Raw genomic sequence first — 56,614 nt, 5'->3', positions numbered from 1 at the left:
GCGTCTTCGGTACCGCGTTGTTCAGCACGAAGGTCATCACCGTGATGAAAATCGCGATCGTGGCGATGAAGGTGCCCACCATCCATCTGACCAACTGCGACACCGCGCTTTCGACGGTGCTGGCGATTTTGGCCTCCACCGCCACGCGCATCTCTCTCATCGACTCGCGTATCGCCTCCGTGCGCTCGTCGAGCACGGCACGAAGGCCGGCCATCTCGGCGTGCAGGCTGTCTGTCCTGCCAGCCATCTCGGCGTGCAGGCTGTCTGTCCTGCCAGCCATCTCGGCGTGTAAGCTATCCGCCTTGGCATCGATATAGTCTTTGTCAGAATTGGAGTTCATGCGCACATAATCCGCCGCGCAATTGGCCATGTCAACGCGCGCACGCGTGACGATTGAGACGGATCAGGCTGCGACGTTTTGCGCCCAGGCCAGCGCGGAGAGGTGGGCTTTGTTGACATCTTCCGGGCTCAGCTTGAGCGAGGCGGCCAGCGAGGCGACCAGGTCGGAATTGAGTTCGCAGGCTTCGGCCAGCGCCAGGTAGGGGCCGTATTTGCCGCTGCGGGTGAGCAGCGCGGCAACCACGTCGTCGGACAGCTGGATATTGGCCAGCACTTCCTGCATGGTGATGCCCAGCAGCCGGTCCAGCAGCGAGAACATGCCCGCCACGAAGATGTTTTCCGCTTCGCTCTTGCCCAGCGCGGCCTGCCCCAGCAGTTCGGCCAGGCGGCCGCGCACCACCGCCGTCTCCAGCAGCACCGGCGAGTAGCCGGACGTGCTGGCGGTGGCCAGCAGCAAGGTCAGCCAGCGGTACAGCGGCGTGTAGCCCAGCAGGGTCAGCGCCTGCTTCAGCGACTGGATCTCGCGCCCGGCGCCGAAGCCGGCCGAGTTGATGAAGCGCAGCAGTTTGTACGACAGGGTCGCATCGCGCTTGAGCACGGCCTCGAGCTGGACGATGTCGGCGTTCTGGCGCACCATCTGCATCAGCTGCATGATGATGGTTTGCGCCGGATTCAAGCCCTTGGAGTCGCTGCTGGGGCGCGGCGTCAGGTGCAGCTTGCCGACGAAGGCGTTCAGCCCCAGCGCGGCGCAGGCGTCGAAATCGCCCCAGTTGCTGACCGGCCGCGCGACCATGCCCACCGACGATTGCTTCAGCGCCGCATAGGTGCGCGCCTGGGCGCCGACGTCGGCGCCGGAAAAGCGCACTTCGACATACGAGGCGATGGTCGGCAGGCGGCTGCCGATGCGGCTCAGGTCGGCCTCGCGCAGCAGGATGCCGACGCCGCCGGCGCGCAGCGCCTGCACGGCGGCCATGGTGTCGGGATTGGCAAGCTCGGCGGTACGGATGGACAGCACGGTGCGCTCGGGCGGCAGCTGATGCAGGGCGTCGGTCGACAGCATCGCCGGCACCGCTTCAAGGAACAGGATCTTGTCGCGCAGCAGCCAGCCCTGGTCCTCGTCGTTGACCTGTTCGGCCACGAAGCCGATCAGCAATTCCAGTTCGGCCGGCGTCGACGGCGCACCGCCGGGCCGCTGCCAGGACAGTTCATAGCCAACCACCCTCTGCTTGGCGTCCAGCAGCGGTTCACGGACGAGGAAATTGGTTTGGTGCATGGTTATCTATGAAAGACAGCGGATCAGAAACCCAGGCTATCGAGCAGATCGTCCACCTGCTCCTGGTCGGCCACCACGCCTTCGCCGGTCGGATCGATTTGCGGTCCGTTCAGCAAGCCGTTGTCGAGCTCCTTCTTCATCTGTTCAGGCGCGAAATCGATCAGCATCTGCACCAGCTGCTTTTCCAGGTTTTGTGCGATCGAGGTGACCTTCTTGATCACCTGCCCGGTCAAATCCTGGAAATCCTGCGCCATCATGATGTCCATCAGATGGGCCTTGGTCTGCGTCGCGCCGTCGGCGGCGCCGTCCAGCGCGGCGACGGTTTGCTGCGCCAGCGCCTGCCACTGCGGGTCCGGCGCGCCGGCCGCCAGCAGGCCGTTCCACGAGGCGCTCAGCTGCCTGGCGTCGCCGCCTATCCGGTCCTGCAGCGGACTGGCGGCATCGGTGGCGTTTAACACTTTCTGCGCCGCGTCTTCGCTGAGGCGGGCGACGTAATCGAGGCGGTCGCGGGCGTCCGGGATGTCGGATGCCGCTTTTTCTATCAATTTATCCAGGCCCAGCCCGCGTAAGCTTTCATGCAAGGCCCGCGTCATGTGACCGATACGCGACAAAAACTCCTCATTCGGATCCATCGCGACCGCGGCGGATCCGCTGTGTTGCTCAACCATTATCAAGCTCCGAGCTTCTCGAAGATCTTGTTCAGCTTTTCATCCAGCGTTGCTGCGGTGAATGGTTTAACCACATAGCCGTTGGCGCCTGCCTGGGCAGCCGCGATGATGTTTTCCTTTTTCGCCTCGGCGGTCACCATCAGCACCGGCAGCTTGGCCAGCGCGGGATCGGCACGGATGTTTTGCAACATCGTCAAGCCGTCCATGTTCGGCATATTCCAGTCGGACACGACGAAGTCGAACGATTCAGCGCGCAGCTTGGCCAGCGCCATCACGCCGTCTTCCGCCTCATCGACATTGGCATAACCCAGTTCTTTCAACAGATTCCGGACAATGCGGCGCATCGTCGAAAAATCGTCAACAACTAAAAATTTCATCTTTGGATCAGCCATGAATTACTCCGTTGTTTCTCTACGCGGTGGTTGTTAATAGTATCTACGTGCCAGCAAGTTGTAGGATAGCATTTTCGTTGCTTTAAGGCGAACAAAGTAGCAGTAAAACGTCAAACAGGGGCATTTATACCCTTTATACCCGCAAAGCCCGCATGCCGTGGGCCGCCAGGTAACCCAGCACCATGCCCGGCAGCGCCTGCAGCGCGCCGACTTCGTGGGCGGCGCCGATGGCGATCGCCTCGCGCGGCATGCCGAACACCACGCAGCTGGCCTCGTCCTGGGCGAAATTATACGCGCCGGCGCCCTTCATCTCCAGCATGCCGGCCGCGCCATCCTTGCCCATGCCGGTCAGGATAACCCCAACCGCGTTTTTACCGGCGCACTGCGCGGCTGAACGGAACAGCACGTCCACCGACGGCCGGTGGCGGTTGACCGGCTCGGCCTGGTCGATGCGGGTCATGTAGTTGGCGCCGCTGCGGGTCAGGTACAGGTGCGAGTGGCCGGGGGCGATGTAGGCGTGGCCCGGCAGCACGCGCTCGTTGCCCTGCGCTTCCTGCACCGAGATCTTGCACAGGCTGTTGAGGCGCTTGGCGAACGAGGTGGTGAAGCCTTCGGGCATGTGCTGGGTGATCAGGATGCCGGGGCAGTCGGACGGCATCTGCATCAGGAACTCGCGGATCGCCTCGGTGCCGCCGGTGGAGGCGCCGATGATGATCAGCTTTTCCGACGAGGTCAGCGGATTGCGCAGCTGCGGCAGCTGGGTCTGTCCGCCCTGGCCGTCGGCGCCGGCCTGCGGCAGCACGCGCGCGCGCACCCGCGCCTTGGAGGCGGCGCGGATCTTGTCGGTGATCAGGTCGGTGTACTCGCGCATGCCGGCCTGGATCGAGATCTTCGGCTTGGTGACGAAGTCGACCGCGCCCAGTTCCAGCGCGCGCATGGTGATCTCCGAGCCGCGCTCGGTCAGCGACGACACCATCACCACCGGCATCGGCCGCAGCCGCATCAGTTTTTCCAGGAAGTCGAGGCCGTCCATCTTCGGCATCTCGACGTCGAGCGTCAGCACGTCGGGGTTGTGCTGCTTGATCAGCTCGCGCGCGACCAGCGGATCGGGGGCGGCCGCCACCACTTCCATGTCGGGCTGGCTGTTGATGATCTCGCTCATCACGCTGCGGATCAGCGCGGAATCGTCGACGATCAGGACTTTGATCTTCATAAAACGCTACTTTCCGGGCCCTATGCCCTCAATTCGGTCAGAACAGGTCGATCTCGCCGCCCACCGGCGCCACCTTGAGGCGGCTGGCGTACTCGATCTCGCGCTTGGCCAGCGTGTCGTTGTGGGTCTGCATCAGCTTTTTCACCAGCACCTTGCCGGTGCGGGGGAAGAAATACACCTTGCGCGGGTGGATGTCGTTCAGGTCCTCGGCCACCACGCGGATTTTCTCGACCTTGAGGAAGTTCAGCACGAAGGCGGCGTTGCGCTCGCCGACGTTGATCGCGGTGAAGCCCTTGAGCACGGCGCCGCCGCCGAACACCTTGGCCTCCATGTTCTCGCGCTTGGCGCCGGCCTTGAGCAGGTCGTTGATCAGGATTTCCATCGCATACGTGCCATAGCGCGCCGAGGCCGACACCGGGCTGCCGTTGTCGCCGCCGCCATCGGGCAGCATGAAGTGGTTCATGCCGCCCAGGCCGGTGACCCGGTCGCGGATGCAGGCCGACACGCAGGAGCCGAGCACCGTCACGATCAACATGTCCTTGTTGGTGAAGTAGTACTCGCCCGGCAGTATCTTGGCGGCTTCGCAGTCGAACGTTCTATCGTAATAGACGTTCGTGGCAAATTGTTCGAGATCCATTTTTTATTCTCATGTGCGTTGCGATGCTTTTTGGGCAGCACCACGGTGTTGATCGTCCAGCTCGTACACCGTCTTGCCGCGTAGTTTGAGCGACTCCGACACGTAGAGGAAATTCTCCGAATGGCCCGCGAACAACAGGGCGTCCGGTTTCATCAATGGGACAAAGCGGGACAGTATTTTACGCTGAGTCGCCTTGTCAAAGTAAATCATCACGTTCCGGCAAAAAATCACATCGAACTGGCCGCTGATCGGCCAGTTGTCGGCCAGCAGGTTCAGCTGCTTGAAAGTGATCATGTTGCGCAACTCCGGCCGCACGCGCGCCATGCCTTCGCGGTCGCCCTTGCCCTTGAGGAAAAAGCGGCGCGAACGCTCGGGCGACATCTTGTCCAGCCGGTCCATGGTGTAGACGCCGTTGGCGGCCGTGGCCAGCACATTGGTGTCGATGTCGGTGGCGATGATCTGGCAGTTCGGCGTCAACGTGTTGAACGCCTCGCAGACGGTCATGGCGATCGAGTACGGCTCCTCGCCGGTCGAGCTGGCCGAGCACCAGATGGTGATCGGTTCGCGCTTGCCCTTGATATGTTCGGCCAGCAGCGGGAAGTGGTGCGCCTCGCGGAAGAACGAGGTCAGGTTGGTGGTCAGCGCGTTGGTGAACGACTCCCATTCCTCGCCCAGGCGCCCGGCCTCGAGGTCGTCCAGGTATTTGCCGAACGAACCGATGCCGGTGGCGCGCAAACGCCGCGCCAGACGGCTGTACACCATCTCCTGCTTGCTGTCGGCCAGCGAGATGCCGGCCCGTTTGTAGATCAGGCCGCGGACGCGTTCGAAGTCCTTGGCGTTGAAATCAAACTCTTTGACGGTGTCTTTGGTTTGCGGCATATGTTAAAACCTTTATTTGTATCCACTAACAATGCCCGCGGCGGCGTCCTCTTAAAACTCTTCCCACTCCTCGCCGGCAGCCGGCGCCGGGGTGGCCAGTTTTTTCGGCGCGGCCGGACGGGCCGCGGCGGCCACGCGCGGCGCGGGCGCCGGCACCGGTGCCGGTGCGGCCACCGCCGCACGCGGCGCCGGCCGCGGTGCCGGCGCGCGGGCGGACGAACGATGCGCCTCGTCATCGGCCAGCTTGAAGATGCTGACCGCCTGCGCCAGCATCTGCGCCTGTTCCTGCATGCTCTCGGCCGCCGCGGCAGCCTGCTCCACCAGCGCGGCGTTTTGCTGCGTCATCTCGTCCATCTGGGTGATGGCCTGGTTGACTTCCTCGATGCCGTTGCTCTGTTCCTGGGTGGCGGCGGTGATCTCGCCCATGATGTCGGCCACCTGGCGGATCGAGGTCACGATCAGGTCCATGGTCTGGCCGGCCTCGTCGACCAGCTTGCTGCCGGCGTCGACCTTGTTGACCGAATCGCCGATCAGTTCCTTGATTTCCTTGGCCGCGCCGGCCGAGCGCTGGGCCAGGTTGCGCACCTCGGACGCCACCACGGCGAAGCCGCGGCCCTGTTCGCCCGCGCGGGCCGCCTCGACCGCCGCGTTCAGCGCCAGGATGTTGGTCTGGAACGCGATGCCGTCGATGACGCCGATGATGTCGACGATCTTGCTCGAGCTGGCCTTGATCGAGCCCATGGTTTCGACCACCTGCGACACCACGGTGCCGCCCTTCTCCGCCACCGACGAGGCCGATACGGCCAGCTGGTTGGCCTGGCGCGCGTTGTCGGCGTTCTGCTTGACGGTGGAGGTCAGCTCTTCCATCGACGACGCCGTCTCTTCGAGCGAACTGGCCTGCGACTCGGTGCGCGCCGACAGGTCGGCGTTGCCGGAGGCGATCTCCTGCGACGCGGTGGAAATCATCTCGGTGCCGTTGCGCACGTCGCCGACGGTCTTGGACAGGCTGTCGTTCATGTCCTTGAGCGCCTGCAGCAGCTCGCTGGTCTCGTCCTTGCCTTCGACATGGACCTGCGAGGTCAGCTCGCCGGCGGCCACTTTCTGCGCCACTTCGACGGCGCCGGCCAGCGGGCCGGTGATCGAGCCGGTGATGACGGCCGCGCAGGCGATGCCGAGCACCACCGCCACCGCGCCCAGGCCGAACAGCATCATCATCAGGCTGCGGTCGGAGCTGACCGAGCCGTCCATCACTTCCTTGGCGTTGGCCTGCTGCATGTCGACCAGCTTGTTGATCAGCGCCAGCGTCTGCTGGTTGAGCGGATCGATGCGGCCGGAAATGACCTTGGCCGCGCCTTCGCTGTTAAACGCCAGCACCTGGCCGATCGCTTCCTTGAACGCCTTGTCGACGTCGACGTCCAGCGCGGCGATGTCGGCCAGCGCTTTCTTTTCAGCGTCGTTCAGGCCCAGCGCCTTCAGGTCGACCTGCGCCTTGTCGTAGCGGGCGCGCTGGTCCTTGACCTTCTGTTCTTCCTTCTGCATCAGGCTGACGTCCGACTGCAGGCCGATGTTGCGCATGGCGATGCCGGTCTCCAGCATCGCGCTCTTCATGGCGCCGGCCTGCAGGTTCTTCGCGGTCGACAGCTCGAGGCCCTTGGTCAGCTTGCTCTTGTTGCTGTAGTTCAGGTAATTGGTCATCAGGACCATCGCCACCAGGATCAGCAGTATGCTGCCGAAGCCTATCCTGAGGCGGGCGCCGATTTTGAAGTCGCGTAAATTCATCTTGTTCTCCCCTATGCTGTCTATGCTTGCTCGCCGGGACCTGCTCGCGAACCCCGGATGTGTGTGGTCACTGGCGCGCACTCTCTGGGCGCTGCCTTGGTACTGACGGCGGCGTGGCTTAGGCCGCGATCTGCTCCATCAAGCCCATCTCGGCGCTTGACATCAGCTTGTCGATGTTGACCAGGATCAGCATACGCTCATCGATGGTGCCCAGGCCGATCATGTAGTCGGTGCTGAAGGCGGTGCCCATCTCCGGCGCCGGCTTGACCTGCTCCGGCGTCAGGGTGGTCACGTCCGACACCGAGTCCACCACCATGCCGACGATGCGGCCGCTGATGTTGAGGATGATGACCACGGTGAACTGGTCGTACACCGGCGAGCCAAGGTTGAACTTGATGCGCATGTCGACCACCGGGATGATGATGCCGCGCAGGTTGATCACGCCCTTGATGAACTCCGGCGCGTTGGCGATGCGGGTCACCGCCTCGTAGCCGCGGATCTCCTGCACCTTGAGGATGTCGATGCCGTATTCCTCCGAGCCCAGCGTGAACGCCAGGTATTCGTGGCCGGCGATCTCGTTTGCTCCGGTGGTTAGTACCTCTGCCATGATGGTTTCCTTGGTGGATTAGCTAAAAATCTGCTCGTCGGCGAGCTGACGGGATGAGCGTATCAATGCGGCGACATCGAGGATCAGCGACACGCCGCCGTCGCCCAATATGGTGGCGCCGGAGATGCCGGCCACCTTGCGGTAATTCGATTCCAGGTTCTTGACCACCACCTGCTGCTGGCCGACCAGGTCGTCGATGAACAGGCCGGCCTTGCGGCCGTCGGTCTCGATGATGACGACGATGCCCTGGCACGGATCGGTGAAGCGCGGCGTGATGTCGAACATCTGGTACAGCGGCACCAGCGGCAGGTATTCGCCGCGCACCTTGATCACGCGGCCCTTGCCGGAAATTTCCTTGACGTCTTCCGGCGCCGGCTGCAGCGATTCGATGACAAAGCCCAGCGGCAGGATGTAGACCTCCTCGCCGACGCGGATCGACATGCCGTCCAGGATCGCCAGGGTCAGCGGCAGCGAAATCGAGATCGTGGTGCCGAAGCCCTTGGCCGAGCGGATGTCGACCACGCCGCCCATGGCGGTGATGTTGCGCTTGACCACGTCCATGCCCACGCCGCGGCCGGACACGTCGGTCACCTGCTCGGCGGTCGAGAAGCCGGGCGCGAAGATCAGCTGCCAGACGTCGGCGTCGCTCATGTTGTCGCTCAGCGGCAAGCCGTTCTGCTGCGCCTTGGCCAGGATCCTCTCCCGGTTCAGGCCGCCGCCGTCGTCGGACACCTCGATGATGATGTTGCCGCCCTGGTGGGAGGCCGACAGGAACAGCCGGCCCGAGTCGCTCTTGCCGGCCGCGCGGCGCACGTCGGGCATCTCGATGCCGTGGTCGATCGAGTTGCGCACCAGGTGGGTCAGCGGGTCGACGATGCGCTCGATCAGGCCCTTGTCCAGTTCGGTGGCCGCGCCGTTGGTGATGAAATCGACCTTCTTGCCCAGCTTGGCCGCCAGGTCGCGCACCATGCGCGGGAAGCGCGAGAACACGAAGTCCATCGGCATCATGCGGATCGACATCACCGCTTCCTGCAGGTCGCGCGTGTTGCGGGTCAGCTGGCTGACGCTGTTCAACAGGCGCTCGTGCACCATCGGGTCCAGCGTGTCGACGCGCTGCTCGATCATCGCCTGCGTGATCACCAGCTCGCCCACCAGGTTGATCAGCTGGTCGACCTTTTCGATCGACACCCGGATCGACGACGATTCGGCGCCCGGTCCGGGGCCGCCCTTTTCCTTCTCTTCCTTCTTGGCGGCCTTCTTTTCCTCTTCGACGACGGCCTGCGCCGGCGCCGCCTCGGCGACGATGCCGGCGGCCGCGCGGATCTGCTCGACCGGCTGGAAGAAGCCGTAGCCGCGGGCGTCATCGGCGCCGGCGTCGGCGTTGGCGCGGATCTCGTCCAGCGGCTGGAAGAAGCCGTAGCCCTCGCCGCTGCCGCTGGCGGCCGGGTGCAGCTCGGCTTCGTCGAAGAAGCCGTAGCCCAGGTCTTTCTCGACTTTCGAGCGCTCGGCGTTTTCCAGCCGCGCCTGCTTGGCGTCCAGCGCCGGCAGCTCGGTCACCACCATGTCGTCCGGGTTCAGCACGAACGAGCAGATGGCGATGATGTCGTCCAGGCTCTCGTGCGTGGTGACCACCATCGCGTTGCGCTCCTTGTCCAGCGGCGTGATCGAGACGTGGCCCATCAGGCCCAGCTCGGCGCCCAGCGCGGTCACCTCGCGGTGCGCCATGGCCGGCAGCTCGAGCCGGTAGCGGCGCCCGCCGCTGTGGTCGACCGCCCTGGTCTCGGCCGCCTGGAACGACGGCGCCACGTGCGCCATCGCCGCCAGCGGCATGTCCTGCGCCAGCGACTGCAGCATCATGCGCACGTCGCCGACCGCGTCCTGGTCGACCGCGGCGCCGTGGCGGTGGCCGTCCAGCTGCATCTTGAGGATGTCCTTGGCCGCCAGGAAGGCGTCGACGTGCTCGGACGTCAGCGCCATCTCGCCCTTGCGGATGCGGTCGAGCAGCGTTTCCAGGATGTGGGTCACCTCGGTCATGTCGGTGACGCCGAACGTCGACGCGCCGCCCTTGACGGAATGGGCGGTGCGGAAGATCGCGTTCAGATCCTCCGGGTCCGGATGGTCGACGGTGACGGCCAGCAGCAGCCGCTCCATTTCAGCCAGCAATTCCTCGGCCTCATCGAAAAAGACCTGGAAAAACTGGCTTATATCGATGGTCATGGTGATACTCCGTAAAGTTCGCTCAGCGTCATTGCATGCGCCCTATCAGCCGATGACCTTCTTCACTACCTCGATGAGCCGCTGGGGATCGAAGGGCTTGACCAGCCAGCCGTTGGCGCCGGCGGCGCGGCCCTTGGCTTTCATTTCGTCGGACGACTCGGTGGTCAGCATCAGGATCGGGGTCTTCTGATACGCCGGCAGCTCGCGCAGCAGCTTGATCAGCTGCAGGCCGTCCATGCGCGGCATGTTCTGGTCGGTCAGCACCAGGTCGACGCTTTGCAGCTTGGCTTTTTCCAGCCCGTCCTGGCCATCCACCGCCTCGACCACCAGGTAGCCGGCCGCCTTCAGGCTGAAGGCGACCATCTGGCGCAGGGAACTGGAATCATCAACTGCAAGTATTGTCTTGGCCATCTTTGCTCTCACTCTATATATGCCGGACACGCTGTCCGTCTTTAAAACAATCGGTAGGTTGCGGCGTCAGAACAGTTCGATGTCGCCGCTCTCCAGGTGTTGTTGGCTGACCGCCTTGCGCAGCACGCTGCGCAGCTCCAGGCTCTGGATCGCCAGCGCCATGCTGACCTTGCCCAGCAAGGCGACGATTTCCTCGTTGTCGCTCTCGGGCAGCATCTCGGCGCCGTGCGCGCCCAGCGTGCCGAGGAACTCGCGCAGGCCGGTCACCCGCTTCAAGGTGCGGTCGATCAGCTGGCTCGTCATGTCCTGGAACTGCAGGCTGGTGATGGCGGCGTTGACATAGGCGCCGACGTTGCCCTGCAAGGCCTCGAGCTGCTCGCGCTGCTCGGGCGTGGCGGTGCCGCCCTCGAGCAGCAGCTTGATCGTCGCCTGCTCGGCCTCGACCGCCTGGTGGATGGCCATGAAGTTGAAGGACAGCTTTTCAATCGCCTCCTCCAGCAGCAGGCCGGTCTGGATCAGATCGGTCTCGACTTCGGTCAAATGCTTGCGCCCATGGTCAGACACGCCCGACAGCAGGCGCTTGACATGGGAGCCCAGGATTTTTTTTCTCGTCATAACACTCTCGTCGTTCTACTCTTCTACTGTCTTACTTGCGCACCGGCGGTCCGGCCGGCGCCGTTGCCGCGGCCGGCGCCGCGGCGCCGTCGTCGGCGCCCACCTCCATCTGCCGCACGCCGTCGCGCATGACGTTTTCCTCGGTGCGCTTGTTCATCACGATGATGCTGATGCGGCGGTTGATCGGGTTGAACGGGTCGGCCTTGTCGAGGTTGGCGGCCGAGGCCAGCCCCACCACGCGCAGCACCTTGGCGTCGGCCATGCCGCCGGCGATCAGCTCGCGGCGCGAGGCGTTGGCGCGGTCGGCCGACAATTCCCAGTTGCTGTAGCCGGCGTCGCTCAGGTAGGGCGTCGAATCGGTGTGGCCGGACAGGCCGATCTTGTTGGGCACGTCGTTCAGCACAAAGCCGATCTCGTGCAGGATCTCGCGCGTGTACGGCTGCAGCTCGGCCTTGGCCAGCGCGAACATCGGCCGGTTCTGCTCGTCGACGATCTGGATCCGCAAGCCCTCGCTGGTGATGTCGAGCAGCAGCTGCTTCTTGTACTTGTTGAGCAGCGGGTTCGACTCGATCTTGGCCTCGATCTTTTCCTTCAGCGCCTTCAGCCGCTGCGCCTCCTCGGCCTCCAGCGCGGCCTTGGCGGCCGTCAGGTTGAAGGTTTTCTGGATGGTCGGATCGTCGCTGGCCTTGACCTGGCCGTCGCGCCGGGTCAGGTCCTTGCCGCCGCCGGGGATCACCGACGAGCTGTCGCCGCTGCCCGAGCCGCCCTGCATGGCCACCTTCAGCGGCGTCTTGAAATATTCGGAGATGCCGTTGAGGTCGCCCTTGGTGGTCGAGCCCAGCAGCCACATCAGCAGGAAAAACGCCATCATCGCCGTCACGAAGTCGGCATACGCGATCTTCCACGCGCCGCCATGGTGGCCGCCGCCGCCCTTCTTGATCCGTTTGACGATGATCGGCCGCAAGCCTTCTTCAGCCATGACGTTTCCTCAATGCGTAGACAATGGCGAGCATGATACCGGCTACCGCGCTCACTTGGACTTCGATTTCTTGATGTGATCCTCTAACTCGGCAAACGACGGCCGCTCGGTCGAGTACAGCACCTTGCGGCCAAACTCGACCGCCAGCGCCGGCGCGTAGCCGTTCAGGCTGGCCAGCAGGGTGACCTTGACGCACTGGTACATCTTGGTCGATTCCTCCAGCTTCTGCTCCAGCAGGGTCGACAGCGGACCGACAAAGCCGTAGGCCAGCAGGATGCCGAGGAAGGTGCCGACCAGCGCGTGCGCGATCAGGATGCCCAGCTCGGCCGGCGGCAAGCCCACCGATTCCATCGTATGCACCACGCCCATCACCGCCGCCACGATGCCGAACGCCGGCATGCCGTCGCCCAGCTTGGCGATCGCGTGCACCGGCACGGCGCCTTCGTGGTGATGGGTCTCGATCTCGTTGTCCATCAGGTTTTCGATCTGGAACGCATCCATATTACCCGACACCATCAGGCGCAGGTAGTCCGTCATGAATTCAACGATGTGGTGGTCTTCCAGCACGCTCGGATACTTGCTGAACAGCGGACTCTGGTCCGGGCCGTCGATGTCGCCCTCGATCGACATCAGGCCTTCCTTGCGCACCTTGGACAGGACGTCGAACAGCAGCGACATCATTTCCATGTACAGATCCTTGGTGTAGCGCGAACCCTTGAACAGCGTCGGGATGGCGGCCAGCGTGGCTTTCAGCGCCTTGCTGTTATTGCCGACCAGGAAAGCACCGGCCGCGCCGCCGCCTATCATCAGCAGCTCCAGCGGCTGCAACAGCGCGGCCAGATGCCCGCCGTTCAACGCGAAACCGCCGAACACGCCGACGCAGACGATTACATATCCAATGATGACTAACAAGTGCGCTGACTCCCCAGAGCGAAATCGGTGGCTGTCCCGGCGCAATCCAGACTAACAAACAGCCGATTTCAATAAATTTACATGTAGAACTACAATAGCGTGAGTCGGGGGGACGGGCAAGTGAATAACGCCAAATGATGCTTAAAAGTACCAAATGTAGAGGGCGTCGCCGCCCTGTGTGGCGTGGATGGTCTGATCGGGCGCGCGGGCGTCGATAGCAAATTCGTAGCTGAGCAGCATGGACCCGGGCCGCATTTCGGCCGCCGCCTTGCGCCACAGTCCGGCCATGGCGGCCGGCGACAGGTAGGCGAACACGGCATCGTAACGGGAGAAGTCGAGGTTTTCGTAGTCGCCCAGCAAAAACCGGGCGCCGCTGCCGGCCAGGCGCGCGCGCAGCCGGCTGACCAGCCACGGCAGCGGCGCCAGTTCGATGCCGCCGCAGTCGGCGTCCGGCCGCAGCCGCGCCAGATACAGCACCAGTCCGCCGAGGCCGCTGCCGATATCGATCAGCCGCAGCGGCCGCCCCGGCGGCAACGCTTGACCTACCGCATGCCAGACCGCGGGGCCGGACGGGTAATACGGCACTTGCGTACGAAACGTCGACCAATACAAACCCAGCAACACCAGGAACACGGCCAGGAACAGCCACGACGGCAGCTGCAGCGCCAGCGCCGCCAGCACCGCCGGCGGGAACAGCAGCTGGATGCCGCGCCACCAGACGGCCAGCCCCAGCCGCCACGTGATGGCGGCCGCCAGCGCGCCCTGCACCACGGCGACGGTCAGATAACTCATGGGAAAATGCGCGCTGGCCAGCAGATACACGATGGCCAGGGTCAGCGGCGCGGCGCCGCATTGGATCAGCAGCGCCCGCACGGCGGGCGCGCGGACGATGCGCAACAGGTAGGGTTCGCGGGCGGCGGGCCGGGTCACGCGGCCAGGGCGTCGGCGTCGCGGGCTTTCTTGGTCTTGCCGGCGCGCGAAGGCATGTGGCACAGGCCGCAGACATAGCTGCCGTTCAGGTCCATGCAGTTGACCACGAACTTGCCCTGGCAGCGCCCGCACGGGGCCGTTTCCAGCATCTTGCTGCTGAAGAAACGCACCAGGGTCCAGGCTCGGGTCAGCGACAGCAGCGGCTCTTCGCCCGCTTCCGGCGGCATTTGCTCCAGGTACAGCTTGTAGGCCTTCATGACCGCCTCGATGCCGGTGGCGCCGGCGTGCTCGGTCAGGAACTTGTGAATATTGATGAACAGCGAAGAGTGGATGTTCGGCTGCCAGGTCAGGAACCAGTCGGTCGAGAACGGCAACATGCCCTTGGGCGGCGACACGCCCTTCAACTCCTTGTACAGCTTGAGCAGGCGCTCGCGCGACAGCGACACTTCCGATTCCAGCAGCTGCAGCCGGGCGCCAAGCTGGATCAGTTCGATCGCCAGCTGGATTTCCTGGGCTTCCGACACTACGCTTTTCTTGGTCATGGTTTCCGCTCCGCGCCGTGAGGTTGATTAAGCGATTTCTTCGACGGCCTGGCCGGCCATCAGGATGGCGGCGTGCGACTGGGCCAGCACGCGATCCTTGTTGTAGCTGGTCAGCATCGACAGGATGGCGCCGTCGTCGAAGCGGAAGCGGGCCAGCATCATGTTGCCGCCTGCCAGTTTCAGGATTTGCGCGTTGCTCATGCCTTCGATCAGGTCGGCGATGTCGGCGGCGATGCCAAGACGAAAGATCGCGGTGACTTTGTCGGCGCGGATCATCTGCTGAGCCAGCATCAAATAGCTCAGGTTGGCGTCGCGAATTTCGGCCATCATATCGTTAGCGGTCATTTCCATCTCCTAGTCCGTTATCTGCACTGCGGAACACATTTGCGTTTCCAGTGAGATACATTCTGCGTGAGCAACAAAAAACGGAGTAGAGGATGAGCTCCGTATTTTTCACCGGAGAATAGCGAACGCGACCCGTCGGTGTTTGTCTTACAAACACTCGCAGATCGATGGCCTACGCCCTTGCGGCGTAGAAATTTTTAGGTCCAGAATCTTCAAAAAAGTCCTGTCATGAAACGAAAAATAGTGCTCGACGCGACTCTTTTTTGCTACATCTAACCCGGTTACGGCAGCAATTCGGGGAACTTTAGGGTTTCAGCAAAAATATTTTAAGTATTTTCGACTTCCCTCTTGCCACCTGATGGCGCTTTTCCGCTCATCATGAAACTGGTAACGGCAGCGGTTTCGGGAACTTTAGGGTTTTTTTGAAAAAAATCGAAAATATTTTAAAAAAGTCCGCAAACCCAGCATTCATGCGGGTTTGCGGGGTATGGCACCGGCCCCGACGGCGCTTCTGGGGCGCCCTTTCCGGGTTACACTAGCAACTTATTGACATCTAAAGCATCCAACCACTTGCCGGAAAGTTACACAATGACAACTCGCAACGACTGCCTGGAACGCGACGCGCAAGATCCGCTCGCCTGCCTGCGCGACCAGTTCGACCTGCCGCCCAACGTGATTTATCTCGATGGCAACTCTTTGGGCGCCCGTCCCAAGGCCGCCCTCGCCCGCGCGCAGCAGCTGATCGTCCAGGAATGGGGGCACGACCTGATCCGCAGCTGGAACACCGCCGGCTGGTTCGACCTGCCCAAGCGCCTGGGCAACCGCCTGGCCCCGCTGATCGGCGGCGCCGACGGCGAAGTCGTCGTCACCGACACCACCTCGGTCAACCTGTTCAAGGCGCTGGCCGCCGCGCTGCAGATGCAGGCCGCCGACCCGGCCGGCGCCGAGCGCCGCACCATCGTCACCGAGCGCTCCAACTTCCCGACCGACATCTACATGGCGCAGGGACTGAGCGCCTGGCTCGATCGCGGCTACACCGTCAAGCTGGTCGACAGCGTCGAGCAGCTGCCGGCCGCCATCGGCGCCGACACCGCCGTGGTCATGCTCACCCACGTCAACTACCGCACCGGCCACCAGCACGACATGCGCGCCACCAGCGCCCTGGCCCACGCGGCCGGCGCGCTGATCGTCTGGGACCTGGCGCACTCGGCCGGCGCGCTGCCGGTCGACCTGAACGCCGACGGCGCCGACCTGGCGGTAGGCTGCACCTATAAATACCTGAACGGCGGCCCCGGCGCGCCGGCCTTCATCTGGGTGCCGGCCAGGCACCAGGCGCGCTTCCGCCAGCCCTTGTCCGGCTGGTGGGGCCATGCCGCCCCGTTCGCCATGGCGCCGGACTTCGCGCCGGTCGACGGCATCGGCCGCGCGCTGTGCGGCACGCAGCCGGTGGTGTCGCTGGCCCTGGTCGAATGCGGGCTGGATGTGTTTGCGCAAACCACGATGGCGGCCGTCCGCGCCAAGTCGCTGGCGCTGACCGACCTGTTCATCGAGCTGGTCGAGCAGCGCTGCGCCGATCATCCGCTGGGGCTGGTGACGCCGCGTGAGCATGCGCGGCGCGGCAGCCAGGTCAGCTTCACCCATCCCCATGGCTACGCCGTGATGTCGGCGCTGATCGCGCGCGGCGTCATCGGCGACTACCGCGAGCCGGCCATCATGCGCTTCGGCTTCACGCCGCTGTACACCAGCTTTGCCGACGTATGGGACGCCGTCGAGATCCTGCGCGACATCCTGGACCGCAAGGACTACAACGTCGACGCCAAGCGCGACGCCGTAACCTGAACGCGTGACCTGAAAACGAGACAAACAATATGAGCGATACCAAACAACCGGCCAGCGGCTGCCCGCTGCACACCGCGCCGGCCGCCGGCGACGCCGAATGGCACGGCGCCCAGATGGACTTCAGCAACAAGATGAGCTACGGCGACTACCTGGGCCTGGACCAGATCCTCAACGCCCAGCATCCGCTGTCGCCCAACCACAACGAGATGCTGTTCATCGTCCAGCACCAGACCAGCGAACTGTGGATGAAGCTGATGCTGCACGAGCTGCGCGCCGTGCGCGTGCACATGCGCGCGGGCGACCTGCCGCCGGCCTTCAAGATGCTGGCCCGCGTGGCCCGCATCATGGACCAGCTGGTGCACGCCTGGGACGTGCTGGCGACGATGACGCCGCCCGAATACACGGCGATCCGCCCCTACCTGGGCGCCTCGTCCGGCTTCCAGTCGCACCAGTACCGCGAGATCGAATTCATCCTCGGCAACAAGAACGCCAACATGCTGGCCGTGCACGGCAGCGCGCCCGACGCGCACCAGCTGCTGGAAGAGGCGCTGCGCACCCCGTCGCTGTATGACGAGGCGATCCAGCTGCTGGCCCGCAACAGCCTGCCGATCTCGGCCGAGCGACTGGCGGCCGACTGCACCCAGCCGACCGTGGCCGACGAGTCGGTCAAGGCCGCGTGGCTGCAGGTCTACGGCGATACCACCCGCTACTGGGGCCTGTACGAGCTGGCCGAAAAGCTGGTCGACCTGGAGACCGCGTTCCGCTTCTGGCGCTTCCGCCACGTCACCACGGTCGAGCGCATCATCGGCTTCAAGACCGGCACCGGCGGCACCGCCGGCGTCAGCTACCTGCGCAAGATGCTCGACGTGGTGCTATTCCCCGAACTGTTCGCGCTGCGCACCGAACTCTGAACTTGCCGCAGGAATACACACCACGGGTATTCCCGCACGCGCCCTCTAGCAAACCTGCTGAAATTTCTACTGAAATCCACTGAATTGAACTTTGCCTTACTGAGCTGGTCTAACTCAGTAAGAATCAGAAAATTTCAGTAGATCTCAGTAAGGAGAACAGCATGTTTGCTACAGTAAGTGTGAATGTCGCCCCCTCCACCCTGCTCGCCCTGATGGATCGGCTGCGCGAAACCGGCTCGCCGGCCGATCCGGCCGAAGCCGTCGATGCCGCGATCCGCCACTGGCTCGCGACATCGCACGGCACACCACCTGTCGAACCGCGCGGCTACCGGGCCGTCTCACCCAACCAGTTTGCCAGCGCTTACGCCGACAGCGTGCGCAACGCCTGGCAAGACATCTCGCTCCGCATGCCAGGAGAAAAAAACTGGAAGAGAGCCGACCTGCGGCGCAAGGAGTTGGCGCGCGCCACGACTGCGCTCATAGCTGTCGCTCCCGCCGCAACGTCGCCTCGCGAACCAACGACCGAGGCCCGGGCAGCCGACAATGCACCACCGCCCGCAATCCGCAACACCACGCCAGGCCAAGGCTGGACGGAACCGGAACGCCGCAAGTACCGTTTCCGCATCGAAGACGTTGCCTTCGACTGAAGACATTTGTCCAGGATTGCGCAAACTGCCCTTGCCCGCAAAATTTCAGCCGCAGCCGCAGTAAGATGGCCGCATCTTACTCAGCAAGGAGCATGCGTGGAATATGAAGTCCTGACCCTGGCCGGCCTGTGGAATTCCGGCCCCGCCCACTGGCAAACGCAATGGGAACGCAAGCACCCGCAATGGCTGCGCGTGCCGCACCGCGACTGGGAAACTCCGGAGCGCGACGAATGGGTGGCCGAACTGGAGGCCGCCATCGCGCAATGCAAGCGCCCGCCGGTGCTGGCCGCCCACAGCCTGAGCTGCTCGCTGGTCACGCGCTGGGCCGCCTCCGCTTCGCCGCTGAAAATCGCCGGCGCCTTCCTGGTCGGCCCCAGCGACACCGACGCCCCCGGCTACCCGGACTGCACCACCGGCTTCCAGCCCATGCAGCTGGAACGCCTGCCCTTCCCCAGCATCGTCGTCGCCAGCAGCGACGATCCCTACGTCAGCCCGGCCCGCGCCCGCCAGTTCGCGCAAGCCTGGGGCAGCGAATACATCGAGATAGCCGACGCCGGCCACATCAACGGCGACGCCGGCTACGGCCCCTGGCCGGAAGGCGAACGGCTGCTGCTCGACTTCTGCGCCCAGGTCCAGCGCTGACGGAACTCCCGCGCCGGCAACCCCTCTAACCAGATACCAAGAACAAGGAGGGAAGAAAGATGAACCAGCGTTTGCGCAGTTACGCGGCGGCCACCGGCCTGCTGCTGTCGGCGATGACGGCGATGACGGCGGCCCATGCCGCCGACTACGCCGCCATCCTCACCGGCGCCAAGGAATCACCGGCGAACAGCTCGCCGGGCATAGGCGCCGCCGTCGTCAAGTTCGACACCACCAGCCACGTGCTGGAAGTCAACGTCGCCTTCAGCAGCCTGCTCGGCCCGACCACCGCCTCGCACATCCACTGCTGCACCGACGTGCCGAACGTCGGCACCGCCGGCGTCGCCACGGAAACGCCCACTTTCGGCGGCTTCCCGCTGGGCGTCACCAACGGCGCCTACAGCAATATGTACAACACCTCACTGGCGGCCAGCTGGAACCCGGTCTTCATCACCAACCACGGCGGCACCACGGCCGGCGCCGAAGCGGCGCTGGCGGCCGCCCTGGCCAGCGGCGAAGCCTATCTCAACATCCACAGCAGCGCTTATCCCGGCGGCGAGATACGCGGCTTCCTGGTGGCGGCGGCCGTACCCGAGCCGGCCACCATCGGCATGCTGGGGCTGGGCATCCCGGCCGTGCTGCTGATGGCGCGGCGCCGCCGCAAAGCCTGACCCGGCTGGCGCGGCTTTATTTGCCCGCTACTTGCCGGCCGTGGCGCTTACCAGCGGCAGCTCGATGTAGCTGTCGTGGTAAATGCGCTGGGTCGCCTTCTTGTAGTCGGACGGCTTCGCGAAGAAGATGTTCGGCACGAAGGTCTGCGGGTTGCGGTCATACAGCGGGAACCAGCTGGACTGGATCTGCACCATGATGCGATGGCCCGGCAGGAACACGTGGTTCGCGGTCGGCAGCTTGAAGTTGTACGCCAACGCCGTATTGGCGGCGACCGGCTTGGCGGTCTCGAAGCTTTCGCGATAGCGGCCGCGGAAGATATCGGCCGAGATCATCAGCTGATAGCCGCCCATTTCCGGCTGCGCCGCCACCTGGTCCGGATACAGGTCGATCACCTTGACCACCCAGTCTGCGTCGGTGCCGCTGGTGGAGGCCAGCAGGTGCGCCACCGGCTCGCCGCTGATCTTCACCGGCGCCGTCAGCACGTCGGTGGTGTAGCTCAGCACGTCGGTGCGGCCCGACGCTTCGCGCTGGTCGTCGGTCAGCCAGCGCGGCCAGGTCTGGCCCTTGGCTTCGTCGTAGCCGTACGGCGGAATCGGACGCGAACGGAACGGCACCGGCTTGGCCGGATCGGACACATATTCGTCGTACGCATTCTTTTGCGCCGGCGCCGACACCGGCGCGCTGGCCGTGTTGGTCAGGCTCAGTTTGGAATTGGCCGCCAGCTTCAGCGTAGCGGGCGCGATCGCGCAGCCGCTGTTGCAGCCGCTCGGCCACGCGTCCAGCGAGCGCCATTTGTTGGTGCCGGTTTCAAACGCCGACACCGTCGCCACCTCGGCCGCCGGCGCATCGTCCTTCAGATAGCGGTCCAGGAAGGGACGCAAAATCTCCTGGCGGAAGTGCAGCGCCGTGTCGCTGCTGAAGTGCAGCGCACCCAGCTTGCTGCCCTCGCCGATGCCGCCGCCGTGGTTCCACGGTCCCAGCACCAGGTGCACCTTGTTGTCCTTGTCGTTGGGCTTGATCGCCTTGTAGACCGCGACCGCGCCATAGATATCCTCCGCATCCCACAGGCTGTGTACCAGCAAGGTCGGCACGGTGACGGGCTGTTTGGCCAGGATCTTGTCCATCGCCTGCGAGCTCCAGAACTCGTCATAGGCCGGATGCGCGGACAGCTTGCGCCAGAAGCCGCTCTGCTCCAGCCCGCGCTGGCGCGCCAGCTCGCCGGCCGATCCGGCGCGCATATACATATCGTAGTCGTCGTAGTGGCTGGTGTACCACTTGGCCTCGTTGCGGCGCGTGACCACCTGCTCCAGCATGTAGGACAGATTGATCTGGCGGAACGCGCCGTTGTGGAACCAGTCGTCGCCGCGCCAGCCGTCGACCATCGGATTCATCGGCACCGACACCTTCAGCGCCGGATGCGGATTGACCAGCGCCATCAGTGGCAGATAGCCGTCGTAGGAAATGCCGATGATGCCGACCTTGCCGTTCGACTCGGGGATATTCTTGGTCAGCCACTCGATGGTATCCCAGGTGTCGGTCGAATGATCGACCGGCGTCGGATTGAAGGCATTGCCGCTGAGCGGACGATTCATCACATAATCGCCCTCGGAGCCGTACTTGCCGCGCACATCCTGGATCACGCGGATATAGCCGCCCTGCACGATCACATCGGACGCATTGTCATAGCCCTGCAGGATGGATTCCATCTGCGAGCTCTCGGAGTGCGACGTCAGTTCGGCCGCGTTGTACGGCGTGCGCGTCAACAGGATGGGCGCGCCCTTGGCCTTGCGCGGCACGATGATGACGGTATTGAGCTTGACGCCGTCGCGCATCGGCACCATCACGCTGCGCTTGACGTAGTCGAAACTGTCGACCGGCGCCTTGAATTCATCGGGCGTTTCGCTCGGCAGTGCCGGATAGAGGGGAGTGGCCGCGACGCCGGGCGTCGAGGCGGGCAGCGCATTCTGCGCCAGGGCGATTTGTACGGAAAGAAGAGCACCGGCGAGCGCCGCCAGCTTGAAACCGATCTTATTCATGTCCATCCCAAGAGTTGTGTTCTGCGAAACATTACAGTAACACAACCGGGGTCAGATCCGACATTCGGACACGAGCTCTACCGTAGCGACGCTACGGTAGAGCTCGTGTCCGAATGTCGGATCTGACCCCGGATTGCGGATAGACTTTACTTGCTGGCGCCGCTCAGCAGCATTTCATTGAGGCGCTTGACGAAGGTGGCCGGATCGCTCAGCGAACCGCCTTCGGCCAGCAGCGCCTGGTCGAACAGGATGTTGGCCCAGTCGCCGAACGCCGTGCCCGACTCTTCGTACTTCAGGCGCGTCACCAGCGGGTGGTTCGGATTGATCTCGAGGATGGGCTTGGACTCCGGCGCGTTCTGGCCCGCGGCCTTCAACATGCGCAGCAGGTTGCCCGACAGCTCATGCTCGTCCGCCACCAGGCAAGCTGGCGAATCAGTCAGGCGGAACGTCACGCGCACGTCCTTGGCCTTGTCCGACAAGGCTTCCTTCATCTTGCCGACCAGGTCCTTGTACGAGGTCTCGGTCTCTTCGTGTTCCTTCTTCTCGGCCTCGTCTTCCAGCGCGCCCAGATCCAGGCCGCCCTTGGCCACCGACACCAGCTCCTTGCCTTCGAACTCGGTCAGGAACGACAGCATCCATTCGTCCACGCGGTCGGTCAGCAGCAGCACTTCCACGCCCTTCTTGCGGAAGATCTCCAGGTGCGGGCTGTTCTTCGCGGCGACGTAGTTGTCGGCGGTGACGTAATAAATCTTGTCCTGACCTTCCTTCAGCCGCGCCACATACTGCTCCAGCGACACGCTCTGCTCGTCGTTCTCATTGGCGGTCGACGCGAAGCGCAGCAGCTTGGCCAGACGGTCCTTGTTGCCCGCGTCCTCGCCGATGCCTTCCTTCAGCACCTGGCCGAATTCCTTCCAGAAGGTGACGTATTTGTCCTTCTTCTCCTGCTCGTCGGCGTTCGCCAGTTCCTCCAGCATGCCGATCACGCGCTTGGTCGAACCTTCGCGGATCACCTTCACATCGCGCGACTCCTGCAGGATCTCGCGCGACACGTTCAGCGGCAAGTCGGCCGAGTCGATGACGCCCTTGACCATGCGCAGGTAGGCCGGCATCAGCTGCTCGGCATCGTCCATGATGAACACGCGCTTGACGTACAGCTTGATGCCGCCGCGCTTGTTGCGGTCCCACAGGTCGAACGGCGCCTTGGCCGGGATGTACAGCAGCTGCGTGTATTCGCTGCGGCCTTCGACGCGGTTGTGCGTGTGCGTCAGCGGCGCCTGGAAGTCGTGCGACACGTGCTTGTAGAATTCCTCGTACTGCTCCGGCGTGATGTCCGCCTTGTTGCGCGCCCACAGCGCGCTGGCCTGGTTCACGGTTTCCAGTTCGTCCTTGACGACGGTTTCCTTCTTCTCCTCGTCCCACTCTTCTTTCGCCATCACGATAGGCAGCGAGATATGGTCCGAGTACTTGCGGATGATGGACTTGATCTTCCACGACGACAGCAGCTCGTCCTCGCCTTCGCGCAGGTGCAGGATGATGTCGGTGCCGCGGCCGGCCTTCTCGATCTGCTCGACCGAGTAATCGCCCTCGCCCGCCGACTCCCAGCGCACGCCTTCGGTGGCGGCCGCGCCGGCGCGGCGGGTCTCGACGGTGATCTTGTCGGCGACGATGAAGCCCGAGTAGAAGCCCACGCCGAACTGGCCGATCAGGGCCGCATCCTGCTGCTGGTCGCCCGACAGCTTGCCGAAGAATTCCTTGGTGCCCGATTTGGCGATGGTGCCCAGGTGCGAGATCGCCTCGTCGCGGCTCATGCCGATGCCGTTGTCGGAAATGGTGATGGTGCGCGCGGCCTTGTCGAACGAGACCTTGATCTTCAGTTCATGATCGTTGCCGTACAGGGCATCGTTGTTGATCGCCTCGAATCGCAGCTTGTCGGACGCGTCGGACGCGTTCGAGATCAGCTCGCGCAGGAAAATCTCCTTGTTCGAGTACAGCGAGTGGATCATCAGCTGCAACAGCTGTTTCACTTCCGCTTGGAAGCCAAGGGTTTGCTTATCGGTATCTGCCATTTTTAAGAGCCTCTAATAATAGTCTTGTGGTTAGTAATGTAAAAAACGCAATGGTTTCAAGAAAGTGGGGATTATAAGAGGGTTTTCAAGAGCCGCCCGTCATTTGCCCGCCTCATTTGCCCAGCTCTCGTTCGAGGAAGCGCCACACGGCCGGGTCCTGCATCGCCACCACGTTGAAGCGCATGCGGGTCGACGGCAGCTGCTTGGGCGAGAACAGGCTGCCCGGCGCCAGCAGCAGGTTGTGCGCCATGGCGCGCTCGGTCAGCACATTGGTGTCGCAGCCGGCGTCGGCCCAGACGAACATCCCTGCCGGCGAGGCCAGGTCCACCTTCAGGCCGACGCGCTCCATCTGCCGTATGGTCTTGGCGCGGATGCCGTCGAGCCGTGTGCGCACCCGGTCCGAGTGCTTGCGGAACGAGCCCTCCGACAACACCTTGTACACCACCCGCTCGCCGATATCGCTGGTGGTGAGCATGGTCAGCATCTTGCGGTCGGCCAGGCGCTCGGCCCGTTCCGGCGACGTGGCGATATAGCCCACCCGCAGGTTGGCCGCCATCGTCTTCGAAAAACCGCCCAGGTAGATCACCCGCCGCAGCTGGTCCAGCGCCGCCAGCCGCGTGGCCGGCTGCACCGCGCTGCCAGGATGCAGGTCGCAATAGATGTCATCCTCGACGATGACGAAGTCGTGCTCCTCCGACAGCCGCAGCACCTGGAACGCCTTGGCCGCCGACAGCGAGGTCGAACTCGGGTTGTGCAGCACCGAGTTGATGATGTACAGCTTGGGCTTGTGCAGCGCCGCCAGCTCGGCCAGCCGGGCGATGTCCGGACCGTCGGCCAGGCGCGGAATGCCGACCACCTTGGCGCCCAGCGCGGCGAAGGAGCCGAACATCAAAAACCACGCCGGATCGTCGACAAAGATGGTGTCGCCGGGCCGCGTGAACTCGCGCGCCACCAGGTCCAGCGCCTGCGTCACGCCGGCGGTGGTGACGATCTGCTCCGGCGCCGCGGCGATTTCCAGCTCGGCCAACTTGTGCTGCAGTTGCTGGCGCAGCGGCAGGAAGCCTTGCGGCACGCCGTAGCTCAACAACAGGTTCGCATTCTGCCGGCTGACCGCGCGCAGCGCGTTGGCCACGGCGACGCCGTCCAGCCAGTCCGGCGGCAGCACGCCGGTGCCGGGCATTTGCGCATACGGCAGCTGGCGGAACATGTTCCGCACCAGCCAGACCACGTCGATGGCCTTGCCCTCGAAGCCCGAGCGTCCGCCCGGCCCTGCGCCGTCGCGCGGCGCTGCATGGCGGCCGTCGGCGGCAAGCAGCTCCATCGACGCCTTTTCGCGCACGAAGAAGCCGGCGCCCCGGCGCGATTCCAGGTAGCCGGTCGCCACCAGCTTGTCGTAGCTGGCCACCACCGTGAAGGCGGACACCCCGTGCGCCGCCGCAAACGCCCGGATCGACGGCATGCGCGCCCCGCCCCGCAGCAGCCGGTCGTCGATGCGCGCCGCCACCGAACGCACGATCTGGTCGATCAGCGTCTCGCCCGATTCGCGCGACAGCAGCCCGAGCAGGCCGCCGGCCGGCGCGGCCTTGGTTCCCGCCTTGACCCCGGCCTTGCCCCCGCCCGCCGGCTTGCCCGCCGCCCGCCCCGCCGCAACCGACGCCACCGCGGGTCCCGGCGCGGCAGCCGCCACCGCCCGCGGCGGGTGCCCGGTCCCGGCGGCCGATCGCGCCTCGGCCGCCGCCAAAGCCTCGGCCACCGCCTCCGCAGCGGCGGAAGCGGCTGCCCCTAACAGCGAAGTGCGCGCACGTGTATTGGTCATATTACCGTCACAGTATAAGAAATTATGTTGACAAGTGTACTGGCACTGTACTGGTTTTGTCACGTACGATATATCCATCGACAAGGAGAACCGCATGACCCACAGCGCCCCGCCAGCCGCCATCGCCGCCATACCCACCCGCTCGGGCGTGAGCGACGAAACCGCCGGCATGCTGCTCGGCCTGATCGGCGTCGCCATCTTCAGCCTGACGCTGCCCTTCACCCGGCTGGCCGTCGGCGCCGGCGGCCTGTCTCCCGGCCTGTCGCCCACCTTCGTCGCCCTCGGCCGCGCGCTGGTCGCGGCCGCGCTGGCCGGCGGCTGGCTGCTGTGGAAGCGCGCGCCGCTGCCGCCCCGCTCCGCGCTGGCGCCACTGGCCATGGTGGCCATCGGCTGCATCATCGGCTTCCCCTGGCTGACCTCGATCGCCATGCGCACGCTGCCCGCCGCGCACGGCGCCGTGCTGGTCGGCGTGCTGCCGCTGGCCACGGCCGTCTTCGCCGCCGTGCTGGCCGGCGAAAAACCGTCGGCCGGCTTCTGGATCATGGCCATGCTGGGCTCGGCGCTGGTGGCCGGCTTTGCGCTGCGTCAGAGCGGCGGCAGTTTGCACCCGGCCGACCTGGCGATCTTCGCCGCCGTGCTGCTGGCCGCCATGGGCTACGCCGCCGGCGGCCGCCTGTCGCAAACGCTGGGCGGCCAGCAAACCATCTGCTGGGCGCTGGTGATGGTCGCGCCGGTGCTGCTGCCGGCGGTCGCCTGGCTGTGCCGGGACGAGGCCGCGCAGATCGCCCGGGCCGGGGCCGCCGCCTGGACCGGCTTCGCCTACGTGTCGGTGTTCTCGATGTTCATCGGATTCTTCTTCTGGTACCGCGGCATGGCGCTGGGCGGCGTGGCCCGGGTCGGCCAGGTGCAGCTGGTCCAGCCCTTCCTCACGCTGCTGGGCGCGACCCTGGTTTTGGGCGAATCGCTGGAATGGCCCACCGTGATATTTGCAATCGCCGTCATCGCCGTGGTGGGTGCCGGCCGCAAAATGCAGGTGAAACGGGTCTAAAACCGTAGAGTATCTTGATTTCGCCTCAATTGTGAGCACGCCCTGCGCGGCGGGTACAATATCGGTCTTAGCTATGCATTACCAACTTATTAATTGGATAACCACATGTCTGTCTACGAAAAACTCAAAGCGCTCGATATCACCCTGGCAGCACCTGCAACGCCGGCCGCCGCCTACGTCATGTACGCTCAAACCGGCAACACGGTGTTCCTGTCGGGTCACATCGCCAAGCGCGCCGACGGCAGCGTGTGGGTGGGCCAGCTGGGCAAGAACATCGACACCGCCGAAGGCAAGGCCGCCGCGCGCGCCATCGCCATCGACCTGATCGGCACCCTGCAGGCGGCCGTCGGCGGCGACCTGACCCGCGTCAAGCGCATCGTCAAGGTCATGAGCCTGGTGAACTCCACGCCGGACTACACCGAACAGCACCTGGTCACCAACGGCTGCTCCGAGCTGCTGGGCGAAGTCTTCGGCGACGCCGGCAAGCACGCCCGCTCGGCCTTCGGCGTGGCGCAAATCCCGCTCGGCGCCTGCGTCGAAATCGAATTGATCGCGGAAGTCGCCTGAGCTTCGCGCAAAACAATACCTATCCAGTGAGACCAGCATGAAAATCGAAAACCCCAATCCGATCCAGTGGCGCTTCTCGGAACGCGCAGACCAGCTGCAATCGTCGTTCATCCGCGAGATCCTGAAAATCACCCAGCAGCCTGAGATCATCTCCTTCGCCGGCGGCCTGCCGTCGCCGCTGACCTTCCCGGTCGACGAAATGAAAATCGCCTTCGACAAGGTGTTGAGCGAAAACGGCAAGGTCGCCCTGCAGTACGGCCCGACCGACGGCTACCTGCCGCTGCGCCAGTGGATCGCCGATTCGCTGTCCGTCAACGGCGCGAAGATCGTGGCGGAACAGGTGCTGATGACCTCCGGCTCGCAACAGGCATTGGACCTGCTGGGCAAGGTGCTGATCGACGAAGGCAGCCGCGTGCTGGTCGAAACCCCGTCCTACCTGGGCGCGCTGCAGGCGTTCTCGGTCTACCGTCCTGAATTCAAATCGGTCGACACCGACGACCACGGCCTGGTGCCGTCGTCGATCGACAAGGTCGCCGCCGGCGCGCGCCTGCTGTACGCGCTGCCGAACTTCCAGAACCCGACCGGCCGCACGCTGTCCGTCGAGCGCCGCCAGGAACTGGTGGAGACCTGCGCCCGCCTCGGCCTGCCGCTGATCGAGGACGATCCGTACGGCGCCCTGAGCTACAAAGGCGATCCGCTGCCGAAGATGGTGGCGATGAATCCGGAAGGCGTGATCTACATGGGCTCCTTCTCCAAGGTGCTGACCCCCGGCATCCGCCTCGGCTACGTGGTGGCCCCGCTGCCGCTGGTGCGCCGCCTGGAACTGGCCAAGCAGGCGGCCGACCTGCACACCTCGCAGCTGACCCAGATGGTCGTGCACGAAGTGATCAAGGACGGCTTCCTACAGCGCCACATCCCGAAAATCCGCACCTTGTACGGCGACCAGTGCCAGGTCATGCTGGACGCGATGGCGCAGCACTTCCCGGCCGGCGTCCAGTGGACCAAGCCCGAAGGCGGCATGTTCATCTGGGTCACGCTGCCCAAGCACATCGACGCCATGAAACTGCTGGACGAAGCGATCGCCCAGAAAGTCGCCTTCGTGCCCGGCTCGCCGTTCTACGCCAACGACGCCGAGACCAACACGCTGCGCCTGTCGTTCGTCACCGTGCCGCCGGAGCGCATCCGCGCCGGCATCGAGATCCTCGGCAAACTGATCGCCGCCAAGATCTAAGCGGCCCAGGTTGTCGTACCTCCGTGGGCGGCGCTCGCCGCCCACAAGCGCCCTCTTTGTCTCGGACAAAATACAACACTGTTATAAAGATTTCATCACCAAAAGTCACGAAAACCGATGAAACAATAACATCGGATTAACATTAATGGCAACATATGCCCATGGGCGTGGCATCCGCAAAAATCAGCGGTTTTTTTTCACATGGCGACGTTGCAAAGCGTTATGATTTGAACGGATAGTTACTTTTCAGATCAGGCCAGACTTTGTACAACCCAGTTCAAAATCCCATTCCTGCCATGCGGCGCGATGCCGCGATTCTCATCGTCGACGACGCTCCCGAGAACCTCGGCGCGCTGCGCAAGCTGATGGTCGAGCAGGGCTATCAAACCTTCGTCGCCAACTGCGGCGAGCGCGCGCTGAAGATCGCCCGCCGCGTCCATCCCGACCTGATCCTGCTCGATATCGTCATGCCCGGCATGGACGGCTATGAAACCTGCCGCGAACTGAAACGCCACGCCTCCACCCAGCGCATTCCCGTCATTTTCATGAGCGCCCGGACCTCCACCGAGGACGTGGTGGCCGGCTTCGACCTCGGCGCGGTCGACTACATCAGCAAACCGCTGCGCATGGCCGAAGTGTGCGCGCGCGTGCGCACGCAGCTGCAAATCCGCAGCAACAGCGAAAACCAGGAAGAACAGGCCGAGCGCCTGCGCACCATCGTCAACAACATGGCCGAGGGGCTGCTGATCATCGAAGCGGACGGCCGCATCCAGTTCACCAATCCGGCCTGCGACAAATACCTGGGCTACCAGGAAAACGAACTGGCCGGCAGCGCCATTTCCGACCTGCTCAATCCACTGGTGGCGCAGGAATACCTGGACTACTTCGACCGCTACGCCGCCGCGCCGGAATCGGCGCACAGCCACGGCACGCGCGAAGTGATCATCCGCCACCGCAACGGCAGCTCGGTGTGCATGGACCTGACGCTGACGCCGATGTATCTGCGCCAGCCGCTGTTCATCGGCCTGCTGCACGACATCACCCACCACAAGCAATCGGAAGACGCGCTGCAGCGCGCCGCGATGGTCGATCCGCTGACCAAGATCGCCAACCGCCGCCACTTCGACACCTTCCTCGAAAAGGAATGGCAGCGCGCCATGCGCAGCGGCCAGCCCTTGTCGCTGGTGGTGCTGGACGTCGACCACTTCAAGCTGTACAACGACACGCTGGGCCACCCCGCCGGCGACGCCTGCCTGCAGCAGGTCGCCCAGGCGATCGACTCGCATGCGCTGCGCGCGACCGACCTGGCGGCGCGCTACGGCGGCGAGGAATTCGTGCTGCTGTTCGCCGAGACCGACAGCGACTCCGCCTACCTGCTGGCCGAGTCGATCCGTTCCCACGTCGAGTCGCTGCAGATCCCGCATCCGCGCTCGACCACCTCGGCGTGGCTGACGGTGAGCATCGGCGTGGCGACGATCTACCCGCACCAGCTGGAGAACACCGAATCGCTGTTCGTCGCCGCCGACCGCGCCATGTACGTGGCCAAGGAAGGCGGCCGCAACCAGGTGCAAGCCACCAAGGCCGGCACCGCCGCGCTGGAAGCCGTCAAGGCGCTGGCGATGCGCTGACCCGACACCGGGGTCAGCGCCGACATTCGTACACGTGCTCAGCGATGCTGATTGCGCGCCGCGATCGCGTGCCCGGGACGCAGTTGCAGCAAGTCCCAGAGATTGCCGTACAGGTCTTCAAATACCGCCACCATGCCGTACTCCTCCTCTTTCGGATCGCGGACGAATACCACATCGTTGGCGCGCAGCCGTTCATAATCGCGCCAGAAATCGTCGGTGTTCAGGAAAAGGAATACGCGGCCGCCCGCCTGGTTACCAACGAAGGGCTGTTGTTCGGGCTTGGATGCCTTGGCCAGCAACAGCGTGGCACCAACACCGCCCGGAGGGGCGACGACCACCCAGCGTTTGTCCTGAGCCGGCTGCCAGGTGTCGTCAAGCAGTTCGAAGCCAAGCTTGCCGACGTAGAAAGCGATGGCCTCATCATAGTCGCGCACCACGAGCGCTATATGGACGATGGACTGCTGCATGAAGACTCCGCTGTCTTTGATTGGATGCGGCCAGTTTAGCAGAACGCACCTCGCTGCGAGATGTATTGGTACTCGCGATCCGCTACAGATCCGTCATGCAGTACCCAGCGTATCGTGACCGATGCGTCGAGGACAAATTCGTCAGCCATTTAGCGGCGGCCTTTGGTGCGCATTTCGACGAATTCGTTGTGCGTGATAGATCCTTTGCGCGCGCTTTTGATCGCAGCAATAGCTTCCTGCGTTTGCTGCGCAGCACTGCTGGCGCTTGGCACCAGGTCCGCAACCGGCTGTCCCCGATTGGTAATTGTTATGCGCTCACCTTGCTGGACCCGCTTGATAAGGTCAGCCAATTTTGTCTTCGCTTCGTAGACCCCATACGCACGCATACCGCCTCCGATGCATTTGATGCAATTTAATCTAGTCTATACACCAGACCAATGCGATGCAAGGTGAGATTACAGCGATACTCTGGCAGGAGCCGGGACTGCCCCCGCCTTTAAGGCTTTAAGTCCCAGCGGCACGCTGGCAGCCAAGGCCAGCAGCGAAAACAGGACCACGCCCCGGCCGCCCATGTCCTGGAACAGCTCCCCGGCGCCGACCGTGCCCAGCGCCACCGCGGCAAATGTCACCACCACCGATTGCGACAGCAGCGAGCCGTTGCGGTCGCGCGCAGAAATGAAACTGTTCAGTATCGCCATGATGGTATAGAAGGCCCCGTTCAGCGCCAGCTGCGACATGAAGAACGCCAGCGCGCCTTGCGCCGTAAAGAAGCCGGCGACCGACACCGACATCACAACCAGCGCCCCCATGACCGTCAGGCCGCGCCGCGCCGCCAGCGCCGGAATGGCCGGCACCACCGCGCCGAAAAAGCCCAGCAGCGACGACAGCGACAGCAAGATTCCCGTCGTCGGCAACGACAGGCCGATACGGGTGCCCTGCAAGGCGGACACCGCCCACACGCCCGCCTGCACGCTGTAGACGCCGACGAACACGCCCCAGGCCAGCCACACGTCCGTCCGTCCGCGTGACCGGCCCTCATGGACTTCCGGCTGCCGTGCCGGCATCAGCGCCGGCACGCGCACCGCCGCCAGTCCCAGCACCGCCGCCAACGCCGCCAGGCCGAACCAGATCTCGCGGCCGGCCGCCACGCCGGGCAGCAGCGACAGCAGCGTGAACACACCCGCCACCGCCAGCCCGGAAAGCAGCAACACCACGCCCCACAGGCGCTCCGCGTCGCGATGACAGGCCAGGCAGATGCCGACCATGACGATCATCTGCGCTTCGCAGAAACCGGCCACGAGGCGCGCCACGGCAAACGCCGGCGCCCACACGGTCAGTGCCGACAGCACCTGGCTCCATGCCAGCAGCACCAGCGCGCCGGCGGTGAGCCGCGACGGCCAGCGGCGGGCCAGCGCCGGCAGCACGACGCAGCCGGCCAGCATGCCCACCATCTCCGCCCCGGCCAGCATGGTGGCCTGTCCCTCGTCCAGCCGCAGGCGCGCCATCGCGTTGGTCACCAGCAGCGGCATCATGGTGGTGCCGCCTATGCCCAGCGCCCAGCAGCAGGCCAGGATGAAGGCGGGACGGGCTTGTCGCGCGGGCTGCGCTGGCGTGATGATCATCTGTCCTCCGAGGTATGCGGCGACACTGCGCGCCGTAATCAAGCATACGATGCCGCGGCGCCAAGACAGGTCAAAAACGGCCAAAAAGAGACACCCAGGCGGCCATTTCCGCGCCGGATGCGCCATGCGCGCAAAACCGTACTATGCTGTCGCGTATCTACCAAAGGAGCAGCTGTGACGGCGAAATCCCACAACCCCGATGCCGATGCCGACGTGCCGCCCCATGTGATCCGCCAGGTTCTGCAACTGCTGGCCAGCGGCGGCCATTCGTCCGAGCGCCTGTGCAAGGGGCTGGGCTTCACACCCGAGAACCTGTGCGACGCCAACTTCCGCGTCTCCTACCGCCAAACCAGCCAGCTGGTGAAGCGCGCCATGCAGCGCTGGGGCGACCCGGCCATCGGCATCGCCACCGGCGCCCGCCAGACCGTGGTCTGTTTCGGCCTGCCGGGCCTCGGCATGCTGACCTGCGCCACGCTGGGCGAGGCGTTTCACTACCTGATCCGCCACCAGCGCGCGGCCGGTGCCTTCACCGTCAATGAACTCAGTGTCCTCGACGAGCATCACTTCGTCGCCGAGGTCACGACCCGTTTTCACGATCCTGAAATGGAGCCGTTTTTCATCGAGGAGATTTTCGTCAGCAGCGTCCAGGTGTCGCGCGCCCTGGTCGGTTCGCACTTCCGCCCGGCGCGGCTGGAGCTGCGCTATCCGCGTCCCGCCTATGCCAGCGCCTACACCGAATACTTCCGTTGCCCCGTGACGTTCAACGCCCCGATGAACCGGCTGATCTGCGACATGTCCTGGTTCCACTGCCCGCTGCCGACCTATGACCGCTACATGCAGGCCACCCTGCAGGCGCAGATCGACCAGTTGCTGGCCGTCGACCAGCCGCGCAATGACCTGGTGGAATCGATCATGAACCTGCTGCGGGCCTCGGTCGACGAGGTGCCCGGACTGGCCGCTATCGGCGCGACGCTCAATCTCAGCGAGCGCACGCTGCGCCGCCGCTTGTCGGACCTGAACACGTCCTATCAGCAGTTGATCGATCAGGTCCGCTATGAATGCGCGCTCGACCTGCTCAAGCGCAGCGACATGCCGCTGGTGGAAATCGCCATGGCCACCGGCTTCACCGATGCGCGCAACTTCCGCCGCGCGTTCAAGCGCTGGTCCGGCATGCTGCCGAACCAGGTAAGACAAGGCGCCGCCGCGCCGCGCCTGAACGCCTGGGGATAGCGGACTTTCACTTGGCCCGTCAGGACAGCTCCCACTTCCCTTCGCGCGAAACCACCAGCCCGCGCTTGCGCAGCGATTCCAGATAGCGCGCATGGCCGCGCACTCCTTTTTTGCGGAATAGCGGTATCAAACGGGGAAGGAAGTTCGGCGCCAGCATCGCCAGCCGCACCGACCATGACTCGCTCCAGCGCGGATAGCGCTCCAGGCACGGACTGTCGAGCATGCGCATCACCTGGCGCGCCACGTCCGCCGGCTGCTGCGGCGGATCCATGAACTGCAGGGTGTTGCCGCCTTCGACCGCCTCGCGCATCAACATCGGCGTCTCCGTAGCCGAGGGCAGCACGTTGCCGACATGCACGCCGTGCCGCTCCCGGTCCATGCCCAGGCACAGCATGGCGCCGCGCAGGCCGAATTTGGTGGCCGAATAGATGCCCGTCTCCGGCAACGGGAAAATCCCGCCCAGTGAAACCGTGTTGATCACCCGGCCATCGCCGGAGCGCTGCAAGGCGGGAAAGGCCAGCCGCGTCAACACGATGGGCGACAGCAGATTGATGTTCAGCTCCCCGAGGATATGCTCGACCGAGCGTTCCTCGAAGTGGCCGGTGCCGGTGATCGCGGCGTTGTTGACCAGGATATCCAGCCTGCCGTAGCGCGCCTGCACAAACGCCAGCAGTGACGACAGTTTGCCGAAATCGCTCAAGTCGATCGCCACACCCACCGCCGCCGGCCCCAGTTCGGCGGTGGCGCGGTCCAGCGCCTTCTGATCCAGGTCGGCCAGCACGCAGATGATGCCGCGCTCGATGAAGCCCCGGCAGATCTCGCGCCCGATGCCGCCGGCGCCGCCTGTGACGATGGCGACCCGGCCGCCTTTCGATGTTGTTGCCATATGGATTCCCTCAAGTGTTGGCGGCGAAACTGGCCGCGCCCAGTTGCATCCAGATGGTCTTGGTCTCGGTGTACTGGTCGTGCGCCATCAGCGATTTTTCGCGACCGCCGAAGCCGGACTCCTTGTAGCCGCCGAACGGCACGCCGGTGTCCCCCTCCGAAAAACAGTTGACCGACACGGTGCCGGCGCGGATCGCCCGCGCCACGCCGTGCGCCGCGTCCAGGTTGCTGGTGTAGACCGACGAGGCCAGGCCATAATTGGTGTCGTTGGCAATCGCGATGCCCTGCCGCAGGTCGTCGAACTCCATCACCGACAGCACCGGCCCGAAGATCTCCTCGCGCGCGATGGTCATCGCCGGCAGCACGCCGTCGAAAATGGTCGGTTCCACGAAGCTGCCGCCGGAATCCTGGCGCACCTGCGCGCCGCCGTGGGCCAGCCGCGCACCCTGCGCCTCGCCGCCGGCGATGTAGCCAAGCACGCGCCGCATGTGTCCCGGCTCGATCAGCGCGCCGACGCGGGTGGCCGGGTCCAGCGGATCGCCGACCCGCCAGGCGTCGAACTCGCGCCGCAGCAGCGCCAGCAGCTCGTCCTTGCGCGAACGGTGCACGATCAGGCGCGAACCGGCGCTGCAGTTCTCGCCCTGGCAGAACAGCGCCCCGGTGGCCACCTGCTGCGCCACGCGCGGCAAGTCGGCCGCGTCGGCCAGCACCAGCGCCGGACTCTTGCCGCCGCACTCCAGCACCACCCGCTTCAGGTTGGATTCGGCCGAATACTTGAGGAACAAGCGCCCCACCTCGCCCGAACCGGTGAAGCTGAGGCAATCGATGCCCGGGTGGCGCCCCATCGCCTGCCCCACGGTCTCGCCGTAGCCGGGCACGATATTCAGCACGCCGTCCGGCACGCCGGCCTCCAGCGCCAGGCGACCCAGCATCAGCGCCGTCAGCGAAGTCTGCTCGGCGGGCTTGATCACCATCGAATTGCCGCTGGCGAGGGCCGGCCCGATCTTCCATCCTGCCAGGTACAGCGGAAAATTCCACGGCAGGACCGCGCCCACCACGCCGATCGGCTCGCGCACGATCATCGCCACCACGTCGGGCGCGGTCGGCGCCATCTGGTCGTACAGCTTGTCGGCCGCCTCGGCGTGCCAGCGCAGGCTCTCTATCATGTCGGGCAGGTCGGCCGACAGCGCGTCGCGTATCGGCTTGCCCGAGTCCAGGCTCTCCATCAGCGCCAGCGTCTCCAGGTTGGCCTCGACCAGGTCGGCCAGCCGCAACAACACCTTCTTGCGGTGCTTGGGCGAGGCGCCCGACCAGTCGCCGCGCTCGAAGGACTGGCGCGCCGCGCTGACCGCGTCGTCCACCTCGACGGCGCCGCAGCGGGCGACGCCGGTCAGTCTTCGCCCGGTGGCCGGATTGATGGAATCGAATTCCTCGGCCGAGATTGCGTTGACGAAGCGCCCGCCGATCAGCGCACGGGTTTCAAAATCGAGCCGCGCGGCCTGCTGCTGGTAGTACTGCACTGTCTTGTCCATGGGGTTCCTCTCAAGCTGCCACGCGCATCGCCGGCGACGGCCGCGCCGCCGCACCGGTGCGCAGATGGTCATAATAGGTTTCGCTCAGCTCCGGCCAGCCCATCTTCCTGCGCAGCTGCATCAGGTAGGACTTGAGCGCATGCGCCTCCAGATAGACCTCATGCCGCTGCGACTTCACGAATTTCAGGCCGCCCGACAGGTCCGGGTCGTCCTTGGCGATCAGCGCGTCGAACCGGCTGCCGCCGCCGGGGTTGTCCAACTGGTCGCGCAGATAGGCGGCGATCATGAACGCTTCCGTGTCGAACAGCTTGTAGGCGCTGGAGTTGGTTTCGACATAGCCGATGCCGAACAGGTTGCGGTGGTCGCGGCTGAACATCGACAGGTACAGCTGCGGTCTGCCGCCGCGCCACTCGAAATATTCCGCCGCATACTTGCAGCTCCATTTGTAGCCGGTGGCGTAGACCACCAGGTCGAGCCGCTCGCGGCTGCCGTCCTTGAAGACCACCTCGTCGCCGTCGTAATAGGCGATGTCCGGCTTGACGGAGATATTGCCGTGCTGGAGATTGTGCAGCAGCTGCGAATTAAGCAGCGGATGGCTTTCGAACAGCTTATGGTCCGGTTTCGGCAGGCCGAAGCGGGTCAGGTCGCCGGTGAACATCTTGAGCAGCAGTCCCATCACCGGCCGCGCGATCCACATCGGCAGCTGCGGTCCGCTTTCCCCGACCTGGTCCGCCGGCAGCCCGAACAAATGCTTGGGAATGAAATGGTAGCCGCGCCGCATGCTGATGAAAGCCTTGTCGGCGCGCGCAGCCGCGTCGCAACCGATGTCCGCGCCCGAGTTACCGACACCGACGATCATCACGCGCTTGCCGGCGAATTCGTCGCTGCTCTTGTAAGTGACGGAATGACGGATCTCGCCATTGAACTGGCCCTTCACCTCCGGCATGTTGGGATCCCAGTTACAGCCCGTGGCGCAGATGACGGCGTGGTAGCGCCGGCGGCTGCCATCGCCTAGCGTCACCAGCCATTTGCCGCTGTCCTCCTTATGCACGTTCCGCACCGGCGTATTGAAGCGGATCGCGTCGCGCAGGCCGAAGGCGTCGGCGTAGCTGCGAACATAGCTCAGTATCTGTTTGTTGGTGGGGTAGTCGGGAAAGGACTTCGGCATCGGGAAGCCGATAAAGCCCGACAGGTCGCGCGACGAAATGAAGTGGGCCGATTCGTAGATCGGGCTGCCGGGATTGCTCATGTCCCAGATTCCTCCCACATCCGAATGGCGCTCGAACTGCTCGTACGCCAGCTTCATGCCCTTCAATGCGCGCGCCGCCGACAGGCCGCCCGGCCCGGCGCCCACCACGCATACCGCGTTGCCGCAATCGATAATTTCATCCTGCTGTTGGTATGACATGTTCACTCTCCCATTTTTATGAAAATCCGGAGTTCATTGTGCAAACAAAGACGGCGGCGCACGGGGTCCAAAAGGACACGCGGGGAGCAATTCCGGCCAAGCGCCGCGGACGGGCGGCAGCGCAACACCGGCGCCGGTTTGGCCACGCGGGCATCCTCCGCTGTCCGATCCAGCCCCCGCCCCACGCAACCTCCCGACTACATTCGATCAAAACAATCACCGGGAGATATCATGAAGACACCAGCAACGACAACATCCATCGCCCTCGCCCTGGCGGGCGGCGCGGCCCTCGTTCCTTATGGCGCAAGCGCTGCCGACGACATCCAGAAAGTGGTCGTCACAGCCCAATCGCGCTCGCAGTCGGCGCAGGAAGTGCCGATCTCGATGGAGGTCGTAACGGCCAGGGACATCCAGAACCTGGGGGCCAAGAATCTCGGCGACCTGACCGGATACCTGCCCGGCCTGCAGGTGGACGCCACCCAGCCGACGCAGCCTGTGTTCGGCATACGCGGCGTGCAGCCCGGCGATTTCGGCATCGGCACCGACACGCCGGTCGGCATCTACGTCGACGGCGTCTACACCGGCAAGACCGGCGGCGCGCTGATGAACTTCATCGACCTGCAACGCGTCGAGGTGCTGAAAGGCCCGCAAGGCACGCTGTTCGGCCGCAACAGCGCCGCCGGCGCGATCTCCGTCGTCACCAACGAGCCGGAAAACAGCTTCGACATGGCCGGCCATATCAAGGTCGGCGACTATGGCCGCGCCAACCTGGACGCGATGATCAACCTGCCGCTGGGTCAGGACACGGCGGCACGCCTGGTCGTGGTGCGCGCCGCCAGCGACGGTTGGGTGCGCAACGCCGCCAACGGCGCCCATGCCGGCGGCGACCAGTCGTGGGCGACGCGGCTGTCGCTGAAGCACAAGCTGGGAGACGCGACGCTCAACCTGTCGTGGGAGCACGAGCAGCTGCGCCAGGCCGGCTGGCCGGCTTTCGGCGTGGTCAAGGATGGTTCGCAGCCGCTGGCCGGCTATCGCGGTGTCTACGATGCGGCCTATGTGACGAACTTCACCGATCCGCGCACGGCGCCGCTGGAAAACGACGTCTCCGGCGGCGAGCGGCGCAATTTCGACGGCGTCACGCTGCGCGCGGAGCTGCCGCTCGGCGGCATGACGCTGCGTTCGACCACCGCCTACCGCACCTTCTCCTCGTTCAACCAGACCGACAACGACGGCACCGCCCGCGTCGATGTCTCCCTGTCCAACACGGACCAAAAGCGCGCCTATAACTGGCAGCAGGAATTCAAGCTTTCGGGCAGGACCGCGCAGCTGGACTGGATCGCCGGCGCCAGTTTCTACGACAACCGCGAGCGCCAGGCCTCGACCGCCTTGCTCACCACCGCCACGCTGGACACCGTCAACCTGCTCGGCGGCGGCAACGCCGACTTTGCCGCGCTGTTCGGCGGGCTGGGACAGGCGGGCGTGCCCGGCGTCGACGGCGCATCCAGCTTTGGCTGGGGCGAGACCAGCTACAACTATCTGCAAACCCGCGCGGTATCGTTGTATGAGGACGTGATCTGGCATGTGACGCCGGCCACCAACCTGACCGTCGGCGTGCGCTGGAGCCGGGACCGCAAAAACATGGAGTGGTATGTGCCCGGCCGCAGCTCGCCGGCGCTGGACACGCTGCTCGACACCTACGGCGCCGCCGCCGGCCTGAGTGCGGCGGCCCTGCCGTCCAACCAGATTTTCTACGCGGCCGGCCGGCTGGCGGCCACGCCGGTCCGGGCCACGCGCAGCTGGAGCGACTGGAGTCCGCGCCTGGTGCTGGATCATAAGTTGACGCCGGACCTGCTGCTGTTCGCGTCGCTGTCGCAGGGCTACCAGGCGGGCGGCTTCAACGTCTTCACGCCGCCCAATGCCGCATCGGCGGTCGCCGCGGAGCGCGACCCGAGCTTCGCGCCGGAAAAGATGACCAACCTCGAACTGGGCTTCAAATGGTATTTCCCAGGCATCCGCGCCACGTTGAACGGCAGCCTGTTCGCCTATCGCTTCAAGAATCTTCAGGACATCAAGCTGGGAGGCACCGGCCCGATCGCGACTTACAACGTCATCAACAGCGACCAGCAGGCCAAGGGGCTGGACCTCGACGGCCGCCTGCGCATCGCGCCGGGCGTGACGCTGTTCGGCGGCATGGAGCTGATCGACCAGACCTACCGCAGCTATCGCACCGCCGATACCAGCGGTGCGACGCTGGACCTGTCCGGCCAACCGGTCGGCACGCCCTCCTTCACCGGCATGGCGGGCGTGAACGCCAGCTGGGAAGCGCTCGACGGCCGGATCAGCGCAACGCTGCAGGGCACCTATCACAGCAAGACCCGCTGCAACGACGACACGCGCGCACTGCAATGCCTCAACGCTCCGGCCTTCCGAACGGGCGAAGCGGGCGGCAAGGCCGACCTGAGGCTGGGCTGGGACAACGCCAGCGGCAAGTTCGGCGTCGGCCTGCTGGTGAACAACCTGTTCAACAAGCGCTATGTCTACAACCTGGACGGGCAGACCAAGCAGGTCGGCATGCCCTATGCGAGCGTGACGCCGCCGCGCACCATAGGCCTGGAACTGAAGGGCAGCCTGTAGACGCGTCTACAGCTGCTCGGGATAGCCGGTGATGTCGGCGATCTCCTGGTACATCGGCTGCAGGCGCTGGTACATGCCGAGGTAGACGCGGCGGTACAGCCTGTCGTAGATCTGCTGGTTGGCGGCGATCGGATGGAACACGCGGCCCGTGCGCGTCATGGCCCGCGTGGCGCTGTCGAAGTCCTTGTGCAACCCCAGTCCGGCGGCCACGGCGATCGCGGCGCCAAGGCCGGATGTCTCGTAGATGTGCGCGCGCGCAGCAGGCAGGCCGAAGATGTCGGCCGTCAGCTGCATCGCTGCGTCGCTTTGCGAGCCACCGCCCGCCACGCGCAGCTCAGTCACCGGCACGCCGCTGCGCTTTTCGATACGTTCCTTCCCTTCGCGCAGCGCGTAGGCCAGGCCCTCAAGTATCGCCCGGTACATATGGGCGCGCGTGTGGACGTCGCCGAAGCCGATCATCGCGCCCTTCGCTTCCGGCCCGGGGGTCTTGATGCCGGGGCTCCAATACGGCTGCAGCATCAGGCCCATCGAACCGGGCGGCACCTGGTTCACCAGCAGGTCGAACATCGCCTCCGGCGCCATGCCCTGCTCGGCGCCGGCCATCTGCTCCAGGTGGCCGAACTGCTCCTTGAACCAGTTGACCATCCAGTAGCCGCGGAAAATCTGCACTTCGGTGTTGTAGGCGTCTGGAATGGCCGCCGGATAAGGCGGTATCAGCGGCGTGACTTCGACGTACTTCCTGGTGGTGGTGTTGATGGTCGCCGTGGTGCCGTAGCTCAGGCAGGCGATGTGCGGCTCAAGTCCGCCCGAGCCGATCACCTCGCAAGCCTTGTCGGCGGCGGCGGCCACCAGCGGCGTGCCTTGCGGGATGCCGGTCGCTTCGGCCGCCGCAGCGGTCACCGCGCCGATCACGGTACCCGGCGGAACCAGTTCCGGCAGCATGTCCGGCCTGATGGCCAGTGCCTCCCATTTCCAGTCGCGCGCGCCGGCCCACCGGTGCTTCTTGTAGTCGAACGGCAGATAGGCCACTTGCGAGCCGATCGAGTCGACATGTCGTCCGCTCAGGCGGAAGTTCAGAAAGCCCGACAGCAGCAGGTATTTGTCGGTCCTGGCCCAGATCCCGGGCTGGTTCTCGGCGATCCAGTTGATCTCCGCCTCGCGCCGGAAGTATTCGATGGTGCCGGACACGCGCGCCAGCTTGAACGCGGTGCGCCACAGGAAACTCAGGGGCTTCTGCTTGCCGACGCGGCGCTGGTCCAGCCAGGTGATGGCGGGCCGCAGCACCTTGCCGTCGCTGTCCACGTTGACCACGGTGCCGCGCTGCGTCGTCACCGCCACGCCCTTGACGGCGGAACGCGGAATATCTGTCGAGGCCCACAACTGCTGGCATGCAGAACAAACCGCCCGCCAATAGCCATCGGCGTCATGCTCGGCCCAACCGGGGTAGTCGGAGAAGTAGGCCTGCAGATGGACCTGCGCCTTGGCCGCCAGGTTGCCGTTCAAATCGAACAGCAAGGCGCGCACGCTCTGGGTGCCGTTGTCGATGGAGAGGATGTATTGGTCAGCCATGTGTGTCCTGATGCCGCCCGGGCTTATGCGGGCAAACTGTAATGGGTATTCCATAATGCCAGATAGGCGGCCAGTTCGGCGTCCCATCGCTGGTCGCTCCAGCCGAGTTCCGGCTGGCATATGGCGCGCACGCGGTCCATGATCTCGATGCCGCCACCGCGCAACTGGATGCCGATGCGGCTGCGGCGCAGCAGCAGGTCTTCCAGCTTCTGCACGGATTCGCAACGCGCCGCCCAGCGCAACTGCGCCCAGATGGTCTCCGTCCCCGCGATCAGTTCCAGCTCCCCCGGCTGCGCCGCATCGAGCAGCTGCCGCGCCAGCGCGCCATAGCGGCCCTGCAGGCGCTGCGCCTGGCCAGCCGGCAGTCCGCGCTGGAAGATAGGCGCCGCTGCCGCCCCGAACACCGGCTGCGGCTCCAGCTTGTCGTGCCAATCCGGCAGCAGCGTCGCCGCCAGCTTGAGCGCATCGAGCGCGATGACACGGAACGTGGTCAGCTTGCCGCCGGTGACCGTCAACAGGCCCTCCTCCAGCCACAAGGCGTGGTCGCGCCCCTCCTTCGACGGATCGGCCTTGCCGCTGTCGATCACCGGCCGCACGCCGGCATAGCTGGCGATGACGTCGCTCTCGCTCAAGTTCAATTGAGGGAACTGGTCGTGCAGCGCGGCCATCAGGTAATCGACTTCGGCACGGGTGATGCACGCTTCGAGCGCCATGTCCTCCCTGTGATCGACATCCGTCGTGCCGACCAGCGTGACGCCTTCCCATGGAAACGCGAACACCGGACGGCCGTCGGCGGGATGCATCAGGCTGATGGCCTGCGCCAGCGGCAGGCGCCAGGCCGGCAGCACGAGGTGGCTGCCGCGCAAAGGCCGCAACCGGGGCTTGGCGCCGTTCGACGTCCCCCGGCTGCCCTGCATGCGCAGGCCGTCGGCCCAGGCGCCGGTGGCGCTGATGACCAGCCGGGCGCGTACCTCGTGCGACTCGCCGGTCAGACCGTCGCGCAAGCGCGCGCCGCGCACGACACCGCCCGCCGCCGGCCCGGCGTCCCCGCGCAGCAGCGACTCCACCGCCATGTAGTTCAGCGCGGCGCCGCCGTGCCGCTGCGCCTCCTGCAGCACGCGCAGCACCAGCCGCGCGTCATCGGTCTTGGCGTCGGTGTAGACCATGCCCCCCTTCAGGCCAGCGGACGACACGTTCGGCGCCAGCGCCACGAACTCCTCGCGGCTGAAGTAATGGCGTGCCTTCTGCCCCGCCATGCGGTCGTATATCGCCAGTCCGAGCAGGAATATGCGCTTGCCCGGCTTGCGGCCTTCGTACTCGCCGAAGGCAAAACTCTGCGGCTCCACCAATCCCGCAGCTTGCTGCAGCAGATGCTCCCGCTCATGCACCGACTCGCGCGTCAGCGCAAACTGCCCTTCCTTCAAATAGCGCAAGCCGCCATGCACCAGCTTTGACGACCGGCTCGACGTGCCCCAGGCAAAGTCGCGCTGCTCCACCAGCAACGCCTTCAGGCCGCGCCGCGACGCCTCCAGCAATATGCCAGCGCCGGTGATGCCGCCGCCGATCACGATCAAATCCCAGTCTCTCGCCAGCAGTTCCGGCAAGCCTGTCCGCCCGCCGCTGCGCCACCAGGCCGTCATGGCAGCAGCTTCCCGGGATTCATGATCTGCTGCGGATCGAAATACGCAAACATCGCGCGCATCGCCGCCAATCCCAGCTCGCCCTTCTCCGCCACCAGGTAAGGCGCATGGTCGCTGCCGACGCCGTGCTGATGGCTGATGGTGCCGCCATTCTCCACAATCGCCATGCTGGCCGCCTGCTTCAGCGATCGCCAGCGCGCCAGGTCGGATTCATAGTCGCCGGCCAGCCGGTACACAAACGTCGTATAAACGCTCGCCCCCTGGGCATACAGGTGCGACAGGTGCGTATAGGTGTGTACCTGCTCGCCGTGTTCGGCCAGCGCCGCCGTCGCCGCGGCCTCCACCGCCCGCATCATGGTCCCCACGCGCGGCCAGTCCACCGCCGTCTCCACCGTGTCGATCGCATAGCCGTGCGCCCACGCCGCATTGCGCAGGTAGACGTTGCGGAAGCGGTTCTGCTTCCACTTGTCGCCCATGGCGCGGCCGATATGCACGCCGCCATGTGGCCGTGTCAATTCCAGCGCATTCTTCAACGCCGCCTTCGCCGCGCCCTGGCGGCCGCTCACGCCTATCATCAGCATGCACTTGCCGTCCTTGCAGCCGCGCCAGCCCAGGTAGCGCTCCAGCGCCGAAATCAGCTTCTTGTGGCCGGCCAGCGCCAGCATGGTGGTGGTCTCCAGCGGATTGGACAAGCGCAGCATCGACAGCGACAGGCCGGCCTGCACGACATGCCGCACCGCCGTCTCCGCCGCCTGCCAGTCCGGGAAGAACACCGCATGAAACGCCTCATACTCGGGCACCGGCGTCACGCGCACCGTGGCTTCGGTCAGGATGCCCATGCGGCCCTCCGATCCCAGCACCATCTCGCGCAGATCCGTGCCCGCGGCGGACGCCGGGAAGGTTGGAATATCCAGCGTGCCGGCCGGCGTCTCCACCTTGCCGCCCTTGAACATCTGCTCGATGCGGCCGTAGCGCAGCGATTGCTGGCCGGACGACCGTGTCACCACCCAGCCGCCCAGCGTCGAATATTCAAACGATTGCGGGAAGTGCCCCAGCGTATAGCCGCGCGCCCGCAGCTGCGCCTCCAGATCCGGACCGAACACGCCGGCGCCGAAGGTCGCCAGCTGCGACTCGGTATCCAGATAGTGCAGCTGCCGCAGGCGGGTCAGGTTCACCGCCAGCACCGGCTGGTCGCCGGCCGGCGCCGTCAAATGGCCGGCCACGCTGGTGCCGCCGCCTTGCGGTATGACGGCCACGCCGTGCTGCCGCGCATACTCCAGCAGCGCCCGCACCTGCTCCGGGCTTTCCGGGTAGGCCACCCCGTCCGGCGCCGTCTCGATCACGCCATGGCGCAGGCGCAGCCAATCCGGCAGGCTCTGGCCCAGCGCGTTGCGCAGCCGGACCTCCGGCGCCGTATCGATCAGGGGATGCGGCGCCAGCCGGGACGGCGCGATCTGCGCGCAAGCCTGCTCGTAAGCCGCATCCGCCACCGGCGAGCCGTGCCCGATGCGCTGCGCCAGAAACGCCAGCGCATCCTCGTTCAGCGCAAACTCTATCGTATCGTCACCCCAACCGTTCCAGCGTCTCATTGTTTTCCTGTCTGCGTAGCGGAGCGCTTGTTATACTGGAGCGCACCGAGTTTCAATGACATCAGAATAAGATAACGCCCGCCAGAGGTATTGCGCTTTCATGACAACCGCCTTGTTCGATTATGCCAAGCCCGCACGCTGACCTGTCGCGCCGCGTCGCCGGGTCGTATCTGCAGCCCCTGCTGGAAGCGGCGGCGGCGCGCGGCGTCACGCCCGCCGCCCTGGAGCGCGCCGCCGGCATGGCCGCCGGTGCGCTGCAGCCGCCGCCCGACTCGCTGCCCGCCGACGACTACGTGCGCCTGCTCGATGCCGGCGCCGCGCTGGCGGCCGACCCGCACTTCGGCCTGCACGTGGGCGAGCGCGTCAAGATGGGAACCTACAGCGTCTACGGCCTGATCCTGCTGAGCTGCCGCGACTTCGGCCAGGCCTTCGAGCAAACCATGCGCTACGAGCAGCTGGCCCACGACCTGGGCCGCTCGGAGCTGACTGTGAAAGACGGCGTGGCCCGCTACGCCTGGCACAGCAACTACAGCCCCGTCCACCGCCACCTCGCCGACAGCGTGTTCGCCGGCATCCGCGTGTTCGGCAACTGGCTGGCCGGCGTGACGCTGCCGGCCGCGCGGCTGGCGCTGACCCACGACGGCGGCGACCCGGCCAACCGCGATGAATATGTCCGCGTGCTGGGAGAGATGCCGGACTTCGGCGCACCGGCCAATGTCGCCACGTTCGACGCTCAGTTGCTGGCGTGGCCCGTGCCCAACGCCGACGTCAGCCTGTATCCGGTGCTGCAGCAGCACGCGGAGCAGCTGCTGCGCCAGCGCGTACAAAGCGACAACTCGATCGCGCAGCAGGTCCACGCGGCCATCGTCCGCAACCTGGCGCACGGGCAGGTGCGGCTGGCGTCCATAGCCGAAGAATTGAAACTGTCGCCGCGCACGCTGCAGCGCAAGCTGAGCGACGCCGGCGCCACCTTCCAGCAGATACTGGACCAGGCGCGCTTTGCCCTGGCCAAGGACTATTTGCGCCAGCCGGAACTGAGCCTGGTCGACATCGCCTTCCTGCTGGGCTACCAGGAGCAGAGCGCCTTCAACCACGCGTTCAAGGAATGGGCAGGCGTCAATCCCGGCGCCTACCGGACTTAGATCTCGTTGCCCTTGACCCGTATGAACGGGCCGATGCACTTGTCCATGCGCCGCTCGACGCACATCAGGAACATGTCGCCGGTGGGATGGAACAGCAGGTAGCTGGTGACCGCGCGCCCCACCTCGGTCACGTCGCCGAGGCAATCGAGCTTGCCGTTGTCCTTGACGATGGTGTCGACTTCCTCATAGAAGCCGTCCTTGTCGGGCTGGTCGCTGATCGAGAAGGTGGACTCGGCCACCTCCTCGTTGCTGAACACCAGCGTGCTGCCGTCGGCGCGGATGCGGTAGGTTTCGCTGCAGGAGCCGTCGGGCAGCGTGACCTGCCAGGTGCCGATGACCGGATGGTCGTGCCTCAGCGGCGCGGCATGAGCCACGGCCGCCATCGCCAACGCCGCTGCGCACAATACTGGACCCATCCTCATCGCCCGCCTCCGCTATTTTTCAGCCACCGCCTTCATGTTGGCCAGGCCGGTCTCGAAGTCCTTGCCTATCATCTTGTCCATGCTGACGGCCAGGCCCATCAGCTTGGTCATGAAATTGCTCGGGCCGGACATGGTCCAGGTCACCGTGGTCAGCTCGCCCTTGGGTTCCAGCGCGAACTCGGTCAGGCAGTGCGATTCGAACGGCTTGAGGAAATCGAGCTTGATGTCGACCTTGGTCGGCTGCGCCAGTCCGGTGATCTCCATGCGGCCGGCGCCGACCTTGTCGTCGCCCTCCCACGCATAGACGGCGCCCTGGTCCTTGGGCGCGCCGCTATAGGTGCGCTTCATGGCCGGGTCCAGCTTCTCCCACGGCGACCACGCGGGCCAGTTGTGGAAATCGCTGATCAGCGGCTGGATTTTCTCCGGCGCCGCCTTGATGGCGATGCTCCGCTGCACGCGGAAGCTGTCCGGCTGCATGGCGGCCAGGCCCAGGACGATCAGGATCAGTACGACAACGCCGATTGCGATTTTCTTCAACATGTTTTATCCCCTGTTTTGTGAAAAGCGCCTCTAGCCTATCATGTTTTTTTGATCAGTCGCACCGGCAAGGAGTCTGGCGTCATCGTGAAGGTGAAGCGCTCCTCGGCCTGCGGCGCGCCCGGTTCGCGCACCAGCGTGAAGTTCTTGACCAGCATCGACATCGCCATCTTGATCTCGGCCATCGCCAGATAACGGCCGGGACAGAAACGGGGCCCGCCGCCAAAGGGAAACTGCTTGCGGCCCGGATCGTCGCCGCCGCCGGCCGCCTCCAGCCAGCGCTCCGGCAGGAAATGCTCCGGCTGCGCCAGCTCGCAACCGCGTTCGGACGCGTGCCGCAGCAACAGGAAAATCACCGTGCCGGCCGGCACCGCGAGATCGCCGACCACCGCATCCTCGTTCGATTCGGCCGCCATGAGGGGCGCGACCGGTTTCAGCCGCATGGCCTCGCGCGTGGCGGCGTCGATGTACTGCAGGCGGTCCAGCAGATGGTAGTCGGACAGCACCGCATCGTCGCCGAGGACCTGGCCGGCCTCCTCCGCCATGCGCGCAGCCGCTTGCGGATGCATGGACAGGAAATCGATCAGCCAGGCGGCCGTGTTCGACGTCGTATCCTCGCCGGCGAACACCATCGTGATCGCGTTGCCGACCACCGCCTCGTCGGTCAGGCCGGAGTCGGGCTCGTCGCGCGCGATGATCAGCGCCTCCAGCATGTTGGACGGCTTCTGCCGCAACGCCGGATTGCGCTCGATGTTCTTGCGCGCCTCGGCGATGAAGCCGAAGATGGCGCGCTGGATGCGCGCCGCGCCGGCGGTGGCCTCGTGGTCGTCGGCGCGCTTGAGCAGCCCCACGCGCCAGTAGGCGAACGGCGACGTCAGGCGCTTGGCCACCAGCTTGAACAGGAATTCGATATCGCGCTGCAGCGGATGCTCCTCCAGCTCCAGCGTGTTGATGTCCTGCCCCATCGCCAGGCCGATGGTCACGTCCAGCGTATAAGCCTTCAGGTCGCGCAGCACGTCGACCGGCTTGCCGGCGGCGATGGCGGCATCCCAGCGCGCGCGCAGGCGCTCGGTCAGCATCGTCAGCGTCGGGAAGAAATTGTGGATCACCTCCGGCGTCAGCGCCCGCATCACCAGCTTGCGCTGGCGGCGCCAGTCCTCGCCCTCGGCCGTGAACAGGCCGCGTGTGCCGACTTCGTTCAGCATCTCGGCGGTGCGGCTGGAACGCCGCATCGCGTCGGGACGGTCGCGCAGCAGGGTGGCGATGACGTCGCGGTCCGCCGTCACGACGAACTCCTTGCGCATGATGCGGAAGCGGTACATCGCCCCGAATTCGCGGCCCCAGCCCTCCAGCACCTGATGCATGGGCCTGACATTGATGTCGCGTACATTGCCCAGCAAAGGGCGCCCCTTCGGTCCGGGCAGATCGGCGATACGGCGCAGCGTGTTTTTTTCCATTTATTTTGGTCTCCGCTTACACTATACCCCGAAATGTTGACTTTATACTCACTTATTGGAGAAGCTGATGCTTTCGCATGTCTACATAGGGATCAACGACTTTGAGCCGGCCTACGCCTTCTACAGCGCGCTGATGGCGGAGCTGGGCACGCGGCCGCGCTTCAAGGACGCCAGCAAGCCCTGGGCGGCGTGGATGCCGGCGGAAACCGCGCGGCCCTTGTTCGTGATCGGGAAACCGTATGACGGCCAGCCGGCGGGATGCGGCAACGGCCAGATGTTCGCCTTCATGGCGCCATCGCGCGCGGCGGTCGACCGTGCCCATGCGGCCGCCTTGGCGCATGGCGGCCAGTGCGAAGGAGCCCCAGGCTTGCGGCCGCATTATCACGCCAACTACTACGGCGCCTACTTCCGCGATCCGGAGGGGAATAAATTATGCGTCGTCTGTCATGACGCCGAACAGGCTTGAGCGTGCTGTTCAATCTTAAGCCAGCGCTTCCTTCGCGGCTTCCTCCGGCGTCAGGCCTTCGTAGAACTGGTCGGTGAACCACTCGACCTGTTCTTCGATATGTTCCTGCGCCTGCTCCTGCGTGGCGCCGCCCTTGACCAGGAAGCCCTCGACTTCGATGCACCAGTTGATCAATTCCAGGGTTTCCGGATCCAGTTCTTCTTTTTTCTTTGCCATGGTTGACCTCTCTTATTTCTCGGGATACAGCACGACCTGTACATAGTTGTTCATGTCGAAGTAGCGCCTGGCCGCCGCTTTCAGGTCGGCCGGTTTGATCTCGTCGACACGCGACTCATAGGTCAGTATATCGTCTGGATTGGAATTATTGAAGAAGGCGCTCTGCAGCACCGCCAGCCAGTAGCCGTTCTCGCGCAGGCCCTTGCGGTAGCTCTTGACCCAGGCCGCCTTCACCTTGTTCAGGTCCGCCTCCTCGGCGCCGTTCTGCTTGATCTTGTCGATCTCGGCGAAGGTGGCGGCGATCACCTTGTCCACGTTCTCCGGCGCGCACGGCAGGTTGGCGTTGATCGTGTAGTTACCGTAGGGGATGCGGTTCATCGTGCCGTTCATGCCGCCGCTGTACATCGCGCCCATTTTCTCGCGCAGCACCTCGATCAATTTGATGTTCAGCACCTCGACCAGCGCCTGCATGCGCAGGCGTTCGGTGCGCGAGTATTCCACGTCGCCGGTGAACGACAGCGAGATCGTGCTCTTGGGCTCAGAACCCGCATGCACTTCCTTCTTGACGACGCCCTTCACCGGGCGTACGCCCTCGTCCTTGAACGCAACCGGAATCTCGCCCGTCGGCAGGCTGGCCAGATAGGTGGCGACCAGCGGCTTGATCTTCTCCACGTCGAAGCTGCCGACGATGAAGAACGTGAAGTCGCGCGCGCTGGACATGCGGCTGCTGTAGATATCCAGCACCCGGTCCAGTCCCAGCTGGTCGAAGTCGGCCGGCTTGGCCGCGCGCAGCACGCGGGGATTGTTGTTGTACAGCGTGGCGGTGACGGTGTCGTAGAACACCGATTCCGGCCGCGCCAGATTGTTCTGCGCCAGTTCGCGCTGGCGGTCGACGTAGGCGCTGTAGATGGCCGCATCCTTGCGCGGCTGCGTCATCTGCAGATAGGCCAGCTGGAACATCGATTCGATGTCCGAACTGCCCGAGCTGCCGCCCACGGATTCATTCAGCGAACTGACGCTGGCGGTGGAGCTGACGCTCTTCCCGGCCAATACCTTGCCCAGGTCGTTGGGCGTGTAATTGAGCACGCCCATCTGGCCGACGATGCTGCTGGCGTAGTGCGCGTTAAAGATATCGCGGTCGCCGAACAGCGACCAGCCGCCGTAACGCACGCCGCCCATCATCACCTGGTCGTTATTGAAGTCGGTAGGCTTGAGCACCACCTTGACGCCGTTGCTGAGCTTCAGCTCCGTCGTTCCCAGCTTGACATTGACGGTCTGGCCGACGATGCTGCCGGCCTTGGGCGGCACCGGCATCAGCTGGCTGGCGTACACCTTCTCTTCCTGCGCCTTGACGCCGATTTTTTCCGCCGCGCTGGCGATGGCCAGCAGCTCGTCGGCTTTCGGCACCGGCGCTCCGGCCTTGTCCGAACCGGTGTAGATCACCAGCTTGTTCTGATCGACCGGAATCGCCACGCGCGCCGCCGCATTCACCTCGCTCAGCGAGATATCGGGAATCAGCTCGGTGGCATAGCGGTACTCCGCCGCGATGCCAGGGATGGTTTCCTGTTCCAGGAAGTTGCGGATGTATTCCGCCGCATAGCCGCTCGAATCGGACTTGTCACGCTCGTTGTACATGCGTTCGTAGTTGCGCAGTATGCCCTTCTTGGCGCGCTCCACTTCGGAAGCGGTAAAGCCGTACTGGCGCGCGCGCTGGTCTTCCTGCACCAGCGCGTTGATGGCCGGCGTGGCGCCGCCCTTGCCCAGCACCGCGCCGGCGCCGAACGAACGATAGCCGCGCACCACGCCGCTCATGCCGCTGCCGCCTTGCAGGAACGGCGGATTGGCCTGCTGCGTCAGCTCATACATGCGCTGGCTGAGGATGAAGCTGTACATGTTCTCGATCAGCTTCTGGCGATAGTCGGCGACGGTGGTGCCGGCCGGCCATGGATGGATCGGGTAGCGGATATAGATGGAGTTGGCGCCGATTTCCTTATCGGTGAACACCACGCCTTCCGACGCGGCGCGTTCCGGTATCGTCGCGTACTCGCGCGGACGCGGGTTCTGCGGATTTTTCAGCATGCCGAAATGCTGCTCGATCAGCGCCTGCGCCTTGGCCGGTTCGATGTCGCCGACCACCACCACCGCCATCAGGTCCGGGCGGTACCAGTCGCGGTAGAAGCGTTTGATCGCGTCGTACTTGAAGCTCTTGAGAATATCCTCTTTACCGATCGGCAGCCGCTGCGCGTAGTGCGAGCCGTTCAGCACCTTGGGCAACAGCACCTTGTTCATGCGGTCGTCCACGCCTTTGCCCATGCGCAGTTCCTCCAGCACGATACCGCGTTCGCTGTCGATGTCGGCATCGTTGAAAGACAATCCGTGGGCCCAGTCCTCAAGCACCTGGAAGCCCTGCTCCACGATCTCCGGCTTTTCGGTCGGTATCGGCAGGATGTAGACGGTTTCGTTGAAGCTGGTGTAGGCATTCAGGTCGGCGCCGAACTTCACGCCTATCGACTGCAGGTAGGACACCAGTTCGTTGCGTTTGAAATGGGTCGAGCCGTTGAACGCCATATGCTCGGTGAAGTGGGCCAGGCCCAGTTGGTCCTCGTCTTCGAGGATCGAGCCGGCCTTGACCACCAGCCGCAGTTCCAGCTTGTTCTCGGGGCGGCCGTTCTTCTGCACGTAGTAGGTCAGGCCGTTGGCCAATTTGCCAACCTTGACCTGCGGACCTACCGGAATCGGATCGCTCAGTTTCAGCGGCGGCGGATTATCGGCTTGCGCCATGAGGGAACACGCCAGCAGGATGGCGGCGGAGGCGCTACGCGAAATCATCAGCTTCATACAAGTTGCGTAAAAATGAACGAGGGAGCTACCTTACACCGAAATTCTTAATTTGGGCTAGATTCCTTCCTCGCCTGCCAGCCGGCAGGCCACAACTCCTAAACCGGCTTGCCCAGCTTGACGTATCGGTACACCAGGCACAAGGCGCCGGCATAGGCCGACGTAATCAGGCCGAAGGCCAGCGGCAAGCGCCAGGCCCAGTCGGGCACCATGTGCAGCACGGTGCCCATCATCGCCACGCCGACCAGCGCGCCGATCTGGCGATTGGCGTTCAGCCCGGCGGCGGCGCTGTTGGCGTGGGCCTTGCCGGCGACCAGCATCACCGTCGCCGTCATGCCAGGAATCGCTATGCCGATGGCGACGTTCATCACCACGGTGCCCAGCACCAGCAGCCAGTATGGCGTCTGCGGCGACAGGCCGGCCAGCATCAGCACCGCCATGCTCAACCCCACCAGCAAACCATACATCATCGGCGGCCGCGTGCCGACGCGCGCCGTGATGCGGCCCGACGTCAGGTTGCCGACGGCGAAAGCGGCCATCATCGGTATCAGCTTCAAGCCCGTATGCAGCGCGTCGGCGCCGGACTGCTGGATGTACAGGCTAAGCAGGAACAACTGGCCGAACACCGCGAAGTTAATCAGGAAGCCGACGCCGTTGGCCGCGGCGAAAGCCGGCGTATCGAACAAGGCGCGCGGCAGCAAGGGATGCGCGCCGGTGCGTTCGCGCCGCACCAGCAGGAATGCGGCACCGATGGCTGCGGCGGCGGCGCCCAGCACCGGCACCGAACCCCAGCCCAGCACCGGGCCTTCGATCAGCACGAAACTCAGCGCGGCCAGCGCGGCCACACCCAGCAGATGGCTGAACATCGACAGCGCGCGTTCATGGCGCGGCGTGGCCGGCGCCAGCACTTGCGTCAGCACGATGCCGGCCAGGCCGATCGGCACGTTCACCCAGAACACGCTGCGCCAGCCAAATTCATGCACCAGCAGGCCGCCCACCAGCGGACCGGCCGCCGACGAACAGCCGACGATGGCCGACCAGGTGCCCAGCATGCGCGCGCGGGTGGCCTGGTTCTCGTAGGCGTGGGTCATCAGGCTCAGTGAGCTGGGCATGAACAGCGCGGCGCCGGCGCCTTGCAGCAGGCGGGCCGCGATCAGCGCGTTCCCGCTGGGCGCCACCGCGCACAGTATCGAACCCAGTATGAAGACGCTCAAGCCGCCCTGGTAGACGTTCTTGGGGCCGTAGCGGTCGGCCAGCGCGCCGCCCGCCATCAGCAGCGCGGCGAAGGTCAGCGTGTAGCCGTCCACCACCCACACCAGGCCGGCAAGCGGCACGGCGAGGCTGACGGAGATGTCGGACAAGGCGGTATTGACGGCGGTGACATCGATCATCGCCATCACGAAGCCGATGGCCAGCGTCATCAGCATCAGCAGGGGCGGCACCTGGCGGGCAGGCACGGCGGCGGTAGTGGCTTGAGTATTCATGACGCGATGTTAGGCCGCTTGCGCGATGCAGTAAATACGCATAACATCGGCACTCTGATGCAAAAATGCATTTCACCGGAAAACCGCATGGATTGGGACAACGCCAGGATCTTCCTCGCCATCTACCGCAAGGGCACGCTGCGCGCGGCCGCCGGGCTGCTCGATATCGACCAGGCCACCGTCGGACGCCGTCTCAACGCGCTGGAAAAATCGCTGGGGGCGCGCTTGTTCCTGCGCACGCCGTCCGGCTACCTGGCCACGCCGGCCGGCGAACTGGCCGTCACCGCCGCCGAGCTGATGGAACAGGCGGCGCTGCAGTTCCAGCGCGAGATGCAGGGCATCGACAATCGCCTGTCCGGCATCGTGCGCGTGACCACCTCGGACACCATGGCGGCCGCTTTCGTGCTGGACGCCATGCAGCGGCTGCACGTGCAGCACCCCGAAATCCGCATCGTCCTCAGCGCCAGCACCGAAATCACCAGCCTGACGCGGCGCGAGGCCGACCTCGCCGTACGCACGCTCAAGCCGACCAGTCCCGACCTGATCTCGCGCCACCTGATCCGCCGCAGCATGGGGCTGTACGCCACGCCAGCCTACCTGGCCGAACGCGGCATGCCGGTGGCGGGCAACGGCCTGTCCGGCCATGACATCGTCCGCTACCAGGCCAGCGTCGCGCCGCGGCACCAGGAGAAGCTGTGCCTGGAACCGATCCACAACGCGCGCGCGGCGATCGAGGTCAACAGCGGCCTGCTGCTGATCGACGCCGCCCGCAAAGGCATGGGCGTGGCCGAGCTGCCCTGCCACATGGCCGACGGCGATCCGGCGCTGACGCGCATCTGGCCCGAGCGGGCCGACCACTACGACGTCTGGCTGGTGATGCACAGCGACCTCAGTCGCAGCGCCCGCGTGCGCGCGGCGGCGGACGCCATCATCGCCGGCTTCCCCGACAAGTAGGACCGCGGCTGGCGAGCCGGACGCCTGCCCGCGCGGTCGCGGTGCTAATATGGCAATATGAACCTCGAAGCATCCGTACCCGCCGCGCTGCGGCGCCTGAACCAAGCCACCCTCGCCTGGCTGCATAGCTGGTGGAGGCTGCTGCTGTTCGCGGTGCTGATGCTGTCGCTCGCCGTCACGCCCGCCAGCTACGGCCGCGTCAACCGCAACAAGCTGGCGCGCCACATCGTGCGCGACACCGCGCCCAACCTCGCATGGTTCGCCGTGCTGTCGGCGCTGGTGAGCGTGGTCCTGATCCGCATCGTTTTCGTCACTTCGCAAAGCTACGGCCTGTCGCGCTTCGCGCTGGAGATGGTGGTGCGCGTGCTGGTGCTGGAACTGGTCCCGCTGTGCGCGGCCGCCTTCGTGGCGCTGCGCACCACGCTGCCGGCCGGCCTCGAGTTCGCGCAGGGCCGCGGCACCGGCAACACGATCACCGAGGCCGAACTGCACCAGGAATTTTTCCCGCGCGTGGTGGCCGGCGTGTTCGCGGTCTGGATGCTGGCCGCCGTCAGCTGCGTGCTGACGCTGATCCTCGCCTACCTGTCGCTGTACGGCTTCACGCCGTGGGCGTTGCAGGGCTACACGCGGGTGGTCGGCCAGGTCTTCAACCCGGCGGTCGCGATGATACTGGTGTTGAAAATCGTCTTCTTCAGTTTTGCGGTCGGGCTGATCCCGATGGCGTCCTCGTTTTACTTCGGCGCCAGCTACCGCAACAAGGTCACGCACGGCCTGCACGACATGGTACGGCTGTTTGCCGTGATACTCCTCATCGAAGTCGCATCACTCATGGGTAACTACTACTGACATGGCAGACCAAACAACCGAAGCGGCGCCGGTGCGCAATGCGGAACTCAAGGCGGCACTGCTGCTGATACTGATGGTGGTGCTGGTCGCCGGAGCGGCGTTGTACCTGATGTACGCGCGCGGCGCTTTCGAGGCGACGCAGACGCTGGTGCTGCAGGCCGACGATTCGGAAGGCGTGGTGGTCGGCATGGACGTCACCTTCGCCGGCTTCCCGATCGGGCGCGTGCGCCTCATCGAACTTGGCAAGGACGGCAAGGCCCGCGTCATCGTCGACGTACCGCGCAAGGACGCGCACTGGCTGCGCAGCTCCAGCATCTTCACGCTGGAACGGGGGTTGGTGGGCGGCGCCAGGCTGCGCGCCTTCAGCGGCATTCCCACCGATCCTGCACTGGAGGACGGGGCGCTACGTCCGATACTGGTCGGCGATCCGGCGGCGGAGATACCGCGCCTGCTGGCCTCGGCCAAGGAGCTGCTGGACAACCTGAGCACGCTGACGGCGGAAAACTCCGCGCTGGCGGCCAGCCTGGCCAACGTGCAGGGCGTGACCGGCAAGCTGAATGGCCCCGGCGGCGCCATGGGCCTGATCGCCGGCGACGACAAGAACGCGAAGGAACTGACCGAGCGCGCCAACAAGCTGCTGATCACCGTGAACGCGCTGGCCACCAAGGCCGACAGCCTGATCGGCCACGCCGACACGCAAGTCTTCGGCAAGCAAGGGGTGATGACGGACGCGCAGGCGACCATCGTGCAGCTCAACGGCCTGCTGGCCGATGCCCGCAACAGCCTGAAGAAAATGGACGCGGTGCTGGTCGAGGCGCAGGCCGTCGGCGCCAACGCCAAGGAAGCCACGGCCGACCTGGGCACCTTGCGCGGCGAAGTGGAAAGCAGCTTGCGCCGGGTCGAACAGCTGGTCAACGAAATCAACCGAAAATGGCCGTTCAAGCGCGACACGGAGATCAAGCTGCCATGAAGACTATCGCCCCGCTGTTCGCGCTGTCCGTTACGCTGCTGCTCGCAGCCTGCGGCAACAACCCGCCGGTGCCGGACTGGCAGATGAACGCGCAAAGCTCCATCGAACGCTCGACCGCCGCCTACATGTCCGGCAATGCCCGGGTTGAGGCGGCCGAATACCAGCGCGCCCGCGAGGCGTTGGCCAGCACCGGAAAAGTCGATCTGATGATACGCGCCGAACTGATACGCTGCGCCGCGCGCGTCGCCTCGCTGGTGTTTGAAGACTGCGCCGGCTACGACAAGCTGTCGCAGGACGCAGGCCCGGCCGATCGCGCCTACGCCGCCTACCTGTCCGGCCGTGCCACCTCGGCCGACGCCGCGCTGCTGCCGGCGCAGCACCGGCCGGTCGCCACAGCGTCCGGCGACGCGGCCGCAACCGGCGCCGTGCAGGCGATCGCCGATCCCATGTCCAAGCTGGTGGCCAGCGGCGTCCTGCTGCGCGCGGGCACAGCCACGCCGGAAGTCCTACGCGACGCCGTGGACGCCGCCTCCGCCCAAGGCTGGCGCCGCCCGCTGCTGGCCTGGCTGGGCGTCCAGGCGATGCGCGCCGAAAAATCCGGCGACACCGCCGAAGCCCAGCGCCTCAAGCGCCGCATTGACCTCGTCAGCGAGAAACCATAATCCGGTAATCCGGGGTCAGATCTGACATTTGGACACGACCTCAGCCACGCAACGACATCCACGGTAGAGGCCGTGTCCGAATGTCAGATCTGACCCTAATGCCGTTAAGTTAAGGAACTAGGCCGGCCCCAGTTAGTTGTTGTAAACATGCGCGAAGGCTGTTAACCTTCGCGCCATGCTTTCCGACGTTCTCCCTTTGACCACGT

Annotated in this window: 52 protein-coding genes (1 of these 52 cut by a window edge); 17 read left to right on the top strand and 35 right to left on the bottom strand. The window is 64.9% G+C overall.

The window, feature by feature from the left end:
• The 17 genes from ABWW33_RS17440 to flhD all read right to left on the bottom strand — a co-directional run.
• A protein-coding gene (locus ABWW33_RS17440; RefSeq protein ID WP_353403010.1) for a hypothetical protein crosses the window boundary here: on the bottom strand, positions 1 to 340 show its 5' portion. The gene continues 98 nt to the left of window position 1, outside the view; the window shows 340 of its 438 coding nt (coding positions 1-340); the start codon lies at positions 338 to 340; the stop codon falls past the left edge of the window.
• 63 nt (positions 341 to 403) lie between these two features.
• Positions 404 to 1,612, bottom strand: a complete 1,209-nt coding sequence (locus ABWW33_RS17435) for an EAL and HDOD domain-containing protein (protein WP_353403009.1) — start codon at positions 1,610 to 1,612, stop codon at positions 404 to 406.
• Positions 1,613 to 1,635: 23 nt separating this feature from the next.
• Complete coding sequence (gene cheZ / locus ABWW33_RS17430; protein WP_176651680.1) at positions 1,636 to 2,280, bottom strand: protein phosphatase CheZ; 645 nt, start codon at positions 2,278 to 2,280, stop codon at positions 1,636 to 1,638.
• Between the two features lie 2 nt (positions 2,281 to 2,282).
• Complete coding sequence (gene cheY / locus ABWW33_RS17425; RefSeq protein ID WP_008450066.1) at positions 2,283 to 2,672, bottom strand: chemotaxis response regulator CheY; 390 nt, start codon at positions 2,670 to 2,672, stop codon at positions 2,283 to 2,285.
• Positions 2,673 to 2,805: 133 nt separating this feature from the next.
• On the bottom strand, positions 2,806 to 3,885 hold the full coding sequence (locus tag ABWW33_RS17420; protein WP_176651681.1) for a protein-glutamate methylesterase/protein-glutamine glutaminase: 1,080 nt from the start codon (positions 3,883 to 3,885) through the stop codon (positions 2,806 to 2,808).
• Positions 3,886 to 3,922: 37 nt separating this feature from the next.
• Complete coding sequence (cheD, locus tag ABWW33_RS17415; protein ID WP_176651682.1) at positions 3,923 to 4,522, bottom strand: chemoreceptor glutamine deamidase CheD; 600 nt, start codon at positions 4,520 to 4,522, stop codon at positions 3,923 to 3,925.
• A gap of 9 nt (positions 4,523 to 4,531) precedes the next feature.
• Positions 4,532 to 5,401 (bottom strand): CheR family methyltransferase, encoded by an 870-nt coding sequence (locus tag ABWW33_RS17410; protein WP_176651683.1) that lies wholly within the window; start codon positions 5,399 to 5,401, stop codon positions 4,532 to 4,534.
• Between the two features lie 51 nt (positions 5,402 to 5,452).
• Positions 5,453 to 7,180, bottom strand: coding sequence for a methyl-accepting chemotaxis protein (locus ABWW33_RS17405; protein ID WP_353403008.1), 1,728 nt, complete (start codon positions 7,178 to 7,180; stop codon positions 5,453 to 5,455).
• 118 nt (positions 7,181 to 7,298) lie between these two features.
• Positions 7,299 to 7,787, bottom strand: coding sequence for a chemotaxis protein CheW (locus ABWW33_RS17400; protein ID WP_176651685.1), 489 nt, complete (start codon positions 7,785 to 7,787; stop codon positions 7,299 to 7,301).
• An 18-nt stretch (positions 7,788 to 7,805) separates the two neighbouring features.
• A complete protein-coding gene (gene cheA / locus ABWW33_RS17395) occupies positions 7,806 to 10,004 on the bottom strand; it encodes a chemotaxis protein CheA (RefSeq protein ID WP_353403007.1) in 2,199 nt (732 codons plus the stop codon).
• Between the two features lie 45 nt (positions 10,005 to 10,049).
• Positions 10,050 to 10,415 (bottom strand): response regulator, encoded by a 366-nt coding sequence (locus tag ABWW33_RS17390; RefSeq protein ID WP_008450079.1) that lies wholly within the window; start codon positions 10,413 to 10,415, stop codon positions 10,050 to 10,052.
• A gap of 66 nt (positions 10,416 to 10,481) precedes the next feature.
• Positions 10,482 to 11,030 (bottom strand): chemotaxis protein, encoded by a 549-nt coding sequence (locus ABWW33_RS17385; RefSeq protein ID WP_176651687.1) that lies wholly within the window; start codon positions 11,028 to 11,030, stop codon positions 10,482 to 10,484.
• A gap of 31 nt (positions 11,031 to 11,061) precedes the next feature.
• Complete coding sequence (motB, locus tag ABWW33_RS17380; RefSeq protein WP_176651688.1) at positions 11,062 to 12,009, bottom strand: flagellar motor protein MotB; 948 nt, start codon at positions 12,007 to 12,009, stop codon at positions 11,062 to 11,064.
• Positions 12,010 to 12,060: 51 nt separating this feature from the next.
• Positions 12,061 to 12,921, bottom strand: coding sequence for a flagellar motor stator protein MotA (gene motA / locus ABWW33_RS17375; RefSeq protein ID WP_176651689.1), 861 nt, complete (start codon positions 12,919 to 12,921; stop codon positions 12,061 to 12,063).
• A 141-nt stretch (positions 12,922 to 13,062) separates the two neighbouring features.
• On the bottom strand, positions 13,063 to 13,785 hold the full coding sequence (locus tag ABWW33_RS17370) for a class I SAM-dependent methyltransferase (protein ID WP_444551002.1): 723 nt from the start codon (positions 13,783 to 13,785) through the stop codon (positions 13,063 to 13,065).
• Between the two features lie 62 nt (positions 13,786 to 13,847).
• Complete coding sequence (flhC, locus tag ABWW33_RS17365) at positions 13,848 to 14,393, bottom strand: flagellar transcriptional regulator FlhC (RefSeq protein ID WP_176651690.1); 546 nt, start codon at positions 14,391 to 14,393, stop codon at positions 13,848 to 13,850.
• A 27-nt stretch (positions 14,394 to 14,420) separates the two neighbouring features.
• A complete protein-coding gene (flhD, locus tag ABWW33_RS17360; RefSeq protein WP_176651691.1) occupies positions 14,421 to 14,738 on the bottom strand; it encodes a flagellar transcriptional regulator FlhD in 318 nt (105 codons plus the stop codon).
• A gap of 588 nt (positions 14,739 to 15,326) precedes the next feature.
• On the opposite strand from flhD, the gene kynU reads away from it, so the two are divergent.
• From kynU to ABWW33_RS17335, 5 genes are all read left to right on the top strand, one after another.
• A complete protein-coding gene (kynU, locus tag ABWW33_RS17355; RefSeq protein ID WP_353403005.1) occupies positions 15,327 to 16,577 on the top strand; it encodes a kynureninase in 1,251 nt (416 codons plus the stop codon).
• A gap of 29 nt (positions 16,578 to 16,606) precedes the next feature.
• Positions 16,607 to 17,488, top strand: coding sequence for a tryptophan 2,3-dioxygenase (gene kynA / locus ABWW33_RS17350; RefSeq protein WP_353403004.1), 882 nt, complete (start codon positions 16,607 to 16,609; stop codon positions 17,486 to 17,488).
• 161 nt (positions 17,489 to 17,649) lie between these two features.
• A complete protein-coding gene (locus ABWW33_RS17345; RefSeq protein ID WP_353403003.1) occupies positions 17,650 to 18,135 on the top strand; it encodes a hypothetical protein in 486 nt (161 codons plus the stop codon).
• Between the two features lie 96 nt (positions 18,136 to 18,231).
• On the top strand, positions 18,232 to 18,777 hold the full coding sequence (locus tag ABWW33_RS17340; RefSeq protein ID WP_353403002.1) for an RBBP9/YdeN family alpha/beta hydrolase: 546 nt from the start codon (positions 18,232 to 18,234) through the stop codon (positions 18,775 to 18,777).
• Positions 18,778 to 18,836: 59 nt separating this feature from the next.
• A complete protein-coding gene (locus tag ABWW33_RS17335) occupies positions 18,837 to 19,445 on the top strand; it encodes a CHRD domain-containing protein (RefSeq protein WP_176651695.1) in 609 nt (202 codons plus the stop codon).
• A gap of 27 nt (positions 19,446 to 19,472) precedes the next feature.
• Here ABWW33_RS17335 and ABWW33_RS17330 read toward each other — a convergent pair whose 3' ends face one another.
• From ABWW33_RS17330 to ABWW33_RS17320, 3 genes are all read right to left on the bottom strand, one after another.
• Positions 19,473 to 21,482, bottom strand: a complete 2,010-nt coding sequence (locus ABWW33_RS17330; RefSeq protein ID WP_353403001.1) for a CocE/NonD family hydrolase — start codon at positions 21,480 to 21,482, stop codon at positions 19,473 to 19,475.
• Positions 21,483 to 21,628: 146 nt separating this feature from the next.
• Entirely contained in the window at positions 21,629 to 23,548 is a 1,920-nt protein-coding gene (htpG, locus tag ABWW33_RS17325; RefSeq protein ID WP_176651697.1) for a molecular chaperone HtpG, read from the bottom strand.
• Between the two features lie 112 nt (positions 23,549 to 23,660).
• A complete protein-coding gene (locus ABWW33_RS17320) occupies positions 23,661 to 25,364 on the bottom strand; it encodes an aminotransferase-like domain-containing protein (protein ID WP_353403000.1) in 1,704 nt (567 codons plus the stop codon).
• 94 nt (positions 25,365 to 25,458) lie between these two features.
• On the opposite strand from ABWW33_RS17320, the gene ABWW33_RS17315 reads away from it, so the two are divergent.
• The 4 genes from ABWW33_RS17315 (at position 25,459) to ABWW33_RS17300 (ending at position 29,838) form a co-directional block, all read left to right on the top strand.
• A complete protein-coding gene (locus ABWW33_RS17315) occupies positions 25,459 to 26,412 on the top strand; it encodes a DMT family transporter (protein WP_353402999.1) in 954 nt (317 codons plus the stop codon).
• A 105-nt stretch (positions 26,413 to 26,517) separates the two neighbouring features.
• Positions 26,518 to 26,979 carry a RidA family protein gene (locus ABWW33_RS17310; protein ID WP_176651698.1) on the top strand — a complete coding sequence of 154 codons (462 nt, stop codon included), beginning with the start codon at positions 26,518 to 26,520 and terminating at the stop codon, positions 26,977 to 26,979.
• 37 nt (positions 26,980 to 27,016) lie between these two features.
• Positions 27,017 to 28,210, top strand: a complete 1,194-nt coding sequence (locus ABWW33_RS17305) for an aminotransferase-like domain-containing protein (protein ID WP_176651699.1) — start codon at positions 27,017 to 27,019, stop codon at positions 28,208 to 28,210.
• Positions 28,211 to 28,506: 296 nt separating this feature from the next.
• Entirely contained in the window at positions 28,507 to 29,838 is a 1,332-nt protein-coding gene (locus tag ABWW33_RS17300; RefSeq protein ID WP_353402998.1) for a diguanylate cyclase domain-containing protein, read from the top strand.
• Positions 29,839 to 29,876: 38 nt separating this feature from the next.
• On the opposite strand, the gene ABWW33_RS17295 is transcribed toward ABWW33_RS17300, so the two are convergent.
• The 3 genes from ABWW33_RS17295 to ABWW33_RS17285 all read right to left on the bottom strand — a co-directional run bounded on the left by ABWW33_RS17295 (position 29,877) and on the right by ABWW33_RS17285 (position 31,927).
• Complete coding sequence (locus tag ABWW33_RS17295) at positions 29,877 to 30,305, bottom strand: VOC family protein (RefSeq protein WP_353402997.1); 429 nt, start codon at positions 30,303 to 30,305, stop codon at positions 29,877 to 29,879.
• A 149-nt stretch (positions 30,306 to 30,454) separates the two neighbouring features.
• A complete protein-coding gene (locus tag ABWW33_RS17290) occupies positions 30,455 to 30,691 on the bottom strand; it encodes a type II toxin-antitoxin system Phd/YefM family antitoxin (RefSeq protein ID WP_353402996.1) in 237 nt (78 codons plus the stop codon).
• 69 nt (positions 30,692 to 30,760) lie between these two features.
• Positions 30,761 to 31,927, bottom strand: coding sequence for an MFS transporter (locus ABWW33_RS17285; protein ID WP_353402995.1), 1,167 nt, complete (start codon positions 31,925 to 31,927; stop codon positions 30,761 to 30,763).
• Positions 31,928 to 32,101: 174 nt separating this feature from the next.
• On the opposite strand from ABWW33_RS17285, the gene ABWW33_RS17280 reads away from it, so the two are divergent.
• The gene (locus ABWW33_RS17280) at positions 32,102 to 33,157 is read left to right on the top strand and encodes an AraC family transcriptional regulator (RefSeq protein ID WP_353402994.1); all 1,056 of its coding nucleotides are present in this window, start codon (positions 32,102 to 32,104) and stop codon (positions 33,155 to 33,157) included.
• Between the two features lie 19 nt (positions 33,158 to 33,176).
• On the opposite strand, the gene ABWW33_RS17275 is transcribed toward ABWW33_RS17280, so the two are convergent.
• Genes ABWW33_RS17275 through ABWW33_RS17265 form a run of 3 tightly spaced genes read right to left on the bottom strand, consistent with a single transcriptional unit; the run spans position 33,177 to position 36,982 of the window.
• A complete protein-coding gene (locus ABWW33_RS17275) occupies positions 33,177 to 34,043 on the bottom strand; it encodes an SDR family NAD(P)-dependent oxidoreductase (RefSeq protein ID WP_176651703.1) in 867 nt (288 codons plus the stop codon).
• A 10-nt stretch (positions 34,044 to 34,053) separates the two neighbouring features.
• Positions 34,054 to 35,574 carry an aldehyde dehydrogenase gene (locus tag ABWW33_RS17270; RefSeq protein ID WP_353402993.1) on the bottom strand — a complete coding sequence of 507 codons (1,521 nt, stop codon included), beginning with the start codon at positions 35,572 to 35,574 and terminating at the stop codon, positions 34,054 to 34,056.
• Between the two features lie 10 nt (positions 35,575 to 35,584).
• Positions 35,585 to 36,982 carry a flavin-containing monooxygenase gene (locus ABWW33_RS17265; RefSeq protein ID WP_353402992.1) on the bottom strand — a complete coding sequence of 466 codons (1,398 nt, stop codon included), beginning with the start codon at positions 36,980 to 36,982 and terminating at the stop codon, positions 35,585 to 35,587.
• Between the two features lie 231 nt (positions 36,983 to 37,213).
• Between ABWW33_RS17265 and ABWW33_RS17260 the strand changes: the two genes are divergently transcribed.
• The gene (locus ABWW33_RS17260) at positions 37,214 to 39,616 is read left to right on the top strand and encodes a TonB-dependent receptor (RefSeq protein WP_353402991.1); all 2,403 of its coding nucleotides are present in this window, start codon (positions 37,214 to 37,216) and stop codon (positions 39,614 to 39,616) included.
• A 6-nt stretch (positions 39,617 to 39,622) separates the two neighbouring features.
• Here ABWW33_RS17260 and ABWW33_RS17255 read toward each other — a convergent pair whose 3' ends face one another.
• The 3 genes from ABWW33_RS17255 to ABWW33_RS17245 are packed head-to-tail and all read right to left on the bottom strand — an operon-like array spanning position 39,623 to position 44,414.
• Positions 39,623 to 41,185 (bottom strand): FGGY-family carbohydrate kinase, encoded by a 1,563-nt coding sequence (locus ABWW33_RS17255; protein WP_176651707.1) that lies wholly within the window; start codon positions 41,183 to 41,185, stop codon positions 39,623 to 39,625.
• 23 nt (positions 41,186 to 41,208) lie between these two features.
• Complete coding sequence (locus ABWW33_RS17250) at positions 41,209 to 42,825, bottom strand: glycerol-3-phosphate dehydrogenase/oxidase (protein WP_353402990.1); 1,617 nt, start codon at positions 42,823 to 42,825, stop codon at positions 41,209 to 41,211.
• Positions 42,822 to 44,414: an FAD-binding oxidoreductase gene (locus ABWW33_RS17245; protein ID WP_353402989.1), complete on the bottom strand. Its 1,593-nt coding sequence runs from the start codon at positions 44,412 to 44,414 to the stop codon at positions 42,822 to 42,824. The genes ABWW33_RS17250 and ABWW33_RS17245 overlap by 4 nt, the downstream gene beginning before the upstream one ends.
• A 122-nt stretch (positions 44,415 to 44,536) precedes the next feature.
• Here ABWW33_RS17245 and ABWW33_RS17240 point away from each other — a divergent pair, with 122 nt between their 5' ends.
• Positions 44,537 to 45,556 (top strand): AraC family transcriptional regulator, encoded by a 1,020-nt coding sequence (locus ABWW33_RS17240; protein WP_353402988.1) that lies wholly within the window; start codon positions 44,537 to 44,539, stop codon positions 45,554 to 45,556.
• On the opposite strand, the gene ABWW33_RS17235 is transcribed toward ABWW33_RS17240, so the two are convergent.
• From ABWW33_RS17235 to ABWW33_RS17225, 3 genes are read right to left on the bottom strand one after another with little or no spacing between them, the layout of a single operon-like run.
• Positions 45,553 to 45,972 (bottom strand): hypothetical protein, encoded by a 420-nt coding sequence (locus ABWW33_RS17235; protein ID WP_353402987.1) that lies wholly within the window; start codon positions 45,970 to 45,972, stop codon positions 45,553 to 45,555. The two genes, ABWW33_RS17240 and ABWW33_RS17235, sit on opposite strands and share 4 nt — an antisense overlap.
• An 18-nt stretch (positions 45,973 to 45,990) precedes the next feature.
• Complete coding sequence (locus ABWW33_RS17230) at positions 45,991 to 46,518, bottom strand: SRPBCC family protein (RefSeq protein ID WP_176651712.1); 528 nt, start codon at positions 46,516 to 46,518, stop codon at positions 45,991 to 45,993.
• A gap of 38 nt (positions 46,519 to 46,556) precedes the next feature.
• A complete protein-coding gene (locus ABWW33_RS17225; protein ID WP_353402986.1) occupies positions 46,557 to 47,972 on the bottom strand; it encodes a cytochrome P450 in 1,416 nt (471 codons plus the stop codon).
• A gap of 67 nt (positions 47,973 to 48,039) precedes the next feature.
• Between ABWW33_RS17225 and ABWW33_RS17220 the strand changes: the two genes are divergently transcribed.
• On the top strand, positions 48,040 to 48,438 hold the full coding sequence (locus tag ABWW33_RS17220; RefSeq protein WP_176651714.1) for a VOC family protein: 399 nt from the start codon (positions 48,040 to 48,042) through the stop codon (positions 48,436 to 48,438).
• A gap of 15 nt (positions 48,439 to 48,453) precedes the next feature.
• Here the strand turns inward: ABWW33_RS17220 and ABWW33_RS17215 are convergent, their stop codons facing one another.
• From ABWW33_RS17215 to ABWW33_RS17205, 3 genes are all read right to left on the bottom strand, one after another.
• Complete coding sequence (locus tag ABWW33_RS17215; RefSeq protein ID WP_072780462.1) at positions 48,454 to 48,654, bottom strand: hypothetical protein; 201 nt, start codon at positions 48,652 to 48,654, stop codon at positions 48,454 to 48,456.
• A 12-nt stretch (positions 48,655 to 48,666) separates the two neighbouring features.
• Positions 48,667 to 51,492: a M16 family metallopeptidase gene (locus ABWW33_RS17210; RefSeq protein ID WP_353402985.1), complete on the bottom strand. Its 2,826-nt coding sequence runs from the start codon at positions 51,490 to 51,492 to the stop codon at positions 48,667 to 48,669.
• A gap of 98 nt (positions 51,493 to 51,590) precedes the next feature.
• On the bottom strand, positions 51,591 to 52,976 hold the full coding sequence (locus ABWW33_RS17205; RefSeq protein ID WP_353402984.1) for an MFS transporter: 1,386 nt from the start codon (positions 52,974 to 52,976) through the stop codon (positions 51,591 to 51,593).
• 87 nt (positions 52,977 to 53,063) lie between these two features.
• On the opposite strand from ABWW33_RS17205, the gene ABWW33_RS17200 reads away from it, so the two are divergent.
• From ABWW33_RS17200 to ABWW33_RS17185, 4 genes are read left to right on the top strand one after another with little or no spacing between them, the layout of a single operon-like run.
• Complete coding sequence (locus ABWW33_RS17200; RefSeq protein WP_353402983.1) at positions 53,064 to 53,930, top strand: LysR family transcriptional regulator; 867 nt, start codon at positions 53,064 to 53,066, stop codon at positions 53,928 to 53,930.
• A gap of 57 nt (positions 53,931 to 53,987) precedes the next feature.
• Positions 53,988 to 54,776: an ABC transporter permease gene (locus ABWW33_RS17195; protein ID WP_353402982.1), complete on the top strand. Its 789-nt coding sequence runs from the start codon at positions 53,988 to 53,990 to the stop codon at positions 54,774 to 54,776.
• 1 nt (position 54,777) lies between these two features.
• The gene (locus ABWW33_RS17190; RefSeq protein WP_353402981.1) at positions 54,778 to 55,746 is read left to right on the top strand and encodes an MlaD family protein; all 969 of its coding nucleotides are present in this window, start codon (positions 54,778 to 54,780) and stop codon (positions 55,744 to 55,746) included.
• Positions 55,743 to 56,408 carry a hypothetical protein gene (locus ABWW33_RS17185; protein ID WP_353402980.1) on the top strand — a complete coding sequence of 222 codons (666 nt, stop codon included), beginning with the start codon at positions 55,743 to 55,745 and terminating at the stop codon, positions 56,406 to 56,408. Before ABWW33_RS17190 ends, ABWW33_RS17185 begins: the two co-directional genes overlap by 4 nt.
• Positions 56,409 to 56,614: the final 206 nt, after the last annotated feature.

Source organism: Duganella hordei (genome assembly GCF_040369125.1).
Lineage (GTDB): Bacteria > Pseudomonadota > Gammaproteobacteria > Burkholderiales > Burkholderiaceae_D > Rugamonas > Rugamonas hordei.
Note: the sequence above shows the minus strand (reverse complement) of the source record. Positions and strands in the feature narration are given on the sequence as shown.

Coding starts and splice junctions, on each gene's coding strand:
- ABWW33_RS17320 (WP_353403000.1), bottom strand. CDS start 25,364: ATGACCAATACACGTGCGCGCACTTCGCTGTTAGGGGCAGCCGCTTCC.
- ABWW33_RS17300 (WP_353402998.1), top strand. CDS start 28,507: ATGCGGCGCGATGCCGCGATTCTCATCGTCGACGACGCTCCCGAGAAC.
- cheA (WP_353403007.1), bottom strand. CDS start 10,004: ATGACCATCGATATAAGCCAGTTTTTCCAGGTCTTTTTCGATGAGGCC.
- ABWW33_RS17400 (WP_176651685.1), bottom strand. CDS start 7,787: ATGGCAGAGGTACTAACCACCGGAGCAAACGAGATCGCCGGCCACGAA.
- ABWW33_RS17295 (WP_353402997.1), bottom strand. CDS start 30,305: ATGCAGCAGTCCATCGTCCATATAGCGCTCGTGGTGCGCGACTATGAT.
- ABWW33_RS17240 (WP_353402988.1), top strand. CDS start 44,537: ATGCCAAGCCCGCACGCTGACCTGTCGCGCCGCGTCGCCGGGTCGTAT.
- ABWW33_RS17420 (WP_176651681.1), bottom strand. CDS start 3,885: ATGAAGATCAAAGTCCTGATCGTCGACGATTCCGCGCTGATCCGCAGC.
- ABWW33_RS17305 (WP_176651699.1), top strand. CDS start 27,017: ATGAAAATCGAAAACCCCAATCCGATCCAGTGGCGCTTCTCGGAACGC.
- ABWW33_RS17225 (WP_353402986.1), bottom strand. CDS start 47,972: ATGGAAAAAAACACGCTGCGCCGTATCGCCGATCTGCCCGGACCGAAG.
- ABWW33_RS17210 (WP_353402985.1), bottom strand. CDS start 51,492: ATGAAGCTGATGATTTCGCGTAGCGCCTCCGCCGCCATCCTGCTGGCG.
- cheY (WP_008450066.1), bottom strand. CDS start 2,672: ATGGCTGATCCAAAGATGAAATTTTTAGTTGTTGACGATTTTTCGACG.
- ABWW33_RS17290 (WP_353402996.1), bottom strand. CDS start 30,691: ATGCGTGCGTATGGGGTCTACGAAGCGAAGACAAAATTGGCTGACCTT.
- ABWW33_RS17255 (WP_176651707.1), bottom strand. CDS start 41,185: ATGGCTGACCAATACATCCTCTCCATCGACAACGGCACCCAGAGCGTG.
- ABWW33_RS17195 (WP_353402982.1), top strand. CDS start 53,988: ATGAACCTCGAAGCATCCGTACCCGCCGCGCTGCGGCGCCTGAACCAA.
- ABWW33_RS17315 (WP_353402999.1), top strand. CDS start 25,459: ATGACCCACAGCGCCCCGCCAGCCGCCATCGCCGCCATACCCACCCGC.
- ABWW33_RS17260 (WP_353402991.1), top strand. CDS start 37,214: ATGAAGACACCAGCAACGACAACATCCATCGCCCTCGCCCTGGCGGGC.
- ABWW33_RS17190 (WP_353402981.1), top strand. CDS start 54,778: ATGGCAGACCAAACAACCGAAGCGGCGCCGGTGCGCAATGCGGAACTC.
- flhD (WP_176651691.1), bottom strand. CDS start 14,738: ATGACCGCTAACGATATGATGGCCGAAATTCGCGACGCCAACCTGAGC.
- ABWW33_RS17405 (WP_353403008.1), bottom strand. CDS start 7,180: ATGAATTTACGCGACTTCAAAATCGGCGCCCGCCTCAGGATAGGCTTC.
- ABWW33_RS17410 (WP_176651683.1), bottom strand. CDS start 5,401: ATGCCGCAAACCAAAGACACCGTCAAAGAGTTTGATTTCAACGCCAAG.
- motB (WP_176651688.1), bottom strand. CDS start 12,009: ATGGCTGAAGAAGGCTTGCGGCCGATCATCGTCAAACGGATCAAGAAG.
- ABWW33_RS17275 (WP_176651703.1), bottom strand. CDS start 34,043: ATGGCAACAACATCGAAAGGCGGCCGGGTCGCCATCGTCACAGGCGGC.
- ABWW33_RS17235 (WP_353402987.1), bottom strand. CDS start 45,972: ATGGGTCCAGTATTGTGCGCAGCGGCGTTGGCGATGGCGGCCGTGGCT.
- cheZ (WP_176651680.1), bottom strand. CDS start 2,280: ATGGTTGAGCAACACAGCGGATCCGCCGCGGTCGCGATGGATCCGAAT.
- ABWW33_RS17270 (WP_353402993.1), bottom strand. CDS start 35,574: ATGGACAAGACAGTGCAGTACTACCAGCAGCAGGCCGCGCGGCTCGAT.
- ABWW33_RS17310 (WP_176651698.1), top strand. CDS start 26,518: ATGTCTGTCTACGAAAAACTCAAAGCGCTCGATATCACCCTGGCAGCA.
- ABWW33_RS17285 (WP_353402995.1), bottom strand. CDS start 31,927: ATGATCATCACGCCAGCGCAGCCCGCGCGACAAGCCCGTCCCGCCTTC.
- kynA (WP_353403004.1), top strand. CDS start 16,607: ATGAGCGATACCAAACAACCGGCCAGCGGCTGCCCGCTGCACACCGCG.
- ABWW33_RS17385 (WP_176651687.1), bottom strand. CDS start 11,030: ATGACGAGAAAAAAAATCCTGGGCTCCCATGTCAAGCGCCTGCTGTCG.
- ABWW33_RS17200 (WP_353402983.1), top strand. CDS start 53,064: ATGGATTGGGACAACGCCAGGATCTTCCTCGCCATCTACCGCAAGGGC.
- htpG (WP_176651697.1), bottom strand. CDS start 23,548: ATGGCAGATACCGATAAGCAAACCCTTGGCTTCCAAGCGGAAGTGAAA.
- ABWW33_RS17265 (WP_353402992.1), bottom strand. CDS start 36,982: ATGTCATACCAACAGCAGGATGAAATTATCGATTGCGGCAACGCGGTA.
- ABWW33_RS17250 (WP_353402990.1), bottom strand. CDS start 42,825: ATGACGGCCTGGTGGCGCAGCGGCGGGCGGACAGGCTTGCCGGAACTG.
- flhC (WP_176651690.1), bottom strand. CDS start 14,393: ATGACCAAGAAAAGCGTAGTGTCGGAAGCCCAGGAAATCCAGCTGGCG.
- ABWW33_RS17435 (WP_353403009.1), bottom strand. CDS start 1,612: ATGCACCAAACCAATTTCCTCGTCCGTGAACCGCTGCTGGACGCCAAG.
- ABWW33_RS17245 (WP_353402989.1), bottom strand. CDS start 44,414: ATGAGACGCTGGAACGGTTGGGGTGACGATACGATAGAGTTTGCGCTG.
- ABWW33_RS17330 (WP_353403001.1), bottom strand. CDS start 21,482: ATGAATAAGATCGGTTTCAAGCTGGCGGCGCTCGCCGGTGCTCTTCTT.
- ABWW33_RS17185 (WP_353402980.1), top strand. CDS start 55,743: ATGAAGACTATCGCCCCGCTGTTCGCGCTGTCCGTTACGCTGCTGCTC.
- cheD (WP_176651682.1), bottom strand. CDS start 4,522: ATGGATCTCGAACAATTTGCCACGAACGTCTATTACGATAGAACGTTC.
- ABWW33_RS17335 (WP_176651695.1), top strand. CDS start 18,837: ATGAACCAGCGTTTGCGCAGTTACGCGGCGGCCACCGGCCTGCTGCTG.
- kynU (WP_353403005.1), top strand. CDS start 15,327: ATGACAACTCGCAACGACTGCCTGGAACGCGACGCGCAAGATCCGCTC.
- ABWW33_RS17345 (WP_353403003.1), top strand. CDS start 17,650: ATGTTTGCTACAGTAAGTGTGAATGTCGCCCCCTCCACCCTGCTCGCC.
- ABWW33_RS17390 (WP_008450079.1), bottom strand. CDS start 10,415: ATGGCCAAGACAATACTTGCAGTTGATGATTCCAGTTCCCTGCGCCAG.
- ABWW33_RS17220 (WP_176651714.1), top strand. CDS start 48,040: ATGCTTTCGCATGTCTACATAGGGATCAACGACTTTGAGCCGGCCTAC.
- ABWW33_RS17215 (WP_072780462.1), bottom strand. CDS start 48,654: ATGGCAAAGAAAAAAGAAGAACTGGATCCGGAAACCCTGGAATTGATC.
- ABWW33_RS17205 (WP_353402984.1), bottom strand. CDS start 52,976: ATGAATACTCAAGCCACTACCGCCGCCGTGCCTGCCCGCCAGGTGCCG.
- ABWW33_RS17230 (WP_176651712.1), bottom strand. CDS start 46,518: ATGTTGAAGAAAATCGCAATCGGCGTTGTCGTACTGATCCTGATCGTC.